The sequence below is a fragment of the Oceanihabitans sediminis genome (genome assembly GCF_003337215.1).
GTDB classification, from domain to species: domain Bacteria; phylum Bacteroidota; class Bacteroidia; order Flavobacteriales; family Flavobacteriaceae; genus Oceanihabitans; species Oceanihabitans sediminis.
In genome coordinates, this window is the sequence record NZ_QPIG01000004.1 from 115,343 (window position 1) to 173,013 (window position 57,671).

The following is a 57,671-nucleotide window of genomic DNA, read 5'->3' on the forward strand; positions in this document are numbered from 1 at the left end:
AAGTCAAAACTTTGACCAATACAGTAAAGTAGCTGGTTTTGATGCCTACTTCGGAAAAGATGAATATGAAGGTCCAGAAGCTTTTGATGGACGATGGGGTATTTTTGATGAAGAATTCCTGCAATATTTCAATAAAACGCTAAGCACTTTTAAAGAACCTTTCTTTAGTACTATTTTTACTATTTCCTCACATAATCCTTATATTATACCAGAAAAATATACAAACAAATTTCCTAAAGGAGATACTAAAATATACGAAACAGTAGCCTATTCCGATTTTGCCTTAAAACGTTTTTTTGATGCTGCGAAAAAAGAAGATTGGTATAAAAACACCTTTTTTGTTATTACAGCAGACCATACTTCTGCAGGTAGTAAAAATAAAATCTATAACACCAATGTTGGAAAATTTAGGATTCCTATTTTATTCTTAGACCCTTCTAATGAAAATTTAAAAGGAGTCCACGAGAAAAACTTTCAGCAAATTGATATTCTACCTTCTGTATTAGATTACTTAGGAATTTCAAAAGAAACTATCAGTTTTGGGAAATCTTATACTTCCGACAAAAACTTCGTAGTTTACTATTTAGATAATATTTATCATGTTATTGAAGGTGATTACTATTTAGCTTTTAACGGAACAAAATCTTTAGCTTTATATAATTTCAAAAAAGATCCGTTGCTCCAAGAGAATTTAATCTCTATGGAAACAGAAAAAGCAAATACTTTAGAGAAGTTTATTAAAGCATATATACAATCATTTAATGAGCGTATGATAAATAATAATTTAACTTTATAGCACTTTTAACAACAAAGGCTTTTAATTTATCTGCATGAAAATACTAGTAATTCAACAAAAAATGATTGGCGATGTTCTTACAAGCAGCATACTATTTGAGGCTTTAAGAGCAAAATACCCCAATGCACAGTTAGATTATCTAGTTAATTCACATACGGTTCCGGTTATTGAAAACAACCCAAATATTGATAACTTAGTCCTATTTACAAATGAAGAGGAAAGCAGCAAACTTACCCTCTTAAAATTTGCTAAAAAGATTAAAAAGCAACAATACGATGTGGTGATTGATGTGTATTCAAAACTATCCAGTAACCTTATCACACTTTTTTCTGCTGCTAAAACTAAAATTTCTTATTACAAATCCTATTCCGCTTTTATATACACGCATAATATTAAACGTGCTACGAAAACCGATGAAAATTGTGGCTTAGCCATTGTAAACCGACTTCAGTTATTAAAACCTTTAGATATAACTATTGCGTCTGCAAAACCTAAAATTTATTTAACTTCGGAAGAATTAGAAACCAGTAAGAAATTTTTAACTACCAACGGAATCAACTTAAAAAAGCCTCTAATAATGATTAGTGTTTTAGGTAGTGGAGATAACAAAACCTATCCGTTTGCTTATATGGCAAAGGTTATTGATCAAATTGTTGCAACGACAGAAGCGCAAATTTTGTTTAATTATATTCCGAAGCAGGAAAAGGAAGCTAAAGCAATTTTCAACCTTTGTAAGACAGAAACACAAGCTCGTATTTACATGCATCTTTTTGGTAAAAGTCTGCGTGACTTTCTAAGCCTTACCGCACACTGTCATGCTTTAATAGGAAATGAAGGAGGCGCTGTAAATATGGCTAAAGCATTGAACATAAAAACCTTTACCATATTCTCAACTTGGATTGATAAAGATACTTGGAATATTTTTGAAGAAGAAACCATAAATGAATCGGTTCATTTAAAAGATTATAAGCCGGAACTATATAGCGGAAAAACCGAAAAAGAAATGAAGCCACAAGCGATGGAACTTTATAAGAAATTTACCCCTGATTTATTTCAGCAGAAATTAGATGCTTTTTTAAAATCTTTAAACCTTTAAGATGGAAAAGCTAAGTGCTATTATTATCACCAAAAATGAGATTCATAATATAGAATCTGTGATTCAATCTATGCAATTTGCAGATGAAATTATTGTGGTAGATAGTTTTAGTACAGATGGAACTTTTGAGAAAGCAAAAAGCTTAAACGTCACCGTAATCCAACGAGAGTTTAAATATCATGCAGAACAAAAAAACTGGATTATACCGCAAGCTAAACACGATTGGGTTTTAATTGTTGATGCCGATGAACGTGTCACTCCAAAGTTAGAAGAAGAAATTATTGAAACTTTAAATTCCAACCCGAAACATATAGCCTATTGGATTGGCAGAAACAACCACTTCATGGGGAAACGCGTACATTATAGTGGTTGGCGAAATGATAAGGTGATCCGCTTATTTAAACGTGATCTGTGCAGATACGAAGACAAACTAGTTCATGAGGAAATCATCGCGCAAGGTTCTGTCGGTTTTCTTAAAGAAAAATTCTATCATAATACCTACACTACCATTGATGCCTATTTAGAAAAAATGAATCGTTATGCAACGCAACAAGCGGCAGAATACGATAAAAAAACAGGTAAATTAACGCCATACCATTTTGTGCTAAAACCTTTTTGGGGTTTTTTCAAACACTATATTGTTCAAAGTGGTTTTAGAGACGGAGTTGTAGGTCTAACCATTGGATACATCCAAGGATACACCGTATTTATGCGCTATGTTAAACTATGGTTATTAAGAAGAGGCATTAAATAATTACTTCTTTTTCCTCCAAAACATAATCTTATTCTTGATACGTCTTTTTCTATGAAAACGCTCTTGAAATGCTTCCGTTTCACCCCACATAAGCTTGAACACTTTTTCATAATTATAACCACTTAATTTGGCATATTCATCACTCATCACTTCTACCATAGACTTATGAGTGGTTAAACGTGCAAAGTTTTTAATGCGAGTTTCAAATTCTAAATCTCCAAACTCCATGCGGTTTAAATCTACCAAATAAAATTTATAATCTCCGCCATTTAATTGAATCAAGGTGTTTCCTGGAGAATGATCTAAAAAGTTTACCCCTGCTTCATGCAGTTCGAAAGTAAACCTTGTAAACGCTCGAAGTATTGCTCCATAATTCGGAATATCAAAATCGAAAGTCAGTTCTCTATACGTTAAATCGTAAGCTAAATGGGCACTGATATAATAACTTTTCTTAAATAACAAAGGCGTTTTATACTCGTAAAAAGCAATGGGTTGTGGGGTACCAATACCTAATTCTAAAAGACGGTTTGCGTATTCATAAGAACGTTGGGCTTTACTTTTTCTAAAAAAACGATACGCTATTTGGTTAACAATATTAGGAATTTTAAAGGATTTCACATTAATGGTCATCCCTTCTAAATCGTATAACTTCAGGGAGTTTCTATCTTGATTCCCGAAGTTTTCGCCTTTGGTATCGTAATTCGTGATTATATCATCTAAAAACGATGTGTTCGCTGTAAAGTCTTTATGTATGGTATTATTTCTCTTCATTCAAATATTTGTTTACGCCATTTTCACACCATGTTAATTTCTCTTTAATTGTGTGTTCTTCAATCTCATTATTCTGTGCTAATTGTTCTTTAGATTTTTCAACATGAAAAATATGATACAGAATTCCGCGATATCGCAATCTTCTTGAGCTCAAGCCTTTATTATAAAAACGCCAAGCTAGTTCAGAATCTTCTCTACCCCAACCTTCAAAACGTTCGTCATAACCATTTATAGCGAAGAAATCTGATTTAAAGTAAGACGTATTACAACCTCTATATTTTCTAGAAACCTCATGCTTTTTTTTATATAACGCACTTAAAAATGGAATATATAAAGCTCGAGTTCTTTTTTTAATTCCTTTTGAAAAGGCATTAAATTCTACCTGCTGCTTTGTAAACAAACTACTTAAATGCGACTCTTGAATATTTACACGAGAGCCATATAAAAAGGTATTCGGAGAAATAAATTCTAAATGATCTTTCACGAAGTGTTTATGAATAATGCAATCTCCGTCTATCTGAATAATATACTCCCCTGAAGCCTTTGCAACAGCTTTATTAAGAATCACCGACTTAGTAAAACCAGTATCTTCGTGCCATACATGCTTTAATGGTACGGGAAAATTTTGCTGAAAAGCTTCTATGAGTTTTTTAGTTTCTCCTGTAGAACCATCATCGGCAATTATAACTTCATCTGGCAAAACAGATTGATTTAACACACTTTTTAAAACAAGTTCTAATGCCTCAGGCCAATTGTATGTGGATATGATTAAAGCTGATTTCAAATTGATTGTTTAAATAATTATTTATAAAATCACATCGTTATATGCATCTAACATTTTAACAGCGGTTTTATTAACGTCATAGTTTTCCAACAGTAATTTATAAGATCTTTCTTTAAAATTATTTTGAATTTCTTTGGACTCTAACACTTCAACTATTCGTTTCCCTAAAAGCTTATAATTTTTAACATCTACTAAAAATCCGTTATATCCATCCTTTATTACCTCTGGAATCCCCCCTGCCTTAGTACTTACAACGGGCGTTTTCTTGTAAAAAGCTTCATAAATAGTTAGTGGCAACCCTTCTCTTTCACTGCTCATCGCATAGACATCAAAGCTCGGTAAAATAGTAGTTGCATCTTTAACAAAACCTGCTAATGTAACATAATCTTGGATCCCTAATTTTTCAATTAACAATTTAATACTATCTGTATGTTTCGTATAGTCTCCTATTTGAAATAAATGAAAATCATGAAAATTCATTTCTTTAATGATATAATTTATAGCCAGAATTAATGTATTTAAATCCTTAGCTGGAACATGATTAGCTATATTACCAACAATATATTTAGCCTTATTCTTAACTAAATTTAATTCTTGAGTGTTTTCAGCCCTTTGAATCCGATTTATATTAATACCTTCATATAGAACTATTAACTTATAATAGTTTTTCGCTTTTGTAACCTTTTCTTTCATGGAACGCATAACTGCCTGAGAAACACAAAAAATGGCATCGATATTTTTATAATTGTATTTGTATTTACTCAACCAACTCATGCTTCTTCCCATGCCTTTTTTAGAAAATACTGCAGGTTTTTTTAGCTTATATAATAAATCTGAAAGCACATAAACTGTAACCGAATCGCTTGTATGCAAGTGTATAATATCCGGATTCTCTTTTTCTATAATCGATTTTAACAACTTATAATTAGAGAACTTATTCAGTTTTTTTTCTTTCGTATAAACAAAAGGAATGGCACTTTCTTCACATTTTTTATGGATAAGAGAATTTTGTACTCCAAAAACTAAATTATTCACATTACCTTTTTCAAGAGCAGGAATAATATCTAGCAATTGCTGTTCATTACCACCCCAACTAGTAGCTCCAGAAATATGTAATACTTTCATTTAATTTTTTTAGTTAAATAATAAACTTTTCTTATTTCATTTTTTAGAATACATCATATTAAAAATGCATCTATTAAAGTTTTACGGGTTTTTAAAAATAAGGTTTTAATGTTATTTTATCCACTTAAAATACTTCAAAAACTTAAACCATTGTCCAAAATTCTTTTTAAACAAAAACCAATTACTCGGTGAAAAATTATTCCTATGAAGCTTTTCAGCAATTTCATTTAAGTCCTTAGAATTTATAAAATTTAAACGCTTCCATTTGTGAGGCTCTAGATAGAACAAATCAGTTAAATCTTTATAATTCTGAGAATTGGCAGACCTCCACTTTTCCATAAAATCCGGATTCACCTCATTGCTATGCCCCCAATTTTCAAACTTAAAAGCAAGCTCGCTTTCATCTCTAGATAATGTTTCATGTAGCATCAGGTGATTGGTATAGATAATTCGCTCCTTTGTGTTTCTACCAACCTTATAATTTGGAAAATTAGTTGCTGTCATACACTTAGTTGGCTCATCGATATATAAAAAGCCATTATCTACAAACTTGTAGATATTCACCAAAAAAGTAGCAATTTGTATTGGCTGTGATGCTGGGTTAACAAGATAACTATCATACTTTCTTAGGGTTCTAACAAATGCCTTAAAGTCTACAGGATACTCATCTGCATCTAATTGAATGATCCAGTTACCAACTCCCATTTTATCTGCCAAAAACTTTCTTTCTAACACCTCACAATCCATTGCACTTAGCTCAGGATGATAAAATGTATCTTCAACAAATGAGACTTTCTGATCTTTATCTATCTCTTTAACCCAATCAAAAAAGGAATCTTTAACCTCAAATAAGCTTCCACTCCAGGTTAATCTGTCTTTGTCTATTGCTAAAAATATAGCATCTGCATCCGCATAAACTTTCGGAATAGCGTTTTTGAGCAACTCATAATCATAAGACATTAAAAAACCGACGTGAATCTTTTTCATGGATTATTTTTTACAAATATAGTTTATGCCTTATAAATAACTACTTTTGTCACTTAAATTGTCTTAAAAATGCCTGAATTAACTGTTATTATGCCAGTTTATAATGGAGAAAGTTTTTTGCCGGAAGCTATTGATAGCGTTCTAAATCAGACTTTTTCTAATTTTAAACTTTTAATTTTAGATGATAATTCTAAAGATAAAACCTCTAAAATTCTAGAAGATTACAAACAAAAAGATTCTAGAGTTGAAGTTGTTACAAAAGCGAAAAATGTTGGTCCTGCAAATTTAAGGAACGAAGGTATAGCGCTTGCCGAAACGGAATATATTGCTCTACTTGACGCAGATGATATTGCGCTTACCACAAGATTTGAAAAACAAATTGCATTTTTAAAAGACAATAGTGAATATGGGGTTTGTGGCACTTGGTTTACTTTTTTTGGAGACAAAAAAAACAAAAAAGTAAGACACGAGGTAGACCACGATAGTATTAAAATTCAGATGCTGAATAACTGCTGTATAGGAAATCCAACAGTAATGTTTAAAAAATCACATCTAGAAGGATTGCACTTTGAAAACGAATATGTTCCAGCTGAAGATTATGGACTTTGGAGTCAGTTAACTTTTAAAACTAAGTTTTATAATATTCCAGAATCCTTAGTACTCTACAGGTGGCACCCAAATAATATTAGCCAAAAGAAAGTTGAAAATTTACGTAAAGCTGAAGTTGTCATTAAGAAAAAACAATTAAACCATATCGGAATCCCTATGAATGACGAGAATATGGAGTTTTACTTGAATGCCGTTAGCATTAAAAAAGGACTTTCTAAAAAGGAAATCAAAAACACCATTGAAGCTTCCAAAAAACTAATTCAGCTAAACGCTGAAAAAAACATCTACAAGCAAGATTTATTTATTTCGCATATTGATAAGACAATCATAAGAAGCATTAGAAATTGCAAAGAAAACACCCAGGCTTACTATAAATATATTAAGAGTGAATCTGGTTATTATTCTAAAATCTCAACATTAGACGCTATAGTACTCTATTTTAAATGTCTATTTTAAGAATTTATACTTAAAGAGCTTTTTATAGTATTTAAACTTTGTTTTAAAATCTGCCGATTTCAAATAAGTAGCTATAAAATCTACCTGAACTTCACTAAGTTTTTCACCTGTATATTTTAGTTTTAAAACTTCTGTTGCAGATGCATCCTCTAACGACTTGAGCACCTTGTTCACATTCTTAGACTTGGACTCTGGCGCCACATCTGTAACCTCCTTAAGGTTTATATAAGATGAGTAATTTTTAAAGAAATTAGATTGTAAGGAATATACGCCGCCCTCATGCACTCGATAAACTGCCGATTCAAAGTCCATAAAAACTCCTTTTCCGTTCTGTAAAACTAGAACATAAAGAGAATTGTCTTTAGAGTGTTTTAGGGATTTTAATAATTCTAAATTTAAAGCCTCTTTTTTAAATACCGTTGTTAAAGTTAAGGTGCAATATGGCGAAAAAAGGTTATCGTAATCAATAGTAGTATTCGCTTCTTGATGATTAAAATTATTAGAAGTATAACTTTTTCCGTTAAAAATTTGATAGTTCGTCCATGATATTACATAATCAGGATTAGCCTCTAAAAAATCCACTTGCTTTTGAAGCTTTAAGGGATCAGTCCAATAATCATCTCCTTCACATAAAGCAATGTACTTACCTTGTGCTTTTGGAAATAAATAATTAGGCCAAATTTTAATGTTTTGGGAATATTGATTTTCAGTTTGAAGAATAGGAACTATCCTACTATCTTTTTTTGCATACTCTTGTATTATTTCAACAGTTCTATCTGTTGAAGCATCATCATGAATAACAATTTCGAAGGAAAAATTAGTTTGTTGAGCAAGAAAGCCTTCTAAAGTCTTTTCTAAAAACTTTTCATGATTAAAAGTAGTGCAACAAATACTTAGTAAGGGCTTCATTTAATTAACCTCTTTTATTTTCCTTGCCGGATTACCAACAAGCACACATTTTTCTGGATAAGACTTGGTGACATTCGATTTTGCCCCAATTATACAATCGTCGCCAATACTTAATTTTAAAGGAATTACTAGGGCATTCATTCCTAGCAAAACCCGTTTTCCTAAACTACAATATGAACCAACCATAGCCATAGAAGACATATAACAAGCATCTTCTAAAGTTGCATGATGCGCTACCAAACTATTAAAGTCTATTACACAATCGTTTCCTAGTTTGCAGTTGGTGCTAATTTTTGCGTTTAAATGAACAAAGCAACCTTGACCTAAAACTGCGGAAGGACTAATAAAAGCTCTTGGATGAATTAAATTAGGGGTAATTCCTCCAAAACACCTAAGTTTTGAAGCAATTTCGTTTCGCAGTTTGTTGTTTCCCATAGTTACCGCAAAGTTTTTTCCTTTAATTTCTGTGGTGTATAAGTCTTCTGTACAACCAATAATAGGAAATCCCATTACCGACTCTCCTACTCGATCAGTATTATAATGATATAAGCCTTTTATATTAAAACCGCAATCCAAAGCAAGTTCTATTATAACTTCTGTATAATTACCAACTCCTATTAAATACAAGTCTTTTTGCATCAGCTTAATTTTTCTTTAATAATGATACTTATGGTTTCTATTTGTTCTTTGGTTAAATCATAAAACAAAGGTAAACATAGTATTCTTTTAGAAATAGATTCTGCAATTGGCATTTCCTGGCCCTGCAAGTAGTTAACCATATTTAAGGCAGGGTAAAAATACCTTCTAGGAAAAATATTAGCATGATTCAAACCTTCTATAACCCGTAATAATTGCGCTTCATTTTCAAACAAAACAGGAATATAGGAATAATTATACTTGGTGTTTTCTAATATTTTTTGAAAACCTAAAGAGGTATTCTTTAAAAGCTCTTTATAATGTGCATAGGCAGCTTTTCTTTTCTCTATGATTTGATCAATATATGGCAAAATAGTTAAACCCATGGCACCTTGAAGCTCACTCATTTTAGCATTTATTCCTAAACCGTGAAAAGCTTCTGGCCCGTTATGTCCAAAGTTATGAAGGTGATACATGTGTTCATGAAGCGTTTCATTATTAGCAAAAAGCGCTCCTCCTTCACCTGTATGAAATATTTTGGTTGCATGAAAACTACAGGTACTTATGTCACCGTAGCTAAATATAGATTTTCCCTTATGCTCCACACCAAAAGCATGAGCAGCATCATAAATAGTTTTTAGTCCGTGTTTATTTGCAATACCCTCAATAGCTTCTACGTCACAGGGATTACCAAAAACATGGGTTGCAATAATGGCTTTGGTATCTTCTGTAATTGCAGCTTCTATCTTAGTAGCGTCTATATTATAAGTTTCACGATCTATATCAACAAAAACAGGCTTACAGTTTTCCCAAACAATACTAGAGGCTGTTGCAATATAACTAAACGGGGTAGTGATTATTTCACCTCTCAACCCTAAACCTTTAATAGCTAATTGCAATGGTAAAGTCCCGTTGGTAGTAGCTATTATATGATCAATATGATACTTTTCTTTAATTTGGTTTTCTAGTTTCTTAACTAAATCTCCTCGATTAGTTATCCAAGATGTATCCCATGCTTTTTTTAATATCGCATTATATTCTTTTTGATCTGGCAAAAAGGTCTTCGTTACATGAATCATGGAGGGTTCCGATTAATTATCTTAATTGTCAAAGATAAAGGCTTTACTATTACTACACAATTATTATTTTTGTACTATGAATGCACAGCAAGAAATAAAAAAAGCCGTTGAAACGCTTAAGCAAGGCGGAGTAATACTTTACCCTACAGATACAGTTTGGGGAATAGGTTGTGATGCAACAAACCCAGATGCAGTTGCCAAAATTTACAAGCTAAAAAAACGCATAGAATCGAAGGCTTTAATTTGCTTGGTTGCCGATGATAGAATGCTGAAAAGATATGTAAAGAAAATACCTGAAGCTGCGCATAGCATCTTTGATATAACGGAAGAACCAATTACCATTATTTATGATGATGCTCAAAATTTGGCCGAAAATCTAATTGCAGAAGACAAAACCATTGCTATAAGAATTCCGGATGACGAATTCTGTTTTCAACTATGTAGAAAACTAAATGGCGCAGTTGTTTCTACCTCAGCAAATATAAGTGGTGCTCCTACCCCTACTTCCTTTAAAGAAATAAGCCAAGACATTTTAAAAGGTGTAGACTATGTTGTAAATTTGCACCACGATAAAAAAATGGCTAAACCATCTTCTATTATTAAGTTAAGCAGCAATGGTGTAGTTAAAGTTATTCGAAAGTAAAAACACAAAATTCAAGCACTAAATTCCCAACTCATAAATTGGAAACTTAGCATTTGAGTTTTGGAATTTGGTATATGAACTACAAGGAAGCATTACAGAATAAAATTTTTAAAATCATTTCGAAATCTGCTAAAGAATTAGGATTAGAAACCTATGTGATTGGCGGGTTTGTTCGTGATTTCATCTTACAACGAGGAACTGCTAAAGACATTGATATTGTTGCTGTAGGTAGCGGAATACAACTAGCAAAACAAGTTGCAAAAAACCTACCTAAAAAGCCAAAAGTTCAAGTTTTTAAAACCTACGGAACTGCAATGCTTCGTTATGAGGATATAGAAATTGAATTTGTTGGAGCTAGAAAAGAATCTTATAACGAAGATAGCAGAAATCCTATCGTAGAAGATGGCACATTAGAAGACGACCAAAACCGAAGAGATTTCACGATAAACGCACTTGCTTTAGATTTAAGTGAAGAAAATTTCGGAAATCTTCTAGACCCATTTAACGGAATGCAAGATTTAGAAAACAAAATCATCCGTACGCCATTAAATCCAGATATAACTTATAGCGATGATCCGCTACGAATGATGCGAGCAATTCGATTTGCTACTCAATTAAACTTTATCATTGAAAAAGATTCATTAGAAGCTATTTCAAGAAATAAAGACCGAATTAAAATTATAACAAAAGAACGTATTGTTGTAGAGCTAAATAAAATCTTGGAGGCAGAAAAACCTTCCATAGGATTTTTATTATTAGAAAAAACAGGCTTACTTCAATACATCCTTCCTGAATTAACCGCTTTAAAAGGTGTTGACGAAGTAGAAGGACAAAAACATAAAGACAATTTTTATCACACCCTAGAAGTTGTAGATAATATTGCAAAAACTACAGACAACCTTTGGTTACGATGGGCTGCGCTATTACATGATATTGGGAAAGCACCTACCAAAAGATTCCATAAAAAAATTGGCTGGACCTTTCATGCGCATGAATTAGAAGGTTCTAAAATGGTTTTTCACTTATTTAAAAGACTTAAAATGCCATTAAACGACAAAATGAAATTTGTTCAAAAAATGGTGTTTATGAGTTCTAGACCAATTGCATTAGCACAAGATGTTACAGACTCTGCCGTTCGCAGATTGGTTTTTGATGCTGGTGACTATGTTGGAGATTTAATGACGCTTTGTGAAGCAGATATCACTACAAAAAACCCTATTAAATTCAAGAAATATCACAACAACTTTAAAATGGTTCGTGAGAAAATTGAAGAAGTAGAAGCTAGAGATCAGATTCGTAATTTCCAACCACCAGTTTCTGGTGAAGAAATTATGGAAGCTTTCAATATAAAACCTTCAAGAGAAATTGGAATTATTAAAGAGTTTATAAAAGAAGCTATTTTAGAAGGGGATATTCCAAATGAACAGGAAGCTGCTTATGAATTAATGCTAAAAAAAGGAAAAGACTTAGGCTTAACTCCAAACATTAAGAAATGAAAGTAAAATTTAGAAAAACAGTGAAAATTGCATTGGTACTAGTTTATCTAGTCATCATTGCTGGTGCTGTAGTACGTATGACAGGTTCCGGAATGGGCTGTCCAGATTGGCCAAAGTGTTTTGGATATTACATCCCACCAACTGAGCTTTCAGAATTACAATTCAAACCCAACCACGATTACAAAAAAGGCGTGGTAATTATTGTAGACGAAACACTTCAAGTCGCAAAAGAAAATTTTACTTCGGGAGAATCATTAGATTTATCTCATTGGAATAAATATACAGCACACGATTACGCAACCTTTAATCCTGTGCACACTTGGGTGGAATACATCAACCGACTTTCGGGAGCGCTTTCTGGAATTCCTATATTAATATTTACCATAATGTCTATATGGCTATGGAAAGATAGAAAACGCTATTTATTACTATCTATTTTCACTGTAGTTGCAATGGGCTTTCAGGCTTGGTTAGGAAAAACAGTTGTCGATTCTAATTTAGCGCCTTTCAAAATCACTATTCATATGGTCATGGCATTGGTGATTGTTGCCGTTATTTTATATCTCATTTTTATTTCGAAAGAGAAATTCAAATTAGTAAAGTTTAATCCCTTATTTAAAAATGTCCTTATTTTTGCAACGCTGTTAACTTTAGTTCAAATTGTTTTAGGAACACAAGTTCGCCAACATGTTGATGAACAAGTAAAATCTATTGGATATATAAAATCCATGTGGTTAGATAATCCTACATTAGATTTTTACATACACAGAACACTTTCTATTCTTGTATTAGCTGTTAATGTTTGGCTTTACTATAAAAACAAAAAACAACATTTAGGCTACACTAAATTAGACTGGGTACTGGTTTGTATAGCACTAGAAATTATAACTGGTATGGCTATGTACTACCTAGATTTTCCTTTTTCAACACAAACTTTACACCTTGTAATAGCAACAGTCTTAATTGGAATTCAATTTTATATTGTATTAGAAAGTAGTCGTAGAAGTGAGGATAAAACTGCATTAGCTTAAACATAAATTATATCTTTGCATATTCTTAAAACAAAACAATGATTTACAGATTTAGAGTAATACTAGATAATGATACAGAAGAGGATGTTTTTCGTGATTTAGAAATCCGAGAAACAGACACCTTAGAAGACTTACACAATATCATCACACAATCTTTTGGTTTTGATGGTTTAGAAATGGCTTCCTTCTATATAAGTAATGACACTTGGGAACAAGGTGAGGAAATTAGCATGTTTGATGTTAGTGAAGGCGGAAACCCTGTTCGTTTAATGAATGAAACAGCAATTAATGATGTTGCTCATGAAATGCAAACGAAGCTAATTTATGTATACGACTTCCTTAGCATGTGGACATTCTACGTAGAACTTGCTGAAATTGTAGAAGAAGCAGAAGGAACAGACTATCCAAATCTAATGTTTGTTCACGGACAAATTCCAGACGAAGCTCCAGTTAAGAATTTTGAAAGTGATGATTTAGATGAATTTGACGAGTTTGATGACGGTTACGATATTGATGACTACGATAATTTAGACTTTGAAGAAAACTGGAACTAAAGCTAGTTTCAACTTATTTTAAAAACATAATTTAAGCATTCTAATTAAATCAATTAGAATGCTTTTTTATTTCCTGTAACAATTTTTAACTTACTTCGTCTTACATACAACTAATTAATCATACATACTTTTGGAATCTATTCTAGCAATTAACAACCTCACCAAAAAATTTGGCAGACTCACAGCTGTAAACAACCTATCCTTTGACATTAATAAAGGAAACGTTTATGGTATTCTTGGACCAAACGGAAGCGGAAAATCTACCACACTAGGCATTGTACTAAATGTAGTTAATAAATCAAGCGGTGATTTTAAATGGTTTGGCGGCAATGTTTCTACACACGAAGCATTAAAAAAGGTTGGTGCAATTATAGAACGACCAAACTTTTACCCTTATATGACTGCAGCACAAAATTTAAAATTAGTCTGTAAAATAAAAGGTGTTCCCTATAGTAAGATAAATGAAAAACTAGAAGTAGTTGGTCTGCAAGATAGAAAAGACCATAAGTTTAGCTCCTATTCATTAGGAATGAAACAGCGTTTAGCAATCGCTTCTGCACTACTAAATGACCCTGAAATATTAATCCTTGATGAACCAACCAACGGATTAGACCCACAAGGAATTCATCAAATAAGACAAATAATAAAAGATATAGCCGCAAATGGAACAACCATACTTCTAGCGTCTCACCTACTAGACGAAGTGGAAAAGGTTTGTACACATGTGGTGGTTTTACGAAAAGGTGAAAAACTATATTCTGGTCGTGTAGATGAAATGATTTCTAGCCACGGTTTCTTTGAGTTAAAAGCCGAAAAGCAAGAAGAATTAATCGATTTATTAAGAAATAACACAGAATTTAAGAATATAAAAGTCGAAAACGATTTAATTACTGCTTTTTTAAATGCGCCTATGGATGCTACAACCTTCAACAAACTTATGTTTGAAAAGGGCATTGTTTTATCGCATTTAGTAAAACGAAAAGAAAGTTTAGAAGAGCAATTCCTGCAACTTACAGATAACAAATAATTTCATCATCTTATTCTGAAACAATTTCAGCAAAAAACCAATTTCATGCTACGACTTTTACAACTTGAATTACAAAAACTACTACTAAACAGAGTAAGTAAGATACTTATTTTCGTCTCTTTTATTTTACCCTTTACGGTATTAATTCTTTCTTCTATTAAAATTAACTTTTTCGGGTTTTTTACTTTAGAATTAGGAGAGTTAGGCATTTTCAATTTTCCTATTATTTGGCATATAACCACCTTTTTCGCCTCACAGTTTAAGTTCTTTTTTGCTATTGTAGTAGTAAGTATGATTGGTAATGAGTACAGCAACAAAACCATTAAACAAAACCTGATAGATGGTTTGAGCAAAAAGGAATTCATTCTTTCTAAATTCTATACCATTGTATTCTTCTCCTTAGTTGCAACCTTATTAATTGCTTTGGCTTCCTTTGTTATAGGGATGTATTATTCTAGTTATAATGAAGCGCAAATTATCTTTAGAGAAACAAATTTTCTATTAGCGTATTTTGTAAAACTTGTTGGATTCTTCACCTTGTGCTTATTCTTCGGAATGCTAGTAAAACGATCGGCTTTTGCATTGGCTTTCCTTTTCATTTTATACATTTTAGAATGGATTGCTTTAGGTTTAATGACTTGGAAATCTGACTTTGAATTGGCTGAGAAAATTCAGAATTTCTTTCCTTTAAAATCCATGTACAAATTAATAGACCAACCTTTTCAGCGTGTAATGATGACTAAGTTCCCTGATAAAGCAGAGCTTGCGTACGACTATGCAGTACATTGGTATGAGATTGCCATCGTGCTTGGTTGGACAACTTTATTCTTGTTTTTATCCTACAGAATTTTAAAAAATCGTGATTTATAAGGCTAATTGTCTTTCAATTATTTAGCTGCTTTTTTCTTTACTAGTAAAAATACAATACCTTTGACTGCAATTGCAGACGATGTTTATAGAATGAAAAAAATACTTTATTTATTAACCCTACTTACATTTTCCATTACCTACGCTCAAAACCAAGCCTCCAACTGGTATTTTGGTGAGAATGCTGGTATTCAATTCAATACCTCTACAGGTAACACAACAGCACTTACAGATGGTTTGTTACACACAGACGAAGGTTGTACTAGCATATCAGATGATGATGGAAATTTGCTTTTCTACACTGATGGAATTACGGTTTATGACAGAAACCACAACATAATGCCTAACGGGAATTTTCTAAAAGGAAATCCTTCAAGTACACAGTCTGCGATAATTATACCAAAACCAAACGATCCGAATATATATTTTATTTTTACGGTAGATACCGAGAGTCAGTTTTCTCCAGATGAAGGTTTTCATTTCTCAGAGATAGATATTACATTAAATGCAGGATTGGGTGATGTTACTAGTAATAAAAACATACCGCTACTCGGAAATACCTCAGAAAAACTTAGCGCTGTTTTAAAAGACTGTGAATCTGGAAATATCTGGGTAATAACTTTTGCAGACAACTTTGGTGGCAGCAACCATAACACTTTTTATGCTTACGAAGTTTCAGACACAGGAGTAAATCTAACCCCTGTAACCTCTAACGCAGGTGTAACTATAAACGAAAGAAGAGGTTATTTGAAATTTTCACCAGACGGCACCAAATTAGTTTCCGCTAATATCAACGAAGGATTGTTTTTATATGACTTTGACCTTACAACAGGAACCGTATCTGCTCCTAAACAAATTACTATTAACCCTGCTGGATTAAATGGAGCAATATATTCTTACGGAATTGAATTTTCTCCTAATAGCCAAGTGTTATACGTAAGTGCTTATAATGATTTTTTTAGCAATAGCAATCAACAAAACAATAATCCGGCAAACCATAAATCTGCAATTTTACAATACGATCTATCAGACAATAATATCGTAGCAATAAATGCTAGTCAAACAACTATAGACGCAAGACAAGGGTTTAGAAGCGCATTGCAACTTGGACCAAACGGAAAAATATATAAAACAGAAAGTAGCACCTACGATCTAGGAATCCCGTTTCTAAGCACTATAGAATCTCCAAACACTCTAGGACAGGGATGTGACTTTATAACAAACTCCGTAAATCTAAACGGCAGAAATGCTAGACAAGGTTTACCGCCATTTATCTCATCGTTTTTTACACAAAAAATTGATATTACCGGTAACGCTACCGAAACATCTTACCTTCCACTTTGTAACGGAGATGTTTTTACACTTTTTGCAGATAATATACCTGGAGCAACTTACACCTGGTATAAAGACGGAGTGCTTTTATCGGAAACTAGCTATGAACTAGAAATTTCAGAAGATGGAACCTACGAATTAACAATAGACCTAGATTCTACAGATTGTGAAACTCTAGAAGGAGAAGCTATTGTAGAGTATTTCGAAAACCCTATCGCCAATACTGCTCAAGATATTATTATTTGTGATGATAATAATGATAACACTTGGTCTTTTGATTTTACAAGCCAAGACTCCGATATCATTGGCACACAAGACGCAACTGCTTATAGTGTGCACTATTTTACTAGTTTTGAAGATGCGGAAAACAACACTGCAGCTAATGAAATTACAGGGCCATTTTCAAACACAGAAAATCCGCAAACTATCTATGCGAGAATACACCATATCAACAACCCTAACTGCTATGACATCACGACTTTTGATATAGAAGTTTTCCATACACCAATAGCAAACCCGGTAGACAACTTTATAACATGCGACGACGCTGCAGATGGAGATGATACTAACGGACAAATAGACGTTGTACTTACAGACTTTAATGCTGCTATTTTAGGAACACAAAATGCAGCAGATTATAATATTACATACCATAACTCCCAAGCATTTGCAGATACAGGAAGCCCTATTCTAACAGACACATATTATACTCAAACACCAAACACAGAAACCATATATGTTAGAATTGAAAACAAATTAAATACTAGCTGCTTCAGTACCACATCTTTTGATATTATTGTAAATCCGCTTCCCAATCGTTTTCCTAGCAATATATTTCAATGTGATGAAGACGGTATAGTAGATGGTATAACAATTTTTAACCTTACCGAAGCAGAAGGAGCTTTATCTGGCGGCGCAGCTAATGTGTCGTTTAATTATTACACAGAATTAATAGATGCCCAAAACGAAGAAAATGCTATTGACGGTACAAGCTTTTCTAACATAAGCAATCCGCAAACAGTCTACGTGCAAATAATTGATGATGCTTCAAATTGTTCCGCAATAACAGAATTAACTTTAGAAGTAAGCACCACGCAAATTCAAAATTATGTTGCACCAGCAGTATGTGATGAATTAAATTCTGAAGACGGTATAAATACTTATAATTTAAACGAAATCACCTCAGCAATTCAAACCATAAACAACATTACGCTTCCTATCACTTACTATGAAAGTTATACGGAAGCGCTTTTAGAGCAAAACCCACTTACTTCACCATACACAAACACATCTCCTTACACGCAAGTTATTTACGCTAGAGCAGAAGATAATAATGCTTGCTACGGTATTAGCCAAGTAAGTCTGACTACAAATAAACGTCCTGAATTAAAAGAAGATGAAACACTTCTATATTGTTTAAATGCCTACCCGGAAACCATAACACTTACTAGTGGCGTTATTGGTGACCCAAATAATTACACATATGTTTGGTCTACAGGAGAAACAACAAGCGAAATTGAAATCAATCAAGTTGGAAATTATACGGTAGAAGTTAGTAGCGCAGCTGGATGTCCTACTGAAAGAACCATAACCATTGAAGCTTCCAATACTGCAACAATAGACGCTATAGATGTTATAGATGGCGCTCAAAATAATATTGTAACTGTTTCAGCTTCCGGTGAAGGAATATATGAATATGCACTTTTAGATTTTGATGGGAATATGTACAGGTACTACCAAACAAGCAATGTTTTTGAAAATGTATATCCAGGAATTTACACAGTAGCTGTAAAGGATGTTAAAAACGACTGTGGCATCGCATACCAATTAACTTCAGTTGTTGGTTTCCCTAAGTTTTTCACTCCAAATAACGACGGATATCATGACACCTGGCAAGTCCTTGGTATATCTAATCAATTTCAACCAAACTCAAAAATTAAAATTTTTGATAGATATGGTAAATTACTTAAAGAACTAGATCCTTTAGGAGAAGGTTGGGACGGAACCTTTAACGGAAGAGACCTACCAAGTGGTGATTATTGGTTTTCTGTACTCCTCCAGGACGATAGAGAGTATTTTAATCACTTTTCTTTAAAACGATAATATAATTTACGTATTTTCATACACACCTATGAAAATACCTAATATACTTTTATACTTTATACTATTTATAATGAATCTCTTTCAGGTTCATGCACAAGACATTTCATTATACCAACAATATAACGGAAGAATAAACTACACCGCAATAGGAAATACCTTAAACGAATTTGAAAACAATATTCTTCAAGATTTTTGTGAAACCCTAGCTAGTTCTTCGGCAGAATTAAATACTCCGGAAACAGCAAACATTATAGCTGCATATTTATATTGGGCGGGTTCTGGAGAAGGAGACTTAGAAGTAAGTTTAAACAATAACAATATAACTGCAGAGGAAACCTATACGGTAGATTATCATGACCCGCAACAAGGTACACTCACCTACTTTTCCTGCTTTGCAGACATTACCGAAATAGTTTCTAATTTAGGAAATACCAATTATACTTTAAGCGATTTAGATATTTCTGAAACACTTGCAACTAACCCTGGATATTGCAGCAACCGAACAAACTTTGCAGGATGGAGCATCTATGTTATTTATGAAGATGAAAGCTTACCTATAAACCAAGTAAGTCTCTTTCAAGGACTAGAAATTATAAACAGAGTAGTTCAAGAAAAAACAATTGTTATAGATAATTTAAACGTTTTAGATAATGACGGAGCAAAAATTGGTTTTCTAGCTTGGGAAGGAGATAGCGATCTAAATTACGGTGAAACTCTTCAAATAAACGGAAATATCATTTCAAATCCGCCATTAAATCCTGCGGATAATGCCTTTAACGGAACAAATACTTTCACCAATTCTTCTACTTTTTATAATGGGGATTTAGATGTTTACGATATTCAAAACAATATTGCTATCGGTGATACTTCCCTAGAAATAAAACTCACCACTGGAGCAACAGATGATTTTGGTGTTTTTAGAGCAGATCTTATTATTCTAAATAATATCATTACAGTACTAAACAGTCAGTTGCCAGATGCTACAATTGTAATAGACGAAGTTTATATCCCTTGCTATAGTAGAGATATTGAAGTAGATTATTCGGTTTTTAACCTAAACAGCACAGAAATACTTCCTGCCAATACACCAATTGCTTTTTATGCAAACAATGAATTAATTGGACAAAGCAACACACAATTTGATATTGCTATAGATGATTTTGAAACTGGAAGCATCCTATTAAATATTCCTAATAACATCCCAGACAATTTCACCTTATCTGTGGTAGTAGATGATACAGGAAATGGAAACGGAATCCTAATTGAATTAAATGAGACTAATAATACTACAACCGAAAATATACAGCTAATACCAATTCCTGACATAACCCCCTTAGCTCCTTTGCTTTCATGTGATATCGGATTTAATACAGCAACTTTCAATCTAAGCTCTCAATTAAATTTCATAGAATATGAAGACATAAATAACATACAGTTTTATCCAGATTTAGAAGATTTACTAATTAATGAAAACCAGATTTTAATCCTAGAAAACTATCAAAGCACTTCCAACGCACAAACCATCTATATAAGCCAGCAAACAGAAACTTGTCCAAAAATCTTTCAATTTAAATTACTAACAGAAAACTGTCCGCCTATAATTCCGCAAGGTTTTTCACCAAACAACGATGGGGTTAACGATTGGTTTAATATTCAAGGCCTCTATGATATTTTTGAAAAGCACGAACTTCAAATATATAACAGATACGGAACACTCATTTTTGTTGGAAACAACAACTTAAAATGGGAAGGAAAAGCCAATCGCGGACTAAACAACAAAGACAAAATACTACCTGTCGGAACCTATTTTTATGTCTTAAATCTTAACGATCCTAAATACAAAATCATGACAGGATGGGTCTACTTAAATAGGTAATAATCAACAAAGAGCATTTTCCTACAAGAAATTGAATTTGCCTAAATTATCCTTATTTTTATATATAACCATCAAATTTATTGATTTTGAAAAGTAGGATATTTAAATACAATTTAAAGCGACTCCTTCTAAACATGGCATTACTAGTCTGTTTTTCTTTTTTTACAAAATCTTATTCACAACAAATTTCAATTGATAATACCCAAACACCGCAACAATTAATTGAAAACACATTAATTCAAGGCTGCGTAGAAGTATCCAATGTAAGTTCTAATGTTAACGGAAGTGTAAATGGGTTTACTAGTTATGGATACTTTGAAAGAAGTTCTTCTAACTTTCCTTTTGAAAATGGTATCCTACTTTCTACAGGTAATGCTAGCTCTGCCGGAAACACAACAAACACAAACTCTTTAAATGACGGTTTACCTAATTGGGGAACAGATCCCGATTTAGAAAATGCGCTTGGTTTAACAAATACCTTAAACGCAACTTCTATGGAGTTTGATTTCGTTTCGGTTTCAAATCAAATTCAGTTTAATTATATTTTAGCATCCGAAGAATATTACGGAACCTATCCCTGTAGCTATTCCGATGGATTTGTATTTCTTATAAAAGAAACCGGCACTCCAACATATACCAATATTGCAGTTATTCCAGAAACAACAACTCCAGTAAACACAAATACTATTCATGATGAAATTGTTGGATTTTGCCCTGCAGAAAACGAACAATACTTTGATGGCTATAATATAGGAGACACTAATTTTAACGGAAGAACCACAGTGCTCTCTGCAACAGCTTCCATACAACCAAATGTGCAATACAGCATAAAATTAATTATTGCTGATTCTGGAGATCAAAATTTTGACTCTGCAGTTTTTATTGAAGGGTACAGCTTTAATGCAACAGTTGATTTAGGAGAAGATATTACAGATTGTGCTACCTCAACCTACTTAGACGCATTTGTAGGAAATCCATTAGCTACTTATGAATGGTTTCAAAATAACTCTCTAATTGCAGGGGAAAACAATAGTAATTTAGTAGTTACAGAATCTGGAACTTATCAGGTACTTATCACAATCCCTATGAATAATAGTAATTGTATAATTCAAGATGAAGTTATAGTTACACTTAACACAGAACAAGAAGCAGAAGATGTAGAAGATTTTCAACTTTGTGATATAAATGGTGACGGAGTGAAAACCTTTGATCTTTCTACCATGCAAACTTCCGTTTTAGCTTCGGTTCCGGATGCTGATTACAATATTAGCTATCACTATTCTAGTACAGAAGCAGGAAACGGAAACAACCCAATAACCACGCCTATTCAAAATACTAGCAATCCGCAACCTATTTATGTAAGAATTGAAGATACAAATAGTGGTTGTTTAGCCTTTACCTCTTTTAATTTGGTTGTGAATCCATTACCAGCGGTTAATAGCCCAACACAGCTAGATGTTTGTGATGATGCTACTGCTGATGGCATAACAAGTATAGACCTAAACCTAGCTAATGATGGAATTACTAGCGGTAATGCCAACTACATTGTCAACTATCACTTCACACTAGAAGATGCAGAGAATATTGAAAACATCATAGCAATCCCATACACAAACACAAACCCTACAGAGGAGATTTTTGTTAGTATTGAGGATGCCATCACCGGGTGTAAGACTACTGCAAGCATCACTATAAATGTTTTAGAAGCCCCAATTATTAACACAGAAACACAAGAAATTAACTCCTGTGAACAAGGTAACAGTGATGGACTAACAACTTTTGATTTAACAACTGTTGTGTCTGATGTATTAAACGGTTTAACAGGTGTAAGCTATAGTTTCCATACAAATTATGAAGACGCTTTAATTGGAGTAAACCCAATTTCTGATATTGAAAATTTCAGTAATACAAACCCATACACACAAACCGTTTACATTAGTGTTATGGATGATGATACCGGTTGTATTACCGTAACTCCAATACAATTATACTCCAACATGTTACAATCGGAATCAAATATAAGAGACTATGCTACATGTGACGATGAAACTAACGATGGAATAAGTGATTTCAACTTAGAAGAAATTGCTACATCCATTGCCAATGGAATAGAAAATGTTACAGTTACCTTTTATGAAAGCGAAGAAGATCAAACTAACGAAACCAACCCACTTGATCATACGCTTCCGTATACAGTCACAAGTAGTCCACAAACTATAAATATAACTCTTGAAACTCCTGAATGTATCTTTACAACAGAAATAGATTTTGTTATTCACCCTGCTGTTATTATTCAGCCTTTAGAACCTCAGAGCTATTGTGACACAAACGATGACGGTTTCACTTCTATAGAATTAGCTACGTTTAATGATTATGTGAGTCAAGGTATTGCCACTCCTTTAGTTAGTTATTTTTTAACAGAAGAAGATGCACAAAATTACGAAAACGAATTACCCGCATATTACACAAACACTAGCAACCCCCAAATAGTTTATGCTAGAGTTAGAAACAATACCACTCGCTGCTTTGATGTGGCAGAATTAGAAATACAAGTTATTCCTGCCCCTACCGTTATGCAACCTGAAAACATTGTTATTTGTGACGATGATCAAGATGCCTTTTATATAGTAAACCTAGAAGATAAAATCAGTGAAATTGTTTCAAACACCTCTAACCTAAATATTTCTTTCCATACTACAGAAGAAAATGCAAATTCTGGTTTAGAACCTATAGAAGACGCTGCAAGCTACAATGCAAACACACAAATTATTTACACCCGAGTAGAAAGCGAAATCACCTCTTGTTTTGCATTGGTTGTGTTTGAAGTCATCATAAATACAGAACCAATTTTTACGGATATTTCTAATTATAAAATCTGTGAGCCGGATGGAGATCAAACAGAAGATTTTTTATTTATTGAAAAAGATGTAGAGATTTTAAACGGCCAACCAGGTAAAGAAGTATTATATTTTTTAACCGACAATGATGCAGAAAACAGAGTTAATATTATAGATAAGAATACTGCCTTTCAAAATACTGAAAATCCACAAATTATTTACGTAAGAGTAGAAAATAGTACAGACCAAAACTGTTATGGTACAGCTTCTTTTCAAATAGAAGTTGGATTAACTCCTGATTTCACACCACCAATAGATTGGCTTATTTGTGATGATGCTAGCAATGATGGAAAAGCTGATTTTGATTTTACAGAAAAAATAAATGAAATGTCTTCCGGAAGTTCAGACAACTTAACCATTACATTTTATACTTCTTATGACGATGCCGAAGGGGAAATGAACAGCCTCCCACTTCAATATGAAAATATAACGAATCCACAACAAATTTATGTAAGAGTGGAGAATGACACTAATTGCCATACCATAACAGAATTTGGCTTAAACATTATCCAAGTTCCAAACGTAAACCCTGCTTCTGCTCAAAGGGAATGCGATACAGATACAGACGGTCTTACAAATTTCAACTTAACAGTTGCTGAAATTGAAGTCTTAGGGGTTAGACAGGATGATATAGATATCACATATCATCCATCCTTTGAAGATGTAGAGCCACATACCAATGTAATCACAGAGCCATATAACTATACCAATATTAGCAACCCACAAACAGTATATATTAAAATTACCAGTACGCTATCCAACTGCTATGTTGCCATACCTATAGAATTAACGGTAGACCTACCTCCTGAGATAAATCCAATCTCCAGTTTTGAAATCTGTGAAAGTCCTAATAACACTTTTAATCTGCAAGAAATTATAGAGGAATTGTTGGATGATACAACAAATGTTTTAGTCACATTTTACGCGAATCAAAATGATGCAGAAAACGCAGAAAACCCCTTAAACGAAAACTATACATATACTTCAAACAATGACACCATTTATGTAAGAGCAGAATACACCACAACGAATTGTTTTTCCATCGCTTCTTTTACCTTACAAGTTAATAGTGCTCCAATAACATTTCCTGTTCCTAATTTAGAAACTTGTGATGATGACTTTGATGGTATGCATTTATTTAATTTAGAAACACAAACAGCTGCAGTTTTAGGAAACCAAAATCCAAACGATTTTAATATTTCTTATTTTGAATTAGGAGAAGAAGCAATTGCCAATGAAAATGCTATTACAGATTTAAACTACTTTGCATTTAATGAGCAAACTTTTTACATCCGAATGGAAAACAAAAACACCCTTTGCTTTAGTATCGCAAACTTTCAAACCTTGGTTCATAGAAAACCTATTTTAGAAATTGAAGAACAAAGTATCTGTTTAGAAAGTTTACCTCTTATAGTAAATGCTGAAACCGGCTTTGATGGCGACACCTATTCTTGGTCTACAGGCGCTTCCACACCAGAAATTGAAATCACCGAAATAGGAAGCTACTCCTTAAGTGTTACAACAGCTTTTGGCTGCACAAATTCTGTAAACTTTAATGTGATAGAATCGGAACAAGCCACCATCGAATTTACAGAACAAGTAGATTTTTCAGACCCAAATAATATTTCGGTTACCGTTAGCGGAATTGGAGATTATGTATATATTCTAGATAACGGAACACCACAAGAATCTAACTTTTTCGACAATGTTTCTCTTGGCCCACATACCATAACTATTTTAGACCTTAACGGATGTGCTTCAGCTACAAAAGAAATTGTAATAATAGACACTCCTCTATTTATGACGCCAAATAACGATGGTTATTTTGATACATGGCATATTACTGGAGTTAATCAATTAACAGGAACCATCGTGTATATTTTTGATAGATATGGCAAGCTTTTAAAAACACTTACACATAATTCCCTTGGATGGGATGGCACTTATAACGGAGAGAACATGCCTGCAAATGACTATTGGTTTTTAGCAAAAGTTATCAAAGATGGAGAGTACTTTGAAGTAAAAGGGAACTTTACATTAAAAAGGTAAAACACACTTCTTTAACAAAAATTTTTCTCAATAAACAAAGTACTTCTTTATCTTTGCAAACCAATAATGAAAAATGAAGAATTTCCTTTTAATTATATGCTCCCTATCCTCTTATTTACTTTTCTCACAGAATATTCAAGTAGATAACACTACGCACAGTGCACAAGAGCTTATTGAAAACATTTTAATAAACAGTGACTGTATTAGCAATGTTACCGTTACAAATGTGGTTGGTGGTAACTTCGGAGATGCAGACACTAGCTTTGGTTATTTTGATGCTTCAGGAACTACATTCCCGATAGCAAGTGGATTGGTTTTAAGCACTGGTCGTTTGTCTAATGTTCCTGGACCCAATAATACTTTAAGTGACGATACTGCTAGTGGTTGGGGTGGTGACAGCGATTTAGAAACCGTTTTAAATGAAACCGACACACATAACGCTACTATAATCGAATTTGAATTTGAAGCCATTAGCGAACAAATAAGCTTCAGGTATTTATTCGCATCTGAAGAATATCAAGAAGGAAACACAGCAACTTGTAGATATTCCGACCTATTTGGTTTTTTAATTCGACCTGCAGACGCTTCTAACTATACAAATATTGCATTGGTTCCTAGCACACAAACTCCAGTAAAAGTTACAACAATTCACTCTGGAATTCCTGGTAGCTGCCCTCCTATAAATGAAGAATACTTTGGAAGTTGGAACGGGTCAAATGCACCTATTAATTTTAATGGCCAAACAACAGTCTTAACTGCTAGTGCAGAAATTAGACCTCATACAACCTACCATGTTAAATTAGTTATAGCTGATCATGATAACTATAGATATGATTCTGCAGTGTTTTTAGAAGCTGGTAGTTTCACATCTAATATGGATCTTGGAGTAGATAGACTTTTAGCAAACAACAATCCCTTATGTGAAAACGAAACATTGGAACTATATGCGGTACAACAAGGTGCAACAGGTTATAATTGGTTTAAAGATGGTGTGCAAATTATAGGAGAAAATAATCCGACTTATACTATTGAAGAAGCTGGAACTTATAGTGTCGAAATCACCTATCCTTCTGCTTGTTTTACTTCAGGGGAAATTACAGTAGAATATACTACAAACCCATTAGTAAATGATACCTCCCTTATACAATGCGACTTAGACCAAAACGGAATTACAACCTACAATTTATTTGATGCAGCCCAGTCTTTAACAACAAATACACAAGACATTGTTACTAGTTTTCACCATTCTACCACACATGCAGAGGAAAACACAGATGCCATTACAAACCCTACTTCTTTTGAAAACACTACTCCTCTACAAAAAGTTTATGCTAGAGTTGAAAATCAATACGGATGCCATAGCGTTGCAGAACTAACATTGGACATCTCTAATAATACAGTAAACATACCTCCTTTTGAAATTTGCGATAATTTCCCAGTAGATGGTTTTAGCGATTTTAATTTAAATGATTTACGTACAGAAATTGAAACACAAGTGCCTTCTGGTTCAAATATTGAATTTTATCTTTCTGAAGAAGATGCCTTAGAAGAGATAAATAGCATTAACGGAAACTTCACAAATACAGTACAAGATTCACAAACTATTTTTGTCCTTATCACAAATAGTAGCGGCTGTTACGCCATAAGTACCGTATTACTTAAAACCTTGGAAACCCCTAATCTTGAAGCCGATGAACAGCTAATATATTGTACAAGTACTTATCCCGAAACCATACAATTAAATGCCGGAATTACAAACGATTCTCCTGGGAACTACAATTATGAGTGGGTACTTGATGGTGCTCCTATAGGATTCAATACATCAAATATCAACATTAACGAAACAGGGACCTATACAGTAACTGCTACACACAATAATAGCGGTTGTTCAGCCACTAGAAACATTAGCGTTTCCCCAATTGATGCTGCTGTTATTGAATCTGTTTCTGTAAATGGTTTAGCTCCTAATAATTCGGTTACTATCACTGTTTCAGGTAATGGTGAATATGAATTCGCATTAGATAACCTTAACGGAAACTACCAAAACAATAATATATTCTACAATGTAGAAGCAGGTGAACATATCATTTATGTTAGAGAAAAGAAAGGATGCGGTATTACACCAAAAACCATAAATGTTTTAGGCTTCCCTTCATTCTTCACCCCTAACGGAGATAACTTTAATGACACTTGGATGCCTGTTGGTGTGGACCTAGAATTTAAAGCTACTATGACTATTCATGTTTTTGATAGATATGGTAAGCTTTTAAAACAACTAAGTCCAACTAGCAAAGGTTTTGATGGCACCTATAAAGAAAAAAAACTACCTGCTAGTGATTATTGGTATATAGTTACTTTTTCAGACGGGCAAACATATAAAGGTCATTTTTCTTTAAAAAGATAAGTATAGTAACATTCACTTAACTTGAGGTTCATTAATTATTTTCTATTTTTGTTAGCCAATTATTTTCCAATGAAACATCTTATACTAGTACCTACGTTTATATTTACACTTATTTGCTTCAATAATACATTTGCTAATACGAATGCAGATTTAAATTCAAAGAATAAAGCTACCACCTTGTGCCCAGCACCTGTGATTACTTCATTTTCTCCTGCTGAAGGGCCAGTAAACACATTAGTAACCATAACTGGAAGCAACTTTAATACTGCTAATACACTACAGTTTAATGGTGTAAATGCAAATTTTACAATTATTAACGACACAGAAATAGCAGCTTATATTCCTAACGGACTTAACACAGATGCTACCATTTCTATTGAAAGTACAGGAGGTTGCACAGGTACATCTGCTACAGATTTCACTTTACTTTCTACAGAATGTGCTACAGCAGATATTTATATTTCAGAAGTCTATGATGCCTATAGTGGAAGTTATGCAGTTATAGAGCTTTATAACCCAACTAATTCTCCTGTTGTATTAGATACAGAATATACTATTGATCGTTATGGAGACATTGGCGACCCTACACCAAGTCACGTATATGATATTCAAGGAACAATACCTCCATTAGACACCTTTATTGTTATATTAGGAAGTGGGACTGATTGCCCCGCACTAACTCCAGATTTCAATGTTGCCACAGGGATTAATGACAACGATGAATTAAGATTATTAAAAAACGGAACACTTATAGATATTGTGCATTCTCCTAACGAAAGAGGGTATTCCATAATTAGAAATCCAAACGCAACAATACCACAAACAACATTTAATGCTAGTGATTGGTCTATAAGTTCTAATGAAGATTGTAGTGATTTAGACTCACACACAGCAGATCCAATACCTGATAACACCCCTACAATTACACACCCTACATCACAAACAATTTGTGAAAATGCATCGGCTAGTTTTTCAGCTTCCGAAAGTTCTGGCACCTTTTCCTATCAATGGAAATATCTTGATGCATCAGGAAACTGGGTAAATATTACCAATAACACAAATTATTCCGGAGCACAAACTAGCACACTTACAGTAACTAATGCTCCAGCTAATTTTAATGGTAATCAGTACTACTGTGAAATTACTTCGCCTTCTTGTACCTTAGTTTCAGACGCTGCGCAACTAACTGTTACCCCAACTCCTCCTGTAGATACAATTCCTAATCAAACAGTTTGTACCAACTATACCTTACCAAACTTAACAAGTGGAAATTATTATACAGCTACAAATGCTGGTGGCACTCCCTTATTCGCTGGAGAGAATATAACTACTAGCCAAACCATATATATCTATAACGAAGTAGGAACAGCTCCAGACACCTGCTCAAATGAAAGCAGCTTTACAGTTACAGTAAATACAACGCCACCTGTTGACACATTAGGAAATCAATCGGTTTGTACTAGCTACACTTTAGTACCTTTAACAAATGGTAATTATTTCACTGCAACTAACGGAGGTGGAACCCCTCTATTTCCTGGAGATGTAATAAATACAACACAAACCATTTATATTTACAACGAAGCAGGAACGGCTCCGAATACTTGTTCTAACGAAAGTAACTTTACCATAACGGTAGGTGGAAACCCTCCTGTAGACACACTGCCAAATCAAACGGTTTGTACCAGTTATACCTTACCAACTCTAACTAACGGAAATTATTATACAGCTACTAATGCTGGAGGAATGCCCTTATTCGCAGGAGAGACTATAACTACTAGCCAAACTATATACATCTATAATGAAGTAGGTACAGCTCCAGACACCTGCTCAAATGAAAGCAGCTTTACAGTTACAGTAAATTCAACGCCACCTGTTGACACATTAGGAAATCAAACAGTGTGTACTAGCTACACTTTAGAACCTTTAACAAATGGTAATTATTTCACTGCCACCAACGGAGGTGGAACCCCGCTATTTGCTGGAGATTTAGTAAATACAACACAAACCATTTATATCTACAACGAAACAGGAACTGCCCCGAATACTTGTTCTAACGAAAGCAACTTTACCGTTACTGTAGATGGAAATCCGCCTGTAGACACACTGCCAAGTCAAACGACTTGTACCAGCTTTACATTACCAAATTTAACAAATGGAAATTACTATACGGCAACTAATGCTGGAGGAACACCCTTATTCGCTGGAGAGACTATAACTACAAACCAAACCATATACATCTATAACGAAGTAGGTACAGCTCCTAATAACTGTTCTAATGAAACTAGTTTCGATATTACTATATTACCTGCTACAGATTTCAGCCTAGACAATTCAAATATTACAATCGTAGACAACACGCTTACGGTTCATATGGCAGATACCTCTATAAACTATACTTATTTTATAGATAACGGTGTAGCACAAAGCAACCCTGTTTTCAATAATATTTCTATTGGTAATCATATGTTATTTGTTCAAGACGAAAATGCTTGTGTTATCAAATCCATTCCTTTTACTATAGAAGGTGTAGAAGGAATTCATATTCCATTATTCTTCACGCCAAATGGAGATACCATTAATGATGTTTGGCAGATAACCGACTCACAAAACAGCATTAAAGAAATTCTAATTTTTGACAGATACGGAAAACTGCTAAAACAAGTTTCGCCAAGTTTAAAATTTTGGGACGGCACCTATAGAGGACATCTAATGGAATCTAATGATTATTGGTACTTAATTACCTTACATTCTGGAAAAAAATATAAAGGTCATTTTAGCCTAAAACGATAAAAACCTATTCAAATATAATTTTTAATAGGGAGTTTCTGTTTAATATAAACAGATACTCCCCATTGGATTCATTATTTTCAAATAGGAAAAATATCTGTTAGATATTCAGTAAATTAGCAAAACAAAATACTTCTATCTAAGCCGGAGATAAAAAAGCATGAAATTCAAAATACATTCCGAATTCAAACCTACAGGGGATCAGCCAACAGCTATAAATAAGCTGGTTTCTGGTATAGACTCTGGGGATAAATACCAAACATTACTTGGGGTAACAGGTTCTGGAAAAACCTTTACAGTTGCAAATGTCATTGAAGAAGTGCAACGTCCAACCTTAGTCCTTGCACATAATAAAACATTAGCAGCACAATTATACAGTGAGTTTAAACAGTTTTTCCCTGAAAACGCTGTGGAGTATTTTGTTTCTTACTATGATTATTACCAACCGGAAGCATATATACCAACTTCGGGAGTATATATTGAAAAAGATTTATCTATTAATGAGGAAATAGAAAAAATGCGACTTAGCACTACTTCTTCCCTACTTTCTGGAAGAAGAGATGTCGTAGTTATTGCTTCGGTTTCTTGCTTATATGGTATTGGTAATCCGGTAGAATTTCAAAAAAACGTTATCACACTTAAGCGCGATCAAGTTATTTCACGAACAAAATTACTGCATCAATTAGTACAGAGTTTATATTCTCGTACGGAAGCAGATTTCAATCATGGTAATTTCAGAATAAAAGGAGATACGGTTGATATTTTCCCTAGCTATGCAGATGATGCTTTTAGAATACACTTTTTTGGCGATGAAATTGAAGATATAGAATCTTTTGATATTCAAACCAATCAAGTGATTGAAAAATATGACATTCTTACTATTTATCCAGCAAACATGTTTGTAACATCTCCAGATGTTTTACAAGGTGCTATTAAAAATATTCAGGACGATTTAGTAAAACAATATGATTATTTTAAAGAAATAGGAAAACATCTAGAAGCGAAACGCTTGAAAGAAAGAACAGAATTTGACTTAGAAATGATTCGTGAATTAGGTTATTGCTCTGGTATTGAAAACTACTCTAGGTATTTAGATGGAAGACAGCCAGGGACAAGGCCTTTCTGCCTGCTAGATTATTTTCCTGAGGATTTTTTAATGGTAGTAGATGAAAGTCACGTAACCATCTCTCAAGTACATGCTATGTATGGTGGTGACAGAAGCAGAAAAGAAAACTTAGTAGAATACGGTTTTAGACTTCCTGCTGCTATGGACAATAGACCATTAAAGTTTGAAGAATTTGAAGCACTACAAAACCAAGTAATATATGTAAGTGCCACTCCAGCCGATTATGAATTAGAAAAATCAGATGGGGTTTATGTAGAACAAGTTATTCGACCTACAGGTTTATTAGATCCAGTGATTGAAGTTAGACCTAGTTTAAACCAAATTGATGATTTAATTGAAGAAATTCAACTCCGTGTAGAAAAAGACGAAAGAACTTTAGTTACTACACTTACCAAACGTATGGCCGAAGAGCTAACTAAATATTTAAGCCGAATTCAAATTCGCGTGCGTTATATTCACAGTGATGTAGATACTTTAGAGCGTGTAGAAATCATGCAAGATTTACGAAAAGGGCTTTTTGATGTATTAGTTGGGGTGAATTTACTTCGTGAGGGACTAGACTTACCTGAAGTATCTCTAGTTGCTATTTTAGATGCCGATAAAGAAGGTTTTTTACGTTCTGCAAGGTCTTTAACTCAAACAGTAGGAAGAGCTGCTAGAAACCTCAACGGTAAAGCAATCATGTATGCAGATAAAATAACCAAAAGCATGCAAAAAACTATAGATGAAACAGAATACCGTCGTGAAAAACAAATTGCTTATAACACCAAAAATAATATCACACCTACGGCACTAAACAAAAGCCTAGATAATGTGTTATCAAAGAATTCAGTAAGTACCTATAGTTATGAATTGGAAGCGGCAAAAGCTGCAGAGCCTGAAAGTGAATATTTATCGAAAGGAGAATTAGAAAAGAAAATTCGAGAAAAACGCAAGGTAATGGAGCAAGCTGCAAAAGCACTAGACTTTATTGTAGCAGCAAAACTACGCGATGAAATCAAAGCGTATCAAGAAAAATTAGAAGCACTAAAAGTCTAATTGTATTGTACTTTAAAAACATCAATCAATACTTCTGCAGGAACTATTTTATCTGGAAAACCTTCCATTAAAAACAAAACCTTAGAAATAGACTCTTGAGATAACCCGGTTTTAATTCCGAAATTATAAAGCTTAGCAAGCTCTTCGCTAGTAATTTCACCATCTTGACTCATTAACAAAACCAACCTGTGAAATTGAACAATTCGCTCGCTATGCGATTGCAAATGCGTATAACTAACTGGATGCTGAATGAGATAATCAAAATCTTCTCGTGAAATTTTTAATTGCTGTGCAACTTCAAACAAAAAATGATATTCCATATTCTTCATATCATTATCACCTTTGGCAATGGCAATCATTTCAGATAGGAGGCATAATTTTTCGAAACGGTTTATCATGAGGAAAAAGGATTAATTAAACTTAGTAAAGTTAGAAAAAAGGACACATCTATAATCATTGATAAATTGTATCTTGTCGAAAATTTAAGGTTATTTCATAGTTTTTATATTAATTTTATAGTTTTACACCAAAAAAAACGAACACAAACAACTAAAAATCAAGTATTTAAAAACCGCATTTTTTTTTACAAGAAAAATAAATACTCCATATATTACAGTTTAAAACTGCATTAAAAATGACAAACAACGATATTTTCAAAAAACTTAGAGTAGCTCACAAACTTAGAGACGAGGACATTATTAAAATTTTAGCTTTAGTAGATTTTAGGATTGGAAAAAGCGAATTAAATGCTTTTTTCAGAAAAGAAGATCACCCAAAATACATGGAATGCGGCGATCAGATTTTAAGAAACTTTTTAAACGGTTTAGTAATTCACCTTCGTGGTCCTATGCCTAAAAAAGGAGAGAAAAAGTCAAGTACTCCAGAAAAGAAATAATGATTATCCTTTATAAGGGAAACAAAAAAAGAGCAACTATAAAGTTGCTCTTTTTTATGAAACCAAAATTGGTTTTATATATCTAAAGTTAAGTATATTAAGATAATACTTGTTGTACTTTATCTGCTGCTTCTTGGAATTCTGTAGCACTCATTACATCTAATCCAGAATTATCAATTAATTCTTTAGCAATGTCTGCATTTGTTCCTTGTAAACGTACAATGATTGGTACATTAATAGTTCCCATGTTTTTGTAAGCATCAATTACCCCTTGAGCAACTCTGTCACAACGTACAATTCCACCAAAGATATTAATTAAAATAGCTTTTACATTAGGATCTTTTAAGATAATATGGAATGCCGCTTCAACACGTGCAGCATCTGCAGTACCACCAACATCTAAGAAGTTAGCTGGCTCTCCACCTGCTTGTTTAATTAAATCCATTGTTGCCATTGCAAGTCCAGCACCGTTAACCATACATCCAACGTTTCCGTCAAGATCTACATAGTTAAGTCCTAACTCTCCAGCTTCCACTTCAATTGGGTTTTCTTCACGTAAATCACGTAAAGCAGCTAAATCTTTATGTCTGAATAATGCGTTATCATCTAAAGATACTTTAGCATCTACAGCCATTATTTTAGAATCACTAGTTTTTAAAACTGGGTTGATTTCAAATAATGAAGAATCAGACTCTACATATGCTGTATATAAAGCAGAAACGAATTTTGTCATTTCTTTAAAAGCTACACCAGATAAACCTAAGTTAAAGGCAATTCGTCTAGCTTGAAAAGGCATTAATCCTACTGCTGGATCTACTTCTTCATGAAAAATTAAATGCGGAGTTTCCTCTGCTACAGTTTCGATATCCATTCCACCTTCTGTAGAATACATAATCATATTTTTACCTGTTCCTCTGTTTAAAAGTACAGACATATAGTATTCTTCTGGTTCAGAATCTCCAGGGTAATACACATCTTCAGCAACTAATACTTGATGTACACGTTTACCTTCAGCAGAAGTTTGCGGTGTTACCAAATCCATTCCAATGATTTGTCCTGCAATTTCTTGAACTTGCTCTAAGTTTTTAGCAAGTTTTACTCCTCCACCTTTTCCGCGTCCACCAGCATGCACCTGTGCTTTAATTACGTGCCAACCTGTTCCAGTTTCTTCCGTTAATTTTTTTGCTGCAGTAACTGCTTCTTCAGCTGTTTGAGCTACAATTCCTCTTTGAATGCGTACTCCAAAACTGCTTAATAGTTCTTTTCCTTGATATTCGTGTAAATTCATCTGTTTAAAACATAAAATTTTAGCTCTTCTTCGCTTTAAGCTCCAAAGAATTTATAATGGTACAAAAGTAAGCAACCTATTGGTTTTAAGCAATAATTTTTAAGATGTTTCTTGGAACTTTTAAATATGCTTAATTTTTAATAATTTTTTTGCTAATACTGCCGGCTTTTGTCTGTAGTCTAATAAAGTACATTCCGGTTGGTAAAGGACTAATATTTAAAGAAGTGATATTTCCTTTTTCATGAAGTAGTTGTCTTCCGTTTATATCGGAAACACTTATAGACTCTATAACCACAGGAGTTGAAGTATGAATACTGAAAGTATCTATTACTGGGTTCGGAAAAATATTAAAGGCTTTTTCTTCAGCTATAATACTATCTGTTCTTAATAAATTAGTTAGCAAACTTTCGGAAACTGTTGTAGTTTCATTCATACTTAATAGCGGCACAGAAATATTTACAACCGATTTACGGAATACTAAATTGCCATTATTATTATCGTAATAATTATTTGTTGTTTGGGTAGCTGTGCCGACATTCCCGAAAGGAAAAATATTTAATTGCAATGCCTGCACTGTATTTAATCGAGTAACCATTCCTGAGTATGCTCCAGCGCCTATATCGTTCATATTTAAAGTGCCATAGGCGTCTACACTACTTATAATAACTCCTGTAAAAGTTCCAGAGGCGCTAGGACTCGTAAAGGTTCCTGCTACAGGATCGGAGTTAGTATACCCATAACTTAAAGGAAAAGCTCCTATAACGGCATTATCTGTAACGTAGTTTAACTCTAAATCTGCAGAACTTGCTCCGGTTAACGACAAAACTCCTAAAGCTTCTTTCATATAAATTTTGCTTGTAGTAGAAGTGGTATGCACCGTATTTGTATAAACTAAAGTAGTTCCCGGGTAATTGGTGGTTTCAGTAGCAGAAGGCGAAGCATAAGTATCGGTAGTAGCTGTCGATGAGCTAAGATTAGTAAAATTCCATATGGCATTTACTCCACTAGGATTATCATCTACAATAACAGCAGGGTTTATAGCCGCGTAAGTGGACATATTTACGCTATTAAAGGTGGAAATGCTTTGTGCGAAACTTAAACTAGAAGCCAAACAGATTAAATAAAGTAGTTTTATTTTCATGAGATAAAATATTAATTAATAGTTCTTTAAATTAATTAAAGGAAGCTTCTAAAAGAAAAAAAATCTATATAAAACCTCTATAACCGATTAATTACCAATTATGAAAATATATTCATAATAAAAATTTTCTTCACCTTATTCTTTTATATAGAGAATGCAAAAAACAACCTGTTAACCAAAAGCTATATTTAGCTCAAAATCAATAATTTAAAAATATTATTTCGTATATTTATAATTACCTAGGATAATTACTAATTAAAATAAAATTTTACACCGCTCCATTTGTGCTATTAATTAAAATCTATCTTTTGTGGGAAATGCATTATTAATTTAAACTTTAGATTTATGAAAAAAGTCATTACATTAGGAGTACTAGTTTTCTTTTTAGTTTCCTGCAACAATACAGAACAAAAAACACAGCGCTATACACAAAGCTCACCAGAAATTGAAATAGTAAAAGCTGCTATTAACAATTATGATTACCAACAATGGGATAGCTTAACAATGAAATACGCAGATACAGCTAAGGTGTTTTATAATACTAGAGATATGTTTTTTACTGCGAAAAGCCTACCTATTTACCATAAGATTAATGATTCTAGCTTTTTAACCCGTGCTTTTGAAGATGACAGAAGAGAGTACGAAATGATTACAGATGATAATGGAAGAAACTGGGTGAATTTTTGGGGGATTTGGGAAGGAAATCTATTAGTAAACAATAAAAAAATTGAAATACCCGTACATATCACCTATCAGTTTGTTGAAGATAAAATAGTCTTGGAATATGGTTACTGGGATACAGGTGAATTAGTTTTAGAGCTTCAGCAAATTGAAGCACAAAAAAAAGCTAAAGACTCTTTGTAGTATATAATTAGTCTTTAGCTTTTTTATCTAAAAGGAATAAAACTAGTTTTTTATTCCACTTTGATTAGGCAATGGATTTGTTCCATATTTGTCAAACAGATATACTAAAGCAGTCATCGTTGCTGCTCCTAACTCTAATTCTCTTTTGTTAACCGCATCAAAAGTATCGCTTGCTGCATGGTGGTGATCAAAATAACGTTGCGAATCTGGACGTAAACCACATAGTACATTATTATCTGTTTTTAATGGACTAATATCTGCTCCGCTACCTCCTTTTTCGAAATAGTGAATTAGATACGGCTTAAACAAAGGCTTCCAACTTAATACCTGTTCAAAATCTGCATCACTACAGTCAAAACTAAATCCTCTAGGAGTAAAACCTCCTGCATCACTTTCTAAAGCAAATACGTGATTTTCACCTTTTTGTTTTGCCACTTCAGCATATTTTCTTCCGCCACGTAAACCGTTTTCTTCGTTCATAAATAAAACCACACGAATGCTTCGCTTTGGCTTAATTCCTGATTCTTTTAAGAGTCTTAATACATCCATAGACTGAACTACTCCTGCTCCATCATCATGAGCTCCGTCTCCTAAATCCCAAGAATCTAAATGTCCGCCAACTACAAAATACTCATTAGGAAACTCACTTCCTGTAATTTCACCAATAACATTATGAGATAATACATCATCGTATTGCGTGCAGCTTTGTTTAAAGTAAAACTCTAAATCCTTATCTAACTTTAAAGAAGCGCTTAATAGCTCCGCATGATTGGTACTAATCGCTGCAGACGGAATTCTTTTTTCAACTGGCAAGTTTCCATAAGTCATACTCCCTGTATGTGGAAGATCGTCTAAACGTAAACTCATGGAACGAACAATGACTCCTACCGCTCCGTACTTTGCTGCTTCAACAGCACCACTATAACGCTGGTTAACACAACCGCCGTAAGAACTAAAAGTGCTAATTAACTCCGGTTGCATAGGCCTGTTATAAAATACTATTTTACCTTTTATTTGCGCTTCGCCAAGTTTTTCTAAGTCCTCGAAGGTATGTACCTCAACTACTTTTGCTTTTAACCCTAAAGGGTTGGTTGCTACAGATCCTCCAAGAGCACAAATATTTACATTCGTGGTTTGCTTTTTAGAGGATTCGATATAAGCGTATTCTTTAGCACCACGAACCCATTTAGGAACCATCACTTCTTGCAGCCAAACTTTGTCTAAACCAAGTTTTTCTAATTCTTCTTTTCCCCATTGAACTGCTCGCTCTGCCTGTAAAGACCCCGATAAACGACCACCTATTTGATTGGATAAATAATCTAACCACGCATAACTTTTTCCGTTAGTTAATGATTGTGTATAAATGGTTCTTAGGACTTCTTCGTCTGATTGCGCATAAGTATTAAAGGACAGTAAAAAAATAAGTAGGTAAAGTATTCGATTCATAATTTTTGTTTTTTTTCGAAGTGGATTTTATTAGAAAATAGAAAGTGTTAATTAAAAGATTTGCTTTTTTCTTCGGCTGACTGCGCTTCAACTTGTAACTGCTCTAACACTTTGCTTAAAGCAACTAAAGAATCGCTTTCAATAATTTTAGTGTTTATAACAAGCTCCTCTTCTTTTGTTCTTAGAATATAATCGCCTGCAAATTTCTTAAATTGAATGACTTCAGACAGAGTGATTTGTTTTTTTAAAAAAGGGCGACTTAAGCCTATAACACCATCTTTAATAGTTAAATATTGGTATTTACGTTCGTAAAAATAGGTCCCTAAATATACTACAGTTAATAGCGCAAAACCATAGTCTATCCAAGTAACTCGTTCTTTAGAAAGCAATAAGAATAAGCTATAAACTAACCATATAAGGCCAAAAATCAAACCGACTCTCAAGCGTTTTTTAGTATATTTTATTTTCATATAGAATAGTATAATCTATTTTAATTCAGATAATCTTTCGGGACTTGAAATGAATTGTCATGTCCGAATTATTCTTTATTGTTTGTCTCTATTTTTGAAAACTCGTCAAAGGTGCTCTTAAGATTGTTTATTATTTTTTCAAGCTCTGAAGTTTTACCTTTTAATTTAAGTTCAAAATTATCTACTCTTACTTCTGAAGCATCTCTTTCTTCTTCATTTACATAAATAAAGGACAAGGATATGTTTTGATCTAAATCATTGCCTTGAAACATCTTTCTCACTTTATTCCAATCATAATGTATTAACTCCTCTAAATTATTGGATTTAATTTCAAATTCTGTTACAGCTTTTTCAGTTATAACACGCTTTTTCTCTTGCGCAAATGTTGCGAATGTTAGAAAAGAAAAAAAAACTAACAGTAGGTTTTTAATTTTCATAGTTATTCTTTTTTTAGCTGTTCTTTATACATTTCAATATTTTCTTTGAGCGAATCATCTAATTCTGGCTCCTTAATGTCTGTATATTCTTTTAAAGTGTCATACATAATTTTAGCAACAATATATCTTGCTGTCGGCTTATCATCTGCAGGAATATTAAACCATGGTGCATGTGCTTTAGAAGTTCTATTTAAAGCATCTTCATAACATTCTTGGTAAGCATTCCATAGTTTACGCTCTTCTAAATCTCCTGGTGAGAATTTCCAATTTTTAGATTTTTTATCTAATCGGCGCAGTAACCTGTTACGTTGTTCCTCTTTAGACAGGTTTAGAAAGAACTTAAAAATAATGGTTCCGTTATCGGCAATATGTTTTTCGAAATTATTAATCTGCTCAAAACGCTTATCCCAAAAATCGGCATTTACATCTTCCACGGAGTTTACTGTTGGTAGATTTTCGCCTAAAACATAAGTAGGACGAACTCTTGTTACTAGTACATTTTCATAGTGGGTTCTATTAAACACCCCAAACTTTCCTCGAGCTGGTAGTGCAATATAATGCCTCCATATAAAATCATGTTTTAACTCAAGTGCTGTTGGTACTTTAAAACTATGCACCACTACTCCCCTTGCGTTGAAATTTTTAAACACTTCACGAATTAAGCTATCCTTCCCTGCTGTATCCATTCCTTGTAAACATACCAAAACAGCATATTTACCATGAGCATACATGGTATCTTGTATTTTACTAAGCTTTTTTCTTACTTTTTTTAATTCCTTTTTTATTTCATCTTCATCTGCTTCTAAATCAATAGCTGTTGCTAGTTTAGAAATATCTATTTCTGACTCAATTTTAAAATCTTGAATTTTTACTTTTTTCAATTTTAAAGGCTTTTAATGTTATCTCTTAAAGATATTAATATTTTCTGTTAAACTAAAAAAGACACTATATTTTTAGTGTCTTTTTTGAATTTCATTTTGTTTATAACTCGATTTTAAACAAGTAGCAATTATTTACTTGCAAACATTTTTACATCTTTCTCGCTAACTTCTTTTTCTCCAAGAATAATTAATCGTTCCACCACATTTCGTAACTCACGAATATTTCCTGTCCAATCATATTCTTGCAACAACTTCACTGCTTTTGAAGAAAAATTCTTTTGTACAGTACCTTGTTCTGTTGCAATCTTCTTAGCGAAATATTCAATTAATAAAGGAATGTCTTCTCTCCTGTCATTTAAAGAAGGCACTTTGATTAAAATTACTGCTAGCCTATGATATAAATCTTCTCGGAAGTTTCCTTCTTCTATTTCTTTTTTAAGGTTTTTATTGGTTGCGGCAACAACTCTAACATCTACCTTAATATCTTTATCACTACCTACACGCTGAATTCTGCTTTCTTGCAAAGCACGAAGTACTTTCGCTTGTGCTGAAAGACTCATATCTCCTATTTCATCAAGAAAAATGGTTCCTCCGCTAGCTGCTTCAAACTTTCCTGCTCGATCCTTATTGGCACTTGTAAAAGCTCCTTTTACATGACCAAACAATTCACTTTCTATCAATTCGCTAGGAATTGCCGCACAGTTCACCTCAATCATTGGTCCCTTGGAACGCTCACTCTTTTGGTGTAACCAATGCGCTACAAGTTCTTTCCCTGTTCCGTTAGGACCTGTAATAAGTACACGAGCATCGGTATGCGCTACTTTTTCTATAATATCTTTTATTTGAGAAATAGCTTCGCTTTCACCAATCATTTCGTAGTTTTTACTGACTTTCTTTTTCAGCATTTTATTTTCAACTACTAATTCTTTTCGGTCTAAAGCGATACGAACAGTGTTTAATAATCTGTTTAAATCTGGCGGTTTTGAAATATAATCGAAAGCACCAAGACGCATTGTATTTACTGCGGTATCTAAATCTCCGTGACCAGAAATCATTACCATTGGAATTTCTGGCTTAATCTTTTTAACAGCTTCTAGTACCTCAACACCATCCATTTTTGGCATTTTAATATCGCAAAGCACAAGATCATAGTCATCTTTTTTTATTTTTTCGATTCCTATTAAACCGTCTTCAGCTTCTTCTACTTGATAGGTATCGTTTTCTTCTGAAAGAATCTTAACTAATACCCTTCTAATTGCAGCTTCATCTTCTATTATTAATATTTTCGGCATAATTTATTTCTTGTTTTCTATAATATGAATGTCTCTTTGTGGGAAAGGGATACTAATATTGTTTTCTCTAAATAATTTATCAATTTCAAAGCGAACATCACTTTGCACAAATCGAGCATTAAAACTATCGTTAAGTGTAAAAACAACTACAAAATCTAAAGAACTAGCTCCAAAGTTTGTAAAAAGCACTTTTGGCGCAGGATCTTCTAAAATTAATTCGTGTCCTTCTGCTACTTGTAAAAGTAATCTTTCAACTAGTTTTATATCACTTCCGTAAGCTACTCCAACGGCTACACTTTCTCTTGTTGTTGTCCCGTTTTGCGTCCAATTATATAAACTGTTTGTTAAATATAAATGATTCGGAATGATTAACACTTTATTATCTTTTGTTGTTGCTCGTGTTGTTCGTAATTTAATTTCTTCTACACGACCAACTTTTCCGTCTAATTCAATAATATCACCTACATGCACAGTTTGATCTGTTAGAATAAAGATTCCGGAGATGATATCTTGAAACAAGGTTTGAAGTGCCAAACCAACACCTATTAATAAGGCTGCAGATGCGGCGAAAATCGGATTTAAATTTACCCCTACAGCATTAAGTGTAAGAATAACAATTAGCACATAACTAAACCACTTGACATAAGAAAAAACAGCTTTAAATTTTAATCTATCATCATAAGGTAGTTTTCTAGTAATTATTTTTCTAAGCATCTTTAAGACTAAAGATGTAAGGATTAAAACAACAATTAATATTATAATGTCTGCAACACTAATCTCAATGTTTTCTGTAATCTTAAAGGACTTATTTATTAGGTTTAAAATTTCTTCCATTAGTATTTAATCCATTTTAATAATTCTTTATAGCTAGGTTTTTTACCATACATTAAAATACCTACTCTATATATTTTTGCTGCAAACCAAACGGTAAACATAAAGGTTCCCACTAATAGCAAAAAGGACACCGCTTGCTGCCAAATAGGAACTCCAAAAGGAATTCGCATAAGCATAACTACCGGAGAAGTAAAAGGTATAAACGAAAATATGGTAGAAACGGTTCCGTGCGGATCTTCAATTACAGTAAACACCCCGATATAAACTGCCAATACTAATGGCATAATGATAGGGAACATAAATTGCTGTGTATCGGTTTCATTATCTACTGCCGCTCCTATTGCCGCATAAAGAGAACTATATAATAAATAGCCTCCTATAAAAAACAGAATGAAGGCAATGATTAAGTTTCCGATAGGAAGATTATAAAAAGCATGCATTGCATTTTGTACTTCTGCTGCTACTTCTGGATTTGCCATAGACTGCTCCATCATTTGCTGCTGTGGCGTTTGCTGCATTAAATCTACACCAAATACTATAGAAATCACTGTCATTAAAACCCCACCAATAAGCAACCAAATAACAAATTGAGTTAATCCTGCTAAAGAAGTTCCTATGATTTTACCTAGCATTAACTGTATTGGTTTTACAGAAGATATAATCACCTCAATAATCCTACTGGTCTTTTCTTCAATAATACTACGCATGATCATATTACCATAAATGATAATAAACATGAATAATAAATACCCTGCAGCTAGACCAAATCCTAATTTAAAATAACTGTCAATCTTGGAAGTTTTTTCTCCTATAAAACTCTCTTGAGAAATATTAATTCTAATTTTTGAAGCATTAAGCTTTTCTATATCTATTCCTTGTTCTTCTAATTTTACATCACGTAATTTAGCTTGTAGCTTACTTTCTAAACCTGTTAAAATAGATAAGGAAGGACTTTCCTTTGAATAGAATTTTATATGTTTTGTTAACTCACTGATGCTATCGTACTTTGGAATATAAAGCAGCCCATAAGTACCAGCGCTTTCTACAACTTCTTTTGCATCATCTAAAGAGATGTTTTCAAGAATATCATATTTGGTATATTCTTTATCCTGAAACACATCAAACACCAATCCGGATTCATCTAATATAGATAGGGTTCTTGTTTTGTTATTGTTTAATTGAGAAAGGTATGCTACAACAGCTATAAGCGCTATCATTATGATAGGACTTAAAATAGTCATTATAATAAACGACTTGTTTTTAACTTTTGTTAAATACTCTCGTTTTATAATAAGTGGTAAATGATTCATAAATTAATTATTCTTAACTGCTTGTATAAAAATATCGTTTGCACTAGGAATAAGCTCTACAAAATGCGAAACTTCTCCTTGTGTGGTTAAATAGCTTAATAAATTGTTTGGCGAATCCTTTTCTGAAAGTTTAATATTTAACTTTAAATCATCATTTAAAGATTTAAAGTCGGTAAGAGAAGCATGAAACTTTTGAGAAATAGTTTCGGCAAGCTTTATTTTATCGGCAGTTTTTATACCTACTTCAAAAGTGTTGGTTTTATATTGACGTTTTATATCGGTAAGCCTCCCATCTAATATTTTATTAGACTTGTGAATTAATGCTATATGATCACATAATTCTTCTACAGATTCCATTCTGTGCGTTGAAAATATTACAGTTGCTCCATTTTCTTTTAATCGTAATATTTCGTCTTTAATTAAATTTGCATTTATAGGGTCGAAACCTGAAAAAGGCTCATCAAAAATCAACAGTTTAGGCTCGTGTAAAACAGTAACCACAAACTGAATTTTCTGCGCCATTCCTTTAGAAAGCTCTTGAATTTTCTTATTCCACCAATCTCCTATCTCCAGACGCTCAAACCAATATTCTAATCTTTTTTTAGCTTCTGCTTTACTCAGCCCTTTTAGTTGTGCTAAGTATAAAGCTTGCTCACCAACCTTCATCGATTTATACAACCCGCGTTCTTCTGGCAAATATCCAATATATTGCACATGATGTGGTTGTAATGGTTCTCCATCTAAAATAACATGCCCCGTATCTGGCATGGTAATTTGGTTAATTACACGTATAAGAGTTGTTTTTCCTGCTCCGTTTGGTCCTAGTAAACCAAAGATACTTCCTTTAGGAACAGAAATAGAAACGTTATTTAACGCTGTAAAATCTCCGAATTTTTTTGAAATCGAGTGCGCCTCTAGGAGGTTATTCATAGCTTGAATTTATTGTTTTGCTTTTTTACTGAACGCTGATTGTTGCAATAACAAACAGCTTGTGTAAATATAGAAAATGTTACAAGAGAATTTGCATGCATTAAATTTATTTTAAGAAGATAATAGTAAAAACTCCAAAAAACAAAACCCACCCTTTAATTAAAAAATAGAAGGATGGGAAAAAATTGCTATGAAAAAGAAAAATTATCACTAATTAATTAGTGAGATTATCAAATATAGTATTTTTTTTCACAAAATCTTAACATTTTCTAAATTCTTACATTTATATAAAATAAAAAATCCACTTTAGAAGTGGATTTTTTATCAATTTACTAGTTTTCTTAAGAAAACATATCTTTTACTTTTTCGAAGAAAGATTTGTCGGAACTTTCTGGTTTTGGTGAAAAATGTTCGTCTTCACGCATAGACTCGAAAAATTCTTTTTGCTGCTTACTTAAGGTTTTAGGTGTCCATACATTTACATGTACTAACAGATCTCCTGTACCATAACCGTTGATGCTTGGTATTCCTTTTCCGCGTAAGCGTAAAATTTTACCAGATTGCACTCCAGCTTCTACTTTAATTCTAACTTTTCCTGTTACGGTATCAATTTCTTTAGAAGTTCCTAAAACAGCATCTGGTACACTTACATACATATCGTAATGTAAATTGTCTCCTTCACGTTGTAATGTTGGGTGTGCTTGCTCTTCAATAGCTACTAGTAAATCACCAGAAACACCATTACCTGGAGCTTCGTTTCCTTTACCAGAAACTTTAAGCTGCATTCCATCTACAACCCCTGCTGGAATTTTTATAGAAACAGTTTCCTCTTTTACCTTTAAACCTTGTGCGTCTGCATCTGCTGGTTTTTTGTCTATACTCTGTCCTGCTCCACCACAAGTTGTACATGTAGTTGCCGTTTGCATTCTTCCTAAAATGGTATTAGTAACTCTAGTAACTTGACCAGAACCATTACATGTAGAACACGTCTTGTAGGTTGTTCCTTCAGCTTGAACCTTACGTTTTACTTTAATTTTCTTTTCTACACCGTTGGCAATTTCTTCTAAAGTAAGTTTTACACGAATACGTAAGTTACTTCCTTTCACTCTACGTTGTCCGCCACCAAAACCTCCAGAGAAACCAGAGAAACCTCCGCCTCCACCAAAAGCTCCGCCAAAGATATCGCCAAACTGACTGAATATATCATCCATATTCATGCCACCGCCGCCGCCAAAACCACCTGCACCATCAAATGCTTGGTGACCAAATTGGTCATAACGTGCTTTTTTGTCTGCGTTACTTAAAACTTCGTAAGCTTCTGCCGCTTCCTTAAACTTAGTTTCAGCTTCTTTATCATCTGGATTTTTATCCGGATGATACTTTAAAGCCATTTTTCTATAGGCTTTTTTAATTTCGGCAGCTGTTGCGCTTTTGCTTATTCCTAATATTTCGTAATAATCTCTTTTTGCCATATGTGTCTTATTGTCCTATTACAACTTTTGGAAAACGAATAATTTTGTCTCCTAATTTGTATCCTTTTTCTACAACATCAACCACTTTACCTTTTAAATCTTCAGAAGGTGAAGGGATTTGTGTTATAGCTTCATGATGATCTGCGTCAAACAAGTCGCCTTGAGCTACTTCTACTAAAGACAAACCTTTTTTCTCTAGGGTGGAAAGTAGTTTTTGATAAATTAAATTAACTCCTTTACTAAGTTCTTCTGCTTTTTTATCAACTTCAATATGAGAAATAGCGCGTTCAAAATCATCAATAATTGGTAAAAGTGACAACATTACATCCTCACTTGCCGTTTTAAATAAATCTATTCGCTCTCTAGTTGTTCGTTTTTTATAATTTTCAAACTCTGCAAAAAGACGTAAAAACTTTTCTTTTTCTTGTTTTACCTCTTCTTGAAGTTTTTCTTCTACCGATATTTCTTGAGTCTCTACCGCTTCTTGCTCTTGCGTAGCCTGCTCTTGTTGTTCATCAACAACTTGCTCTTTATTATCTTTCTTACTCATTTTTGTACCTAAATTTTAAATACTGATGTTATTAATAAACCTTTATTCCATAAATTAAATGAAACCTAAATCCCTAAAAGTTCATTTGTTTTTCTTAGATGGCAAAAGTACTGCCATTATTATAAAAATGTCAAAATGTCACCAAAATTATTTTACATCCTTTTATAGCTATAATTTTGAACAATTGCTTATTTTTGCAGCATTAACACTAAAACTATTATTAATTATGAAAACAAGATTTTTTACAATCTTAACAATTGCAGCAATGACTTTATCATTATCAAGCTGTAAAGATAAAGCTAAAGAAGCTAAAACGACTGAAGCAGAAGCTGCTACAGAAATGACAGAAGTATCTACAAAGTACAAAGTAAACACAGAGGCTTCTTCTATTAAATGGATTGGACACAAACCAACTGGTTCTCACAACGGAACTATTTCTTTGGAAAGTGGAATTGCAACTGTAAACAACGGAACTTTAGAAAGCGGAACTTTTTTAATTGACATGAGTTCTATCAATGTTCTTGATATTCCTGCTGATGACGAAGGTAACGCAAAGTTAGCTGGTCACTTAAAAAGTTCTGACTTTTTTGATGTTGAAAAATATCCAGCTGCTGCTTTTGAAGTAACAGGATTTGAAACTGTTGAAGGAAAAACAATGTTATCTGGAAACTTAAAATTAAAAGATGTTACTAACAACATTACTATTCCTGTAACTGTAAAAGAAAACGGAGATACTTTATCTATCACAAGTGAAACATTTACAATCAACCGTTCTAAATGGAATGTAAAATATGGCTCTAAATCTTTCTTTGATGACTTAGGAGATAAGTTCATTAACGATGATATAGAATTACAAATAGATGTTACAGCTACTAAAGCTTAATACTTATTTATATATACAGAAAAAGCCATGCGATATGCATGGCTTTTTTGTTTTATAATATTTCCTATTGTTTATTTTATACGTTTTTCACAGCCCTTAACATATGTCTTTTTCCTGGAGGTCCTGCCAATCGCTCTAAAGTGAAGCCTATACTTTTTAGAGCTCTTTTAACGCTTCCTCGTGCAGCATATGTTACCAAAACCCCATTTGGTTTTAATGCCTTATACATAATTTCGAATACAAACTCTGTCCATAATTCAGGTTGTACTCTGGCTCCAAAAGCATCAAAGTAAATAACATCGAAAGCTTCTTGATGTGTTATTTCTAAAAAGTCTTTTTGTTCTTTATGTAGTTGAAAGGATTCAGTAATACTGTGAGTTGCTCCCCAAGGAGTAACATGCATTTTATGAAACGCCTCTTCCTTTTTAAAAGCTTGTAGTTGCGAAACATAATTAAGTTGCTTTAGCTCTTCTAAAGCTACCGGATAAGCTTCAACCCCATGATAGTTAATATTCAGCTTTAGTTTTTCGGATTCTAATAAGGTAATAAAAGCATTTAATCCGGTGCCGAAACCAATTTCTAAAATAGCAATGGTTTTAGTTTTATTTTCGCTAACAAAATAATGCAAACCGTTTTTTATAAAAACATGTTGCGCCTCTTGAATAGCACCATGTGTAGAATGGTACTGCTCATTCCATTCTGGAATTTGAATCGTGCTAGAGCCGTCATCGGTTATGATTATTTTTCGTTTCAAATAAAACTACTTAATTATAAGTTTTTTAATTCTTGGTATGGGTCCAGTGCATTCCGTTTGATGACAGGAAATACATAGATTTATTGCATTATTGAATCGATTTTCAACAGGAACCGCAGATGCTGTATTAAAAATTTCTTTTTCAGCTTCAATAAATAAATTTGAAAAGGCTTCAAATTTTTCGTTTCTCTCTTTAAAGTCAGAAAGATTTGCTGTGTGAATTTCTAAAAAATCAGAAGGAAATTCTGTCGGAATCTTGCCTGCTAGAATTTCCTTTTTAATCTCTTCATTTCGTTTATACATCTGATTCATCAGAATCGCCATTTCTGAAGGTTCATAGATATCATAAACCTTCTTTTGTTTTGTTGTTTCCCTTTCCTTTTTTTCAGTAGAACCACAACTAAATACAAAGGATAAAAAAAAGAAGTAAAATAAGTATTTCATTTATTTACTCCTCTACTAATAAAACACCGTCTGCTTCAAAAGAATAGGTTTTCTTTGGCATTGTAATTAAGGCTATTTCTTCAGCAGACTTTCCTGCATCTTCTGCATAATGACGTAACTCTTCAACAGAAACTTCATTTACATAAGCTTTTCCATTTACAATTACCTCTTGTCCAGCAATATTTTTCGGCATAAAGAATCCGTAATCTTTAAACTTCACCATTACCTGCTCTCCATTCTCTAAGTTTAATTTCATCCAACATCCTTTTGCTTGACAAACCTCATCCACCTTTGCTATCATTTTGGAGTGTATACTATCTCCTACATGCATAGCCTTGTAATGTTCTGCCATAGATACCGCAGAAACTGCATCGTCTGCTATAATTTCCTCTCCAAAGGACATATAATTCACTTCTTCTGTTTGTACTTCTGTCACTTCAGTATCAGTAGTTTTCCCTTCTTTCTTACAAGCGACAAATACACTTAGAAGCATGACTGTTAATAAGATTTTTTTCATTATTTTTTTTTGATTTATATATTTTATAACTAATGGTAAAGATAATGTTTTTTTAAAACTGCAAAGACTTTAATTTAATGCTATTATTCTGTACTTTTGCAAATTAATTTTTAGATCATTACTTAATATGAATAATGCTATTATAAATAATATGGAAATAACTACAGTAAACGAGTCGAAAATTAACTCTGTAGATTTTGAAAGCATCGCTTTTGGTCGTGAGTTTACAGACCATATGTTTTCTTGTGATTTTAAAGATGGCAAATGGCAAACACCTAAAATCACTCCATACCAGCCGCTTACCTTAGATCCTTCTGCTAGAGTATTCCATTACGGACAAGCAGTTTTTGAAGGTATGAAAGCCTTTAAAGATGATATGGATGATGTTTGGTTATTTAGACCAGAAGACAACTTTAATAGAATAAATATTTCTGCCAAAAGATTAGCTATTCCTGAATTTCCAAAAGAATATTTCTTAAACGGATTAAGTGCTCTTATTGATTTAGAAAGAGATTGGATTAAAAAAGGAGAAGGAAACGCTCTTTATATTAGACCATTTGTAATTGCTACAGAACCAGCAATTTCTGCATCTCCTGCAAACGAGTTTAAATTCATGATCATTTGCTCTCCTGTGAAATCATATTACAAAGGAAAAGTAAGTGTTGTTTTTGCTCAAGACTATAGCCGTTCTGCTAATGGTGGAGTTGGATTTGCTAAAGCAGCAGGTAATTATGCTGCACAGTTTTACCCAACTAGCTTAGTACAAAAAGAAGGGTACCAACAAATTATTTGGACAGACGCTAATACTCATGAGTATCTAGAAGAAGCTGGTACCATGAATATTTTCTTTAGAGTAAATGATACTTTACTTACTGCGCCAACATCTGACAGAATTTTAGATGGTATTACTAGAAAAAGTATTATTCAATTAGCAAAAGATAATAATGTTGCGGTTGAAGTAAGACCTGTTTCTGTAAAAGAAATTAAAGAAGCTGCGAAAAATGGTAGCTTAAAAGAAATTTTTGGAAGTGGAACTGCAGCTGCTGTTAGTCCTATTTCTGATTTCAAACATGGTGAGGAAACTTTTAAGTTAGAAGAACAAGAAGATTCTTATGCTACTTTCTTTAAAAAGAAATTAACAGATATTCAATACAACAGAACAGAAGACAAGCATGCTTGGCGTGTTAAAGTTGAAAAATAAAACCTTTAAGTTTATAAATAAAAAAAAGAGAAGCTGTTGCTTCTCTTTTTTTATTTTACTTTTCTAAAATGGCTGCAATATTTGGCTTAAAATAGTTTGGCCCTTTTAAAACCTTGCCATCTTCTCTGTAAATAGGTTCACCATCCTCCCCTAGTTTACTCATATTACTTTTTTGAATCTCGTTAAAAACCTCTTCAATTTTATGCTGCATACCATGCTCTATGATAGTTCCGCATAATATATACAACATGTCACCTAAAGCATCTGCAACCTCAACTAAATCGTTGTTATTTGCTGCTTCCAAATACTCTTCGTTCTCCTCTCGCATGAGTTTATAACGAAGCATATTTTTTTCTAAACCCAAATCTGCCTTTGGGCTTTCTCTGTGTCCTATTTTAAATGCGCTGTGAAATGCTTTAACTGCTTCAATTTTATTTTTCATGGAGAAATTTTGTTTAGCAATTTCCGTAAAAACGGAAACCTTATCGTTATTAATTTATTAATTTTGCTTAAAAATAGATATATGTTTAGTAACGGTCAAATCGTATTCGGAATTTTATTTGCAATCGTATTTATAATTGCAATTGGTTATACTTATCGTAAAGACCTAAAATTGCATAGACAACACTATAAAGGTAGTTTATGGGTGCTGCTTGCCTTTATTTGTTTTATTCTATTTATAGCTTCAATCAAATACTTTTTCACCTAAACCATTCTAACATTAACTTAAATAAAAACATATTTTTTTATTTACATTTGCTAACATGAAGCAATTGTTACTAGTTTTTTTAGGTGGTGGTTTTGGTAGCGTATTACGCTATATCATCGGCAAATACTTAAACAGTACTGAAAACGGCATTCCCTACGGAACCTTTTTAGCAAACATCTTAGGAAGTTTACTTATCGGTTGTATTCTAGGCTACGCTTTAAAAAACAATACCTTATCTTCAAACCAAACATTGTTATTAGCTACAGGTTTTTGTGGCGGATTTACCACCTTCTCTACCTTCGCTTATGAAAATCATCTGTTTTTAAAAACTGGAGACTTTACCAGCTTCGCTATTTATACCATTGCTAGTTTTGTACTAGGTTTTTTAGCTGTTTTCTTTGGAATGTTCTTAGTAAAGTAAAGAATATAAAAATCTACGGAATAAAATTCTTCATACCCGCATGTATTTCTTCGTCTATATAATTTTCTAAAGGTACTAACGGACAAGAATATTTTTCATTATAAACACAATATGGATTATAGGTTTTATTAAAATCTATAACCATGGTATCCCCTTCCGGAATACGTAAGTCTAAATAACGACCTCCACCATAGGTAGTTTCTCCATTAGATTTATCAGAGTAAGGAAGAAATAAATAATCCTCAAAACCCTTTTCTTGCATCATTTCCTGACCTTGGTACACATTTAAACTATAGGTGTTTCCGTTTATCTTAAAAGTAATAATTCCGTATACACGTTCTTTAGAAACACGCTCTGTAGTAGTTTCCATATCAAACCACTCAGAGCCTGGTGTGCGTTTTAATATTGCTTCCACTACAAAAGTAGAATCAAACTTAAAGAAATCTAGGGACTTAAAATTCTTTCTATCTCTACTTTTTAAAGGGGACTTAGATGCGTCTTTAAATTCTGCATTTTTCTCTCTTTGCCATTCTGTATCTCCTAAAATAGGTTGTTTTCCATCGTTACAAGAAAAAACAGAAATACATAAAAACAAGTAAATTAAATTTTTCATTTGGGAGTATTTTCAACTTAAAATATAAAGTTTAAAGATAAGGAATAGCTTTGTAAATTATAGCTTCCTAATTGCTAATTATAGCATTAAGGCTTCTTGATTTTATTGTTTTTCACCACGTGAGAGAGTACAATTTGGGTTTTACTTTCTCCATACACAATCAGTTGATCGATAAAAGTTTCTAAGTGCTTTTGGTTTTTTAAAACCACCTCCATAACTATGTTTTCGTTCCCCGTAATCCTGTAACAATTTACTACCTCATCAAAGGTTTTTACTTTTTCCAAAAAAGGCTTTAACATTCCCATAAAAGCATGTAAAGTGATTAATGCTTTTAACTGATATCCAACCTCAAAAGGCGAAATTAATGTGATATGATTTTGTATCAAACCCAGGTCTTCCATCTTCTTAATTCGCTCAGAAACAGCAGGTGACGAGATACCAACCTGTCTTCCGATAGCTGCATTTGACTGCCGTGAATTTTCCTGCAAACATGTTAAAATTTTCCAATTAATGTCATCTACCTTCATTTCTAAAGTTTTAATCAATTATTCTTTAATTATTAAGTCAAATATAATAATTTACATTAAAATCAAAAGCATTTAATGTTATTTAGTGACTAAATTTGAGGTAAACCGAAAAATAGAACATGTTAACTCATATTCCATCGCATCTTTCTGACTTGCCTATATATAAGAAGGCCTTGCAAATCTTTGACTTATCTAGAAATATTTCCACGTATTTAAATCAGGATTTAGCTGTTTTAAAAGAAGACGGAAGCGAAGATATAAACATCTATTTTTCAGGAGATATCGTTCAACATTCTGTTTCCTTAGGTCCGGAAATTATTAATGCAGAAATGGAACGTGCAGCAGAAAAAAAGCTGAAGCACGTTGCTTCTTTAAGAAAACTTACCAACAGATTATACAGCCATTGCAAACGCTTGGAAAAATGTAATAGCAACGGGAAAGATTATATTCCTATTTTAAGAAAAGAAATTAGGACTTTTAAAAAGCTTCAAAATAGCTGGATGCTTACTTTGTAGCATCTTTCATTTTAATAAGATATGCATTGTACATAAAAGATTCTTGTAGTCTTTTATACTTCTCATGCATTTCTTCTGCAATAATCACGTATTGGCATTTCTGTAAACTTTCGGTTACTCGCAATACATCATTATTATAATTATTTCTAATTAAAAATTCAGCATCATGAAGCGCGAATAATTTTAACTGTCCAAGATGCACACTATTTAGAAAATACAATCTGTTTAAGCGTGTTGGTGTTGCAATTAAGATATCTACTCCGTAATAAATTTCTTCACGTTGCTTTTCTAAATCATGCTCTTCATAAGCCGTATAGATTCTTAAATCGGTATTTCGCGTGAATTTCTCAAATTCTTCTTTTAATTCTAAAGCTGCTGCTTTATCTCTAACTAAAATCAATGCTCTAGGAGAATCTTCAAAAGCTTCCGCATTTAATTTCTGAATAGTTCCCATGATTAAAGCAGTCGTTTTACCAAAACCTTTTGGGGCAATACCGTATACATTTGCGCCTCCTTTTATTTTTGGTAATATTTTCTTTTGAAAAGCTAAAGGTGCTTCAAAGCCCTGGTTTTCTATTGCTTCTTTAAGTAATGGATTTAGTTTTTTAAAAGACATGAATGAATTTGAATTTAATTGAAAATATAGCAAGAATGCCATATATGGCAAATATACTAATTAATGAAACACTTTTCGTCCGGCTACTGCCTGTATTTTAACAACTAGCATTTCTTATCTTGATGAGAAAACAAAAAAGTCCGGGCATCTTGAAATTTAGATACCCAGACTTTTTATTTATGTTTCTTTCCTTTGCCTGTTTGGTAAATGACAAAACAGAAAGTGTATTACATATTTCTTCTGTACTGCCCTCCTACTTCAAATAAAGCGGAAGTAATTTCTCCTAGAGAACAAACTTTACAAACATCCATTAATGCTTCGAAAATATTTTCGTTGTTAATAGCTCTAGATTGTAAATCTTTCAACAGATGCGCTGTATCATTTGCTTTATGCAGATTTTCTAGTGTATTGATTTGATGTTGTTTTTCTTCTTCGGTTGCACGAATTACTTCTGCAGGAATTACTGTTGGAGAACCTTTTGAACTTAAGAAAGTATTTACCCCAACAATCGGGAAACTACCGTTGTGCTTTAATGTTTCGTAATATAAACTCTCCTCTTGGATTTTAGAACGTTGGTACATAGTTTCCATTGCACCAAGAACACCACCTCTTTCTGTAATTCTGTCAAACTCTAATAAAACAGCTTCTTCTACTAAATCTGTTAATTCTTCTATGATAAAAGAACCTTGAATTGGGTTTTCGTTTTTAGCTAAACCTAATTCTTTATTAATAATTAACTGAATAGCCATTGCTCTACGAACAGATTCTTCTGTTGGCGTTGTTATTGCTTCATCATAAGCGTTTGTATGTAGTGAATTACAGTTATCGTAGATAGCATATAGCGCTTGAAGCGTTGTACGAATATCGTTAAAGTCAATTTCCTGTGCGTGTAAACTACGTCCAGAAGTTTGAATATGATATTTAAGCATTTGTGCTCTTGCATTTGCTCCGTATTTATGCTTCATTGCCTTTGCCCAAATTTTTCTAGCAACACGACCAATTACTGCGTATTCTGGATCGATTCCGTTAGAGAAGAAGAAAGAAAGGTTTGGACCAAATTTATTGATATCCATTCCTCTACTTAAATAATACTCTACATAAGTGAAACCATTAGATAGAGTCAGTGCCAATTGTGTAATTGGGTTTGCTCCAGCTTCTGCAATATGGTACCCTGAAATAGAAACAGAATAGAAGTTACGTACATTATTTTCAATGAAATACTCTTGAACGTCTCCCATTAATCTTAAAGCAAATTCTGTAGAAAAAATACAAGTGTTTTGCGCTTGGTCTTCTTTTAAAATATCTGCTTGAACCGTTCCACGAACTTGAGCAATAGTATTCTTTTTAATTTCTGCGTAAACCTCTGCAGGTAAAACTTGATCTCCGGTAACTCCTAGCAGCATCAATCCTAATCCGTTGTTTCCTTCCGGAAGCTCTCCGTTATACTTAGGTCTTTCTACTCCTTTCTCTTTGTAAATTTTAGCAATCTTAGCTTCTGTTTCTTTTTCTAAACCATTTTCTTTAATGTAAATTTCACATTGTTGGTCTATGGCAGCATTCATAAAGAAACCTAATAACATTGGTGCAGGACCATTAATGGTCATACTAACCGATGTCATTACATCTGCTAAATTAAATCCAGAATACAGTTTTTTAGCATCATCTAAACAGCAGATAGAAACTCCGGCATTTCCTATTTTTCCATAAATATCTGGGCGTAAATCTGGATCGTTTCCGTAAAGCGTTACACTATCAAAGGCCGTAGATAAACGTTTAGCAGGTAGTCCTGCGCTTACATAGTGAAAACGTCTGTTTGTACGTTCTGGACCTCCTTCTCCAGCAAACATACGTGCTGGGTCTTCTCCCGTTCGCTTAAACGGATATAATCCGGAAGTATAAGGGAATTCTCCTGGTACATTTTCTTGTAAACACCATTTTAAAATATCTCCCCAAGCTTGGTATTTTGGTAAAGCTACCTTAGGTATTTGTAAATGAGAAAGTGACTCAGTGTGCGTTTCAATTTTAATTTCCTTATCTCTTACTTTAAAGGAATAGATAGGGTTTTTATATTTATTTACTTTGTCATCCCAACCAGTAATTACTTCCCAGTTATAAGGATCTAGGTTTAATTTTACTCTGTCGAATTCTGAAACTAATAATCTAACAAAGTCTTTATTTTCTTCTTTTGTTGTAATAGAATCGGAAGCAATTCCTGCTTTATCTAATTTTGGAGTTGCATCTAGAACAGTTTCAATAGTTTTATAAATTCCGTATAATTTCTGAGCTACTTCAACTTGCTCATTTGCTGTTTTATCGTAACTACGGTTGTTTTCAGCAATTTCAGAAAGATAACGGGTTCTTGATGGCGGAATCACGAAAATCTTTTCGCTCATTTCATCAGAAATATGAAAAGTAGTTTTTAGTTGCGAATCTGCTTTTTCTACTAGCTTATCCATGACCGCTTTGTATAGCGTGTTCATTCCTGGGTCGTTAAACTGCGATGCGATAGTTCCGAATACTGGTAGTTCCTCTTGAGGAGTATCCCAAAGATTGTTATTACGCATATATTGTTTTTTCACATCACGTAAAGCATCTAGCGAACCTCTTTTATCAAATTTGTTGATGGCAACTAAATCGGCAAAATCTAACATATCAATTTTCTCTAATTGTGTTGCAGCACCAAATTCTGGTGTCATCACATAAAGAGAAACATCTGAATGTTCAATAATCTCGGTATCTGATTGTCCGATACCTGAAGTTTCTAATATAATTAAATCGTATTCTGCTGCTTTTAAAACCTCAACAGCTTCGTTTACATATTTTGATAGTGCTAAGTTAGATTGACGAGTAGCCAAACTTCTCATATAAACTCTAGGATTATTAATAGCATTCATACGAATTCTATCTCCTAAAAGAGCACCTCCAGTTTTTCTTTTGGAAGGATCTACAGAAACTAAACCAACTGTTTTTCCTGGAAAGTCAATTAAAAATCTTCTTACAAGTTCATCTACCAAACTAGATTTCCCTGCTCCACCGGTTCCTGTAATTCCTAAAACTGGTGTCTTAGAGTTTTTATTCTTTTGGTGAATTTTATCTAAAGTATCTTTTGCTACTTCTGGAAAGTTTTCAGCAGAAGAAATTACTCGAGCAATAGCTTGTGGATTTTTAGCCGGAAGCAAATCTAACACATCTGATGCAATAGCATCTCCAATGGCGAAATCAGATTTTTCAACTAAATCATTTATCATTCCTTGTAATCCCATTTCACGTCCGTCATCTGGCGAATAAATACGCGAAATACCATAGTCCATTAATTCCTTAATTTCCGTTGGAAGGATTACTCCTCCTCCACCTCCAAATATTTTAATATGCTCTGCTCCTCTTTCTTTTAGCAAATCATACATATATTTAAAGTACTCGTTATGCCCA

50 protein-coding genes (2 of these 50 running past the window's edge) are annotated in these 57,671 nt (G+C 33.2%); 22 read left to right on the forward strand and 28 right to left on the reverse strand.

Features of this window, described 5'->3' with window-relative positions:
• The 3 genes in view from DU428_RS10745 to DU428_RS10755 are tightly spaced (at most 34 nt apart) and all read left to right on the forward strand, a layout consistent with a single transcriptional unit that may run on beyond the window.
• On the forward strand, positions 1–796 hold the 3' portion of the coding sequence (locus tag DU428_RS10745; RefSeq protein WP_113966340.1) for an LTA synthase family protein. 1,073 nt of this gene lie to the left of the window's left edge; 796 of the gene's 1,869 nt are visible here — the last part of the coding sequence; the start codon falls outside the window, past its left edge; the stop codon is at positions 794–796.
• A 34-nt stretch (positions 797–830) separates the two neighbouring features.
• Positions 831–1,892, forward strand: coding sequence for a glycosyltransferase family 9 protein (locus tag DU428_RS10750; RefSeq protein ID WP_113966341.1), 1,062 nt, complete (start codon positions 831–833; stop codon positions 1,890–1,892).
• Position 1,893: 1 nt separating this feature from the next.
• Positions 1,894–2,646 (forward strand): glycosyltransferase family 2 protein, encoded by a 753-nt coding sequence (locus tag DU428_RS10755; RefSeq protein WP_072350740.1) that lies wholly within the window; start codon positions 1,894–1,896, stop codon positions 2,644–2,646.
• Here DU428_RS10755 and DU428_RS10760 read toward each other — a convergent pair whose 3' ends face one another.
• From DU428_RS10760 to DU428_RS10775, 4 genes are all read right to left on the reverse strand, one after another.
• The gene (locus DU428_RS10760) at positions 2,647–3,417 is read right to left on the reverse strand and encodes a lipopolysaccharide kinase InaA family protein (protein ID WP_072350739.1); all 771 of its coding nucleotides are present in this window, start codon (positions 3,415–3,417) and stop codon (positions 2,647–2,649) included. It abuts the gene before it with no gap.
• A complete protein-coding gene (locus DU428_RS10765) occupies positions 3,404–4,201 on the reverse strand; it encodes a glycosyltransferase family 2 protein (protein ID WP_113966342.1) in 798 nt (265 codons plus the stop codon). Before DU428_RS10765 ends, DU428_RS10760 begins: the two co-directional genes overlap by 14 nt.
• A 21-nt stretch (positions 4,202–4,222) precedes the next feature.
• Positions 4,223–5,326, reverse strand: a complete 1,104-nt coding sequence (locus DU428_RS10770) for a glycosyltransferase family 4 protein (protein WP_072350737.1) — start codon at positions 5,324–5,326, stop codon at positions 4,223–4,225.
• A 111-nt stretch (positions 5,327–5,437) separates the two neighbouring features.
• Positions 5,438–6,313, reverse strand: coding sequence for a hypothetical protein (locus tag DU428_RS10775; protein WP_072350736.1), 876 nt, complete (start codon positions 6,311–6,313; stop codon positions 5,438–5,440).
• 69 nt (positions 6,314–6,382) lie between these two features.
• Here DU428_RS10775 and DU428_RS10780 point away from each other — a divergent pair, with 69 nt between their 5' ends.
• Positions 6,383–7,378: a glycosyltransferase family 2 protein gene (locus tag DU428_RS10780; protein WP_113966343.1), complete on the forward strand. Its 996-nt coding sequence runs from the start codon at positions 6,383–6,385 to the stop codon at positions 7,376–7,378.
• On the opposite strand, the gene DU428_RS10785 is transcribed toward DU428_RS10780, so the two are convergent.
• Genes DU428_RS10785 through DU428_RS10795 form a run of 3 tightly spaced genes read right to left on the reverse strand, consistent with a single transcriptional unit; the run spans position 7,370 to position 10,002 of the window.
• The gene (locus DU428_RS10785) at positions 7,370–8,287 is read right to left on the reverse strand and encodes a glycosyltransferase family 2 protein (protein ID WP_072350734.1); all 918 of its coding nucleotides are present in this window, start codon (positions 8,285–8,287) and stop codon (positions 7,370–7,372) included. The genes DU428_RS10780 and DU428_RS10785 overlap by 9 nt on opposite strands.
• Positions 8,288–8,926, reverse strand: coding sequence for a NeuD/PglB/VioB family sugar acetyltransferase (locus tag DU428_RS10790; RefSeq protein WP_113966344.1), 639 nt, complete (start codon positions 8,924–8,926; stop codon positions 8,288–8,290).
• On the reverse strand, positions 8,926–10,002 hold the full coding sequence (locus tag DU428_RS10795; RefSeq protein ID WP_113966345.1) for a DegT/DnrJ/EryC1/StrS family aminotransferase: 1,077 nt from the start codon (positions 10,000–10,002) through the stop codon (positions 8,926–8,928). Before DU428_RS10795 ends, DU428_RS10790 begins: the two co-directional genes overlap by 1 nt.
• A 76-nt stretch (positions 10,003–10,078) precedes the next feature.
• On the opposite strand from DU428_RS10795, the gene DU428_RS10800 reads away from it, so the two are divergent.
• The 12 genes from DU428_RS10800 (at position 10,079) to uvrB (ending at position 33,232) form a co-directional block, all read left to right on the forward strand.
• A complete protein-coding gene (locus DU428_RS10800) occupies positions 10,079–10,645 on the forward strand; it encodes an L-threonylcarbamoyladenylate synthase (RefSeq protein ID WP_072350731.1) in 567 nt (188 codons plus the stop codon).
• A gap of 74 nt (positions 10,646–10,719) precedes the next feature.
• Complete coding sequence (locus DU428_RS10805; RefSeq protein ID WP_113966346.1) at positions 10,720–12,141, forward strand: CCA tRNA nucleotidyltransferase; 1,422 nt, start codon at positions 10,720–10,722, stop codon at positions 12,139–12,141.
• Entirely contained in the window at positions 12,138–13,172 is a 1,035-nt protein-coding gene (locus DU428_RS10810) for a COX15/CtaA family protein (RefSeq protein ID WP_072350729.1), read from the forward strand. The genes DU428_RS10805 and DU428_RS10810 overlap by 4 nt, the downstream gene beginning before the upstream one ends.
• 38 nt (positions 13,173–13,210) lie before the next feature.
• Positions 13,211–13,726 (forward strand): IS1096 element passenger TnpR family protein, encoded by a 516-nt coding sequence (locus DU428_RS10815; RefSeq protein WP_072350728.1) that lies wholly within the window; start codon positions 13,211–13,213, stop codon positions 13,724–13,726.
• A gap of 130 nt (positions 13,727–13,856) precedes the next feature.
• On the forward strand, positions 13,857–14,753 hold the full coding sequence (locus DU428_RS10820) for an ABC transporter ATP-binding protein (RefSeq protein ID WP_072350727.1): 897 nt from the start codon (positions 13,857–13,859) through the stop codon (positions 14,751–14,753).
• Between the two features lie 45 nt (positions 14,754–14,798).
• On the forward strand, positions 14,799–15,623 hold the full coding sequence (locus DU428_RS10825; protein WP_072350726.1) for an ABC transporter permease: 825 nt from the start codon (positions 14,799–14,801) through the stop codon (positions 15,621–15,623).
• Positions 15,624–15,683: 60 nt separating this feature from the next.
• Positions 15,684–19,055, forward strand: coding sequence for a T9SS type B sorting domain-containing protein (locus tag DU428_RS10830; RefSeq protein ID WP_243633509.1), 3,372 nt, complete (start codon positions 15,684–15,686; stop codon positions 19,053–19,055).
• A 70-nt stretch (positions 19,056–19,125) separates the two neighbouring features.
• Positions 19,126–20,931 carry a gliding motility-associated C-terminal domain-containing protein gene (locus DU428_RS10835; protein ID WP_243633511.1) on the forward strand — a complete coding sequence of 602 codons (1,806 nt, stop codon included), beginning with the start codon at positions 19,126–19,128 and terminating at the stop codon, positions 20,929–20,931.
• 134 nt (positions 20,932–21,065) lie between these two features.
• The gene (locus tag DU428_RS10840; RefSeq protein ID WP_113966348.1) at positions 21,066–25,877 is read left to right on the forward strand and encodes a T9SS type B sorting domain-containing protein; all 4,812 of its coding nucleotides are present in this window, start codon (positions 21,066–21,068) and stop codon (positions 25,875–25,877) included.
• A 73-nt stretch (positions 25,878–25,950) separates the two neighbouring features.
• Positions 25,951–28,281, forward strand: a complete 2,331-nt coding sequence (locus tag DU428_RS10845; RefSeq protein ID WP_072350723.1) for a T9SS type B sorting domain-containing protein — start codon at positions 25,951–25,953, stop codon at positions 28,279–28,281.
• Positions 28,282–28,350: 69 nt separating this feature from the next.
• Entirely contained in the window at positions 28,351–31,071 is a 2,721-nt protein-coding gene (locus DU428_RS10850) for a T9SS type B sorting domain-containing protein (RefSeq protein ID WP_113966349.1), read from the forward strand.
• A 157-nt stretch (positions 31,072–31,228) separates the two neighbouring features.
• Complete coding sequence (gene uvrB / locus DU428_RS10855) at positions 31,229–33,232, forward strand: excinuclease ABC subunit UvrB (RefSeq protein WP_113966350.1); 2,004 nt, start codon at positions 31,229–31,231, stop codon at positions 33,230–33,232.
• Here the strand turns inward: uvrB and DU428_RS10860 are convergent.
• A complete protein-coding gene (locus DU428_RS10860; protein ID WP_072350720.1) occupies positions 33,229–33,630 on the reverse strand; it encodes a hypothetical protein in 402 nt (133 codons plus the stop codon). The genes uvrB and DU428_RS10860 overlap by 4 nt on opposite strands.
• A 236-nt stretch (positions 33,631–33,866) precedes the next feature.
• Here DU428_RS10860 and DU428_RS10865 point away from each other — a divergent pair, with 236 nt between their 5' ends.
• A complete protein-coding gene (locus DU428_RS10865; protein WP_072350719.1) occupies positions 33,867–34,127 on the forward strand; it encodes a DUF1456 family protein in 261 nt (86 codons plus the stop codon).
• Positions 34,128–34,224: 97 nt separating this feature from the next.
• Here the strand turns inward: DU428_RS10865 and sucC are convergent, their stop codons facing one another.
• On the reverse strand, positions 34,225–35,415 hold the full coding sequence (sucC, locus tag DU428_RS10870) for an ADP-forming succinate--CoA ligase subunit beta (RefSeq protein ID WP_072350718.1): 1,191 nt from the start codon (positions 35,413–35,415) through the stop codon (positions 34,225–34,227).
• A 130-nt stretch (positions 35,416–35,545) separates the two neighbouring features.
• Positions 35,546–36,556 carry a T9SS type A sorting domain-containing protein gene (locus tag DU428_RS10875; RefSeq protein ID WP_113966351.1) on the reverse strand — a complete coding sequence of 337 codons (1,011 nt, stop codon included), beginning with the start codon at positions 36,554–36,556 and terminating at the stop codon, positions 35,546–35,548.
• A 345-nt stretch (positions 36,557–36,901) separates the two neighbouring features.
• Here DU428_RS10875 and DU428_RS10880 point away from each other — a divergent pair, with 345 nt between their 5' ends.
• Positions 36,902–37,420, forward strand: a complete 519-nt coding sequence (locus tag DU428_RS10880) for a hypothetical protein (RefSeq protein ID WP_072350716.1) — start codon at positions 36,902–36,904, stop codon at positions 37,418–37,420.
• A gap of 42 nt (positions 37,421–37,462) precedes the next feature.
• Here the strand turns inward: DU428_RS10880 and DU428_RS10885 are convergent, their stop codons facing one another.
• The 10 genes from DU428_RS10885 to DU428_RS10930 all read right to left on the reverse strand — a co-directional run bounded on the left by DU428_RS10885 (position 37,463) and on the right by DU428_RS10930 (position 47,042).
• Entirely contained in the window at positions 37,463–38,866 is a 1,404-nt protein-coding gene (locus DU428_RS10885) for a M20/M25/M40 family metallo-hydrolase (RefSeq protein ID WP_072350715.1), read from the reverse strand.
• Between the two features lie 47 nt (positions 38,867–38,913).
• On the reverse strand, positions 38,914–39,336 hold the full coding sequence (locus tag DU428_RS10890; RefSeq protein ID WP_113966352.1) for a hypothetical protein: 423 nt from the start codon (positions 39,334–39,336) through the stop codon (positions 38,914–38,916).
• A 68-nt stretch (positions 39,337–39,404) separates the two neighbouring features.
• Entirely contained in the window at positions 39,405–39,773 is a 369-nt protein-coding gene (locus DU428_RS10895) for a hypothetical protein (protein WP_072350713.1), read from the reverse strand.
• Between the two features lie 2 nt (positions 39,774–39,775).
• Positions 39,776–40,612: a PPK2 family polyphosphate kinase gene (locus DU428_RS10900; protein WP_394340978.1), complete on the reverse strand. Its 837-nt coding sequence runs from the start codon at positions 40,610–40,612 to the stop codon at positions 39,776–39,778.
• A 170-nt stretch (positions 40,613–40,782) separates the two neighbouring features.
• The gene (locus tag DU428_RS10905) at positions 40,783–41,946 is read right to left on the reverse strand and encodes a sigma-54-dependent transcriptional regulator (RefSeq protein WP_072350711.1); all 1,164 of its coding nucleotides are present in this window, start codon (positions 41,944–41,946) and stop codon (positions 40,783–40,785) included.
• A 3-nt stretch (positions 41,947–41,949) separates the two neighbouring features.
• A complete protein-coding gene (locus DU428_RS10910) occupies positions 41,950–42,780 on the reverse strand; it encodes a mechanosensitive ion channel family protein (RefSeq protein ID WP_072350710.1) in 831 nt (276 codons plus the stop codon).
• The gene (locus DU428_RS10915; protein ID WP_072350709.1) at positions 42,780–44,090 is read right to left on the reverse strand and encodes an ABC transporter permease; all 1,311 of its coding nucleotides are present in this window, start codon (positions 44,088–44,090) and stop codon (positions 42,780–42,782) included. Before DU428_RS10915 ends, DU428_RS10910 begins: the two co-directional genes overlap by 1 nt.
• A 3-nt stretch (positions 44,091–44,093) precedes the next feature.
• Complete coding sequence (locus DU428_RS10920; RefSeq protein ID WP_072350708.1) at positions 44,094–45,020, reverse strand: ABC transporter ATP-binding protein; 927 nt, start codon at positions 45,018–45,020, stop codon at positions 44,094–44,096.
• A gap of 341 nt (positions 45,021–45,361) precedes the next feature.
• Positions 45,362–46,492 (reverse strand): molecular chaperone DnaJ, encoded by a 1,131-nt coding sequence (gene dnaJ / locus DU428_RS10925; RefSeq protein ID WP_072350707.1) that lies wholly within the window; start codon positions 46,490–46,492, stop codon positions 45,362–45,364.
• Positions 46,493–46,499: 7 nt separating this feature from the next.
• Complete coding sequence (locus tag DU428_RS10930) at positions 46,500–47,042, reverse strand: nucleotide exchange factor GrpE (protein WP_072350706.1); 543 nt, start codon at positions 47,040–47,042, stop codon at positions 46,500–46,502.
• A 226-nt stretch (positions 47,043–47,268) separates the two neighbouring features.
• Between DU428_RS10930 and DU428_RS10935 the strand changes: the two genes are divergently transcribed.
• On the forward strand, positions 47,269–47,925 hold the full coding sequence (locus DU428_RS10935) for a YceI family protein (protein WP_113966417.1): 657 nt from the start codon (positions 47,269–47,271) through the stop codon (positions 47,923–47,925).
• 76 nt (positions 47,926–48,001) lie between these two features.
• On the opposite strand, the gene mnmD is transcribed toward DU428_RS10935, so the two are convergent.
• The 3 genes from mnmD to DU428_RS10950 are packed head-to-tail and all read right to left on the reverse strand — an operon-like array spanning position 48,002 to position 49,640.
• Positions 48,002–48,679: a tRNA (5-methylaminomethyl-2-thiouridine)(34)-methyltransferase MnmD gene (gene mnmD / locus DU428_RS10940; RefSeq protein ID WP_072350705.1), complete on the reverse strand. Its 678-nt coding sequence runs from the start codon at positions 48,677–48,679 to the stop codon at positions 48,002–48,004.
• A gap of 6 nt (positions 48,680–48,685) precedes the next feature.
• Complete coding sequence (locus tag DU428_RS10945; protein ID WP_113966353.1) at positions 48,686–49,123, reverse strand: hypothetical protein; 438 nt, start codon at positions 49,121–49,123, stop codon at positions 48,686–48,688.
• Positions 49,124–49,127: 4 nt separating this feature from the next.
• Positions 49,128–49,640, reverse strand: coding sequence for a DUF4920 domain-containing protein (locus DU428_RS10950; RefSeq protein ID WP_113966354.1), 513 nt, complete (start codon positions 49,638–49,640; stop codon positions 49,128–49,130).
• 127 nt (positions 49,641–49,767) lie between these two features.
• On the opposite strand from DU428_RS10950, the gene DU428_RS10955 reads away from it, so the two are divergent.
• Entirely contained in the window at positions 49,768–50,841 is a 1,074-nt protein-coding gene (locus DU428_RS10955; protein WP_072350702.1) for a branched-chain amino acid aminotransferase, read from the forward strand.
• A gap of 55 nt (positions 50,842–50,896) precedes the next feature.
• On the opposite strand, the gene DU428_RS10960 is transcribed toward DU428_RS10955, so the two are convergent.
• On the reverse strand, positions 50,897–51,283 hold the full coding sequence (locus DU428_RS10960; RefSeq protein ID WP_072350701.1) for a pyrophosphohydrolase domain-containing protein: 387 nt from the start codon (positions 51,281–51,283) through the stop codon (positions 50,897–50,899).
• Between the two features lie 322 nt (positions 51,284–51,605).
• On the opposite strand from DU428_RS10960, the gene crcB reads away from it, so the two are divergent.
• A complete protein-coding gene (gene crcB, locus DU428_RS10970; RefSeq protein WP_072350699.1) occupies positions 51,606–51,971 on the forward strand; it encodes a fluoride efflux transporter CrcB in 366 nt (121 codons plus the stop codon).
• A 13-nt stretch (positions 51,972–51,984) separates the two neighbouring features.
• Here the strand turns inward: crcB and DU428_RS10975 are convergent, their stop codons facing one another.
• Both DU428_RS10975 and DU428_RS10980 read right to left on the reverse strand, forming a co-directional pair.
• Positions 51,985–52,584, reverse strand: coding sequence for a DUF1684 domain-containing protein (locus DU428_RS10975; RefSeq protein WP_113966355.1), 600 nt, complete (start codon positions 52,582–52,584; stop codon positions 51,985–51,987).
• Positions 52,585–52,670: 86 nt separating this feature from the next.
• Positions 52,671–53,111 (reverse strand): Lrp/AsnC family transcriptional regulator, encoded by a 441-nt coding sequence (locus DU428_RS10980; protein ID WP_072350851.1) that lies wholly within the window; start codon positions 53,109–53,111, stop codon positions 52,671–52,673.
• Between the two features lie 119 nt (positions 53,112–53,230).
• Between DU428_RS10980 and DU428_RS10985 the strand changes: the two genes are divergently transcribed.
• A complete protein-coding gene (locus DU428_RS10985) occupies positions 53,231–53,626 on the forward strand; it encodes a hypothetical protein (protein ID WP_072350697.1) in 396 nt (131 codons plus the stop codon).
• On the opposite strand, the gene DU428_RS10990 is transcribed toward DU428_RS10985, so the two are convergent.
• Together DU428_RS10990 and DU428_RS10995 are read right to left on the reverse strand one after the other, a co-directional pair.
• Positions 53,616–54,242, reverse strand: coding sequence for a DEAD/DEAH box helicase (locus DU428_RS10990; RefSeq protein ID WP_072350696.1), 627 nt, complete (start codon positions 54,240–54,242; stop codon positions 53,616–53,618). The two genes, DU428_RS10985 and DU428_RS10990, sit on opposite strands and share 11 nt — an antisense overlap.
• Before the next feature lie 227 nt (positions 54,243–54,469).
• Positions 54,470–57,671: the 3' portion of a methylmalonyl-CoA mutase family protein gene (locus tag DU428_RS10995; RefSeq protein WP_113966356.1), read on the reverse strand. 221 nt of this gene lie beyond the right edge of the window; 3,202 of the gene's 3,423 nt are visible here — the last part of the coding sequence; its start codon lies off the right edge, out of view; the stop codon is at positions 54,470–54,472.

Excerpts from the sequence above, each read along its gene's own strand:
- DU428_RS10780 (WP_113966343.1), top strand. The coding sequence starts at position 6,383 with ATGCCTGAATTAACTGTTATTATGCCAGTTTATAATGGAGAAAGTTTT.
- DU428_RS10980 (WP_072350851.1), bottom strand. The coding sequence starts at position 53,111 with ATGAAGGTAGATGACATTAATTGGAAAATTTTAACATGTTTGCAGGAA.
- DU428_RS10985 (WP_072350697.1), top strand. The coding sequence starts at position 53,231 with ATGTTAACTCATATTCCATCGCATCTTTCTGACTTGCCTATATATAAG.
- uvrB (WP_113966350.1), top strand. The coding sequence starts at position 31,229 with ATGAAATTCAAAATACATTCCGAATTCAAACCTACAGGGGATCAGCCA.
- DU428_RS10895 (WP_072350713.1), bottom strand. The coding sequence starts at position 39,773 with ATGAAAATTAAAAACCTACTGTTAGTTTTTTTTTCTTTTCTAACATTC.
- DU428_RS10805 (WP_113966346.1), top strand. The coding sequence starts at position 10,720 with ATGAACTACAAGGAAGCATTACAGAATAAAATTTTTAAAATCATTTCG.
- DU428_RS10825 (WP_072350726.1), top strand. The coding sequence starts at position 14,799 with ATGCTACGACTTTTACAACTTGAATTACAAAAACTACTACTAAACAGA.
- DU428_RS10750 (WP_113966341.1), top strand. The coding sequence starts at position 831 with ATGAAAATACTAGTAATTCAACAAAAAATGATTGGCGATGTTCTTACA.
- DU428_RS10975 (WP_113966355.1), bottom strand. The coding sequence starts at position 52,584 with ATGAAAAATTTAATTTACTTGTTTTTATGTATTTCTGTTTTTTCTTGT.
- DU428_RS10760 (WP_072350739.1), bottom strand. The coding sequence starts at position 3,417 with ATGAAGAGAAATAATACCATACATAAAGACTTTACAGCGAACACATCG.
- DU428_RS10755 (WP_072350740.1), top strand. The coding sequence starts at position 1,894 with ATGGAAAAGCTAAGTGCTATTATTATCACCAAAAATGAGATTCATAAT.
- DU428_RS10775 (WP_072350736.1), bottom strand. The coding sequence starts at position 6,313 with ATGAAAAAGATTCACGTCGGTTTTTTAATGTCTTATGATTATGAGTTG.
- DU428_RS10935 (WP_113966417.1), top strand. The coding sequence starts at position 47,269 with ATGAAAACAAGATTTTTTACAATCTTAACAATTGCAGCAATGACTTTA.
- DU428_RS10915 (WP_072350709.1), bottom strand. The coding sequence starts at position 44,090 with ATGAATCATTTACCACTTATTATAAAACGAGAGTATTTAACAAAAGTT.
- sucC (WP_072350718.1), bottom strand. The coding sequence starts at position 35,415 with ATGAATTTACACGAATATCAAGGAAAAGAACTATTAAGCAGTTTTGGA.
- DU428_RS10930 (WP_072350706.1), bottom strand. The coding sequence starts at position 47,042 with ATGAGTAAGAAAGATAATAAAGAGCAAGTTGTTGATGAACAACAAGAG.
- DU428_RS10950 (WP_113966354.1), bottom strand. The coding sequence starts at position 49,640 with ATGAAAAAAATCTTATTAACAGTCATGCTTCTAAGTGTATTTGTCGCT.
- DU428_RS10770 (WP_072350737.1), bottom strand. The coding sequence starts at position 5,326 with ATGAAAGTATTACATATTTCTGGAGCTACTAGTTGGGGTGGTAATGAA.
- DU428_RS10815 (WP_072350728.1), top strand. The coding sequence starts at position 13,211 with ATGATTTACAGATTTAGAGTAATACTAGATAATGATACAGAAGAGGAT.
- DU428_RS10835 (WP_243633511.1), top strand. The coding sequence starts at position 19,126 with ATGAATCTCTTTCAGGTTCATGCACAAGACATTTCATTATACCAACAA.
- DU428_RS10810 (WP_072350729.1), top strand. The coding sequence starts at position 12,138 with ATGAAAGTAAAATTTAGAAAAACAGTGAAAATTGCATTGGTACTAGTT.
- DU428_RS10795 (WP_113966345.1), bottom strand. The coding sequence starts at position 10,002 with ATGATTCATGTAACGAAGACCTTTTTGCCAGATCAAAAAGAATATAAT.
- DU428_RS10850 (WP_113966349.1), top strand. The coding sequence starts at position 28,351 with ATGAAACATCTTATACTAGTACCTACGTTTATATTTACACTTATTTGC.
- crcB (WP_072350699.1), top strand. The coding sequence starts at position 51,606 with ATGAAGCAATTGTTACTAGTTTTTTTAGGTGGTGGTTTTGGTAGCGTA.
- DU428_RS10790 (WP_113966344.1), bottom strand. The coding sequence starts at position 8,926 with ATGCAAAAAGACTTGTATTTAATAGGAGTTGGTAATTATACAGAAGTT.
- DU428_RS10875 (WP_113966351.1), bottom strand. The coding sequence starts at position 36,556 with ATGAAAATAAAACTACTTTATTTAATCTGTTTGGCTTCTAGTTTAAGT.
- dnaJ (WP_072350707.1), bottom strand. The coding sequence starts at position 46,492 with ATGGCAAAAAGAGATTATTACGAAATATTAGGAATAAGCAAAAGCGCA.
- DU428_RS10990 (WP_072350696.1), bottom strand. The coding sequence starts at position 54,242 with ATGTCTTTTAAAAAACTAAATCCATTACTTAAAGAAGCAATAGAAAAC.
- DU428_RS10840 (WP_113966348.1), top strand. The coding sequence starts at position 21,066 with ATGGCATTACTAGTCTGTTTTTCTTTTTTTACAAAATCTTATTCACAA.
- DU428_RS10845 (WP_072350723.1), top strand. The coding sequence starts at position 25,951 with ATGAAGAATTTCCTTTTAATTATATGCTCCCTATCCTCTTATTTACTT.
- DU428_RS10945 (WP_113966353.1), bottom strand. The coding sequence starts at position 49,123 with ATGAAATACTTATTTTACTTCTTTTTTTTATCCTTTGTATTTAGTTGT.
- DU428_RS10890 (WP_113966352.1), bottom strand. The coding sequence starts at position 39,336 with ATGAAAATAAAATATACTAAAAAACGCTTGAGAGTCGGTTTGATTTTT.
- DU428_RS10865 (WP_072350719.1), top strand. The coding sequence starts at position 33,867 with ATGACAAACAACGATATTTTCAAAAAACTTAGAGTAGCTCACAAACTT.
- DU428_RS10860 (WP_072350720.1), bottom strand. The coding sequence starts at position 33,630 with ATGATAAACCGTTTCGAAAAATTATGCCTCCTATCTGAAATGATTGCC.
- DU428_RS10905 (WP_072350711.1), bottom strand. The coding sequence starts at position 41,946 with ATGCCGAAAATATTAATAATAGAAGATGAAGCTGCAATTAGAAGGGTA.
- DU428_RS10800 (WP_072350731.1), top strand. The coding sequence starts at position 10,079 with ATGAATGCACAGCAAGAAATAAAAAAAGCCGTTGAAACGCTTAAGCAA.
- DU428_RS10920 (WP_072350708.1), bottom strand. The coding sequence starts at position 45,020 with ATGAATAACCTCCTAGAGGCGCACTCGATTTCAAAAAAATTCGGAGAT.
- DU428_RS10960 (WP_072350701.1), bottom strand. The coding sequence starts at position 51,283 with ATGAAAAATAAAATTGAAGCAGTTAAAGCATTTCACAGCGCATTTAAA.
- DU428_RS10880 (WP_072350716.1), top strand. The coding sequence starts at position 36,902 with ATGAAAAAAGTCATTACATTAGGAGTACTAGTTTTCTTTTTAGTTTCC.
- DU428_RS10910 (WP_072350710.1), bottom strand. The coding sequence starts at position 42,780 with ATGGAAGAAATTTTAAACCTAATAAATAAGTCCTTTAAGATTACAGAA.
- DU428_RS10785 (WP_072350734.1), bottom strand. The coding sequence starts at position 8,287 with ATGAAGCCCTTACTAAGTATTTGTTGCACTACTTTTAATCATGAAAAG.
- DU428_RS10885 (WP_072350715.1), bottom strand. The coding sequence starts at position 38,866 with ATGAATCGAATACTTTACCTACTTATTTTTTTACTGTCCTTTAATACT.
- DU428_RS10955 (WP_072350702.1), top strand. The coding sequence starts at position 49,768 with ATGAATAATGCTATTATAAATAATATGGAAATAACTACAGTAAACGAG.